Annotated in this window: 57 protein-coding genes; 33 read left to right on the top strand and 24 right to left on the bottom strand. The window is 37.2% G+C overall.

Annotated features, from left to right (window positions below; all coding sequences use genetic code 11):
• Positions 1-560: 560 nt before the first annotated feature.
• The gene (locus U8D43_RS05630; RefSeq protein WP_335870096.1) at positions 561-1,820 is read left to right on the top strand and encodes a M48 family metallopeptidase; all 1,260 of its coding nucleotides are present in this window, start codon (positions 561-563) and stop codon (positions 1,818-1,820) included.
• Positions 1,821-2,326: 506 nt separating this feature from the next.
• Here the strand turns inward: U8D43_RS05630 and U8D43_RS05625 are convergent.
• Positions 2,327-2,566 carry an IDEAL domain-containing protein gene (locus tag U8D43_RS05625; protein WP_335870095.1) on the bottom strand — a complete coding sequence of 80 codons (240 nt, stop codon included), beginning with the start codon at positions 2,564-2,566 and terminating at the stop codon, positions 2,327-2,329.
• A gap of 182 nt (positions 2,567-2,748) precedes the next feature.
• Here U8D43_RS05625 and U8D43_RS05620 point away from each other — a divergent pair, with 182 nt between their 5' ends.
• Positions 2,749-3,327, top strand: a complete 579-nt coding sequence (locus tag U8D43_RS05620; RefSeq protein ID WP_335870093.1) for a competence protein ComK — start codon at positions 2,749-2,751, stop codon at positions 3,325-3,327.
• Here U8D43_RS05620 and U8D43_RS05615 read toward each other — a convergent pair whose 3' ends face one another.
• On the bottom strand, positions 3,328-3,720 hold the full coding sequence (locus tag U8D43_RS05615) for a YhjD family protein (RefSeq protein WP_335870091.1): 393 nt from the start codon (positions 3,718-3,720) through the stop codon (positions 3,328-3,330). It abuts the gene before it with no gap.
• A gap of 236 nt (positions 3,721-3,956) precedes the next feature.
• Here U8D43_RS05615 and U8D43_RS05610 point away from each other — a divergent pair, with 236 nt between their 5' ends.
• From U8D43_RS05610 to U8D43_RS05580, 7 genes are all read left to right on the top strand, one after another.
• Positions 3,957-4,574, top strand: coding sequence for a TVP38/TMEM64 family protein (locus U8D43_RS05610; protein ID WP_335870089.1), 618 nt, complete (start codon positions 3,957-3,959; stop codon positions 4,572-4,574).
• 20 nt (positions 4,575-4,594) lie between these two features.
• Entirely contained in the window at positions 4,595-5,152 is a 558-nt protein-coding gene (lepB, locus tag U8D43_RS05605) for a signal peptidase I (protein WP_335870087.1), read from the top strand.
• A gap of 390 nt (positions 5,153-5,542) precedes the next feature.
• Positions 5,543-5,905, top strand: a complete 363-nt coding sequence (locus U8D43_RS05600; protein WP_335870085.1) for a YiiX/YebB-like N1pC/P60 family cysteine hydrolase — start codon at positions 5,543-5,545, stop codon at positions 5,903-5,905.
• Entirely contained in the window at positions 5,902-6,123 is a 222-nt protein-coding gene (locus U8D43_RS05595; RefSeq protein ID WP_335870083.1) for a hypothetical protein, read from the top strand. The genes U8D43_RS05600 and U8D43_RS05595 overlap by 4 nt, the downstream gene beginning before the upstream one ends.
• A gap of 389 nt (positions 6,124-6,512) precedes the next feature.
• Positions 6,513-6,854: a zinc ribbon domain-containing protein YjdM gene (locus U8D43_RS05590; RefSeq protein ID WP_335870081.1), complete on the top strand. Its 342-nt coding sequence runs from the start codon at positions 6,513-6,515 to the stop codon at positions 6,852-6,854.
• Between the two features lie 564 nt (positions 6,855-7,418).
• A complete protein-coding gene (locus U8D43_RS05585; RefSeq protein WP_335870079.1) occupies positions 7,419-7,622 on the top strand; it encodes a hypothetical protein in 204 nt (67 codons plus the stop codon).
• 282 nt (positions 7,623-7,904) lie between these two features.
• The gene (locus U8D43_RS05580; protein WP_335870077.1) at positions 7,905-8,501 is read left to right on the top strand and encodes a GNAT family N-acetyltransferase; all 597 of its coding nucleotides are present in this window, start codon (positions 7,905-7,907) and stop codon (positions 8,499-8,501) included.
• 172 nt (positions 8,502-8,673) lie between these two features.
• Here the strand turns inward: U8D43_RS05580 and U8D43_RS05575 are convergent, their stop codons facing one another.
• Both U8D43_RS05575 and U8D43_RS05570 read right to left on the bottom strand, forming a co-directional pair.
• Positions 8,674-9,549: an IS3 family transposase gene (locus U8D43_RS05575; RefSeq protein ID WP_335870160.1), complete on the bottom strand. Its 876-nt coding sequence runs from the start codon at positions 9,547-9,549 to the stop codon at positions 8,674-8,676.
• Between the two features lie 11 nt (positions 9,550-9,560).
• Complete coding sequence (locus tag U8D43_RS05570) at positions 9,561-9,851, bottom strand: transposase (protein ID WP_335870075.1); 291 nt, start codon at positions 9,849-9,851, stop codon at positions 9,561-9,563.
• Positions 9,852-10,327: 476 nt separating this feature from the next.
• Here U8D43_RS05570 and addB point away from each other — a divergent pair, with 476 nt between their 5' ends.
• The gene (gene addB / locus U8D43_RS05565) at positions 10,328-13,810 is read left to right on the top strand and encodes a helicase-exonuclease AddAB subunit AddB (protein WP_335870074.1); all 3,483 of its coding nucleotides are present in this window, start codon (positions 10,328-10,330) and stop codon (positions 13,808-13,810) included.
• Entirely contained in the window at positions 13,803-17,537 is a 3,735-nt protein-coding gene (addA, locus tag U8D43_RS05560; protein WP_335870073.1) for a helicase-exonuclease AddAB subunit AddA, read from the top strand. Before addB ends, addA begins: the two co-directional genes overlap by 8 nt.
• A gap of 647 nt (positions 17,538-18,184) precedes the next feature.
• Here addA and U8D43_RS05555 read toward each other — a convergent pair.
• Genes U8D43_RS05555 through U8D43_RS05530 form a run of 6 tightly spaced genes read right to left on the bottom strand, consistent with a single transcriptional unit; the run spans position 18,185 to position 20,099 of the window.
• Positions 18,185-18,403 (bottom strand): spore germination protein, encoded by a 219-nt coding sequence (locus U8D43_RS05555; protein ID WP_335870072.1) that lies wholly within the window; start codon positions 18,401-18,403, stop codon positions 18,185-18,187.
• A gap of 60 nt (positions 18,404-18,463) precedes the next feature.
• Positions 18,464-18,841 carry a spore germination protein GerPE gene (locus U8D43_RS05550; RefSeq protein ID WP_335870070.1) on the bottom strand — a complete coding sequence of 126 codons (378 nt, stop codon included), beginning with the start codon at positions 18,839-18,841 and terminating at the stop codon, positions 18,464-18,466.
• Positions 18,842-18,843: 2 nt separating this feature from the next.
• The gene (locus tag U8D43_RS05545) at positions 18,844-19,023 is read right to left on the bottom strand and encodes a spore germination protein GerPD (protein WP_335870068.1); all 180 of its coding nucleotides are present in this window, start codon (positions 19,021-19,023) and stop codon (positions 18,844-18,846) included.
• A complete protein-coding gene (gerPC, locus tag U8D43_RS05540) occupies positions 19,004-19,630 on the bottom strand; it encodes a spore germination protein GerPC (protein WP_335870066.1) in 627 nt (208 codons plus the stop codon). The genes U8D43_RS05545 and gerPC overlap by 20 nt, the downstream gene beginning before the upstream one ends.
• A 17-nt stretch (positions 19,631-19,647) precedes the next feature.
• Positions 19,648-19,866 carry a spore germination protein GerPB gene (locus U8D43_RS05535; protein WP_335870064.1) on the bottom strand — a complete coding sequence of 73 codons (219 nt, stop codon included), beginning with the start codon at positions 19,864-19,866 and terminating at the stop codon, positions 19,648-19,650.
• An 11-nt stretch (positions 19,867-19,877) separates the two neighbouring features.
• Positions 19,878-20,099, bottom strand: coding sequence for a spore germination protein (locus U8D43_RS05530; RefSeq protein WP_335870062.1), 222 nt, complete (start codon positions 20,097-20,099; stop codon positions 19,878-19,880).
• 312 nt (positions 20,100-20,411) lie between these two features.
• Between U8D43_RS05530 and U8D43_RS05525 the strand changes: the two genes are divergently transcribed.
• The 3 genes from U8D43_RS05525 to U8D43_RS05515 all read left to right on the top strand — a co-directional run bounded on the left by U8D43_RS05525 (position 20,412) and on the right by U8D43_RS05515 (position 22,940).
• Positions 20,412-21,584 (top strand): DUF418 domain-containing protein, encoded by a 1,173-nt coding sequence (locus tag U8D43_RS05525; protein ID WP_335870158.1) that lies wholly within the window; start codon positions 20,412-20,414, stop codon positions 21,582-21,584.
• 21 nt (positions 21,585-21,605) lie between these two features.
• Complete coding sequence (locus tag U8D43_RS05520; protein WP_335870060.1) at positions 21,606-22,505, top strand: fumarylacetoacetate hydrolase family protein; 900 nt, start codon at positions 21,606-21,608, stop codon at positions 22,503-22,505.
• 81 nt (positions 22,506-22,586) lie between these two features.
• Positions 22,587-22,940: a YisL family protein gene (locus tag U8D43_RS05515; protein WP_335870058.1), complete on the top strand. Its 354-nt coding sequence runs from the start codon at positions 22,587-22,589 to the stop codon at positions 22,938-22,940.
• A gap of 385 nt (positions 22,941-23,325) precedes the next feature.
• On the opposite strand, the gene U8D43_RS05510 is transcribed toward U8D43_RS05515, so the two are convergent.
• Complete coding sequence (locus U8D43_RS05510; RefSeq protein WP_335870056.1) at positions 23,326-23,886, bottom strand: DUF2777 family protein; 561 nt, start codon at positions 23,884-23,886, stop codon at positions 23,326-23,328.
• Between the two features lie 859 nt (positions 23,887-24,745).
• Here U8D43_RS05510 and asnB point away from each other — a divergent pair.
• The 4 genes from asnB to U8D43_RS05490 all read left to right on the top strand — a co-directional run bounded on the left by asnB (position 24,746) and on the right by U8D43_RS05490 (position 30,688).
• Positions 24,746-26,596, top strand: a complete 1,851-nt coding sequence (gene asnB, locus U8D43_RS05505) for an asparagine synthase (glutamine-hydrolyzing) (protein WP_335870054.1) — start codon at positions 24,746-24,748, stop codon at positions 26,594-26,596.
• Between the two features lie 270 nt (positions 26,597-26,866).
• Positions 26,867-28,390 (top strand): phytoene desaturase family protein, encoded by a 1,524-nt coding sequence (locus tag U8D43_RS05500; protein WP_335870052.1) that lies wholly within the window; start codon positions 26,867-26,869, stop codon positions 28,388-28,390.
• On the top strand, positions 28,387-29,880 hold the full coding sequence (locus U8D43_RS05495; protein WP_335870050.1) for a phytoene desaturase family protein: 1,494 nt from the start codon (positions 28,387-28,389) through the stop codon (positions 29,878-29,880). The genes U8D43_RS05500 and U8D43_RS05495 overlap by 4 nt, the downstream gene beginning before the upstream one ends.
• Positions 29,849-30,688, top strand: coding sequence for a phytoene/squalene synthase family protein (locus tag U8D43_RS05490; RefSeq protein WP_335870048.1), 840 nt, complete (start codon positions 29,849-29,851; stop codon positions 30,686-30,688). The genes U8D43_RS05495 and U8D43_RS05490 overlap by 32 nt, the downstream gene beginning before the upstream one ends.
• 679 nt (positions 30,689-31,367) lie before the next feature.
• Here U8D43_RS05490 and U8D43_RS05485 read toward each other — a convergent pair.
• Both U8D43_RS05485 and U8D43_RS05480 read right to left on the bottom strand, forming a co-directional pair.
• A complete protein-coding gene (locus U8D43_RS05485; RefSeq protein WP_335870046.1) occupies positions 31,368-32,744 on the bottom strand; it encodes an ammonium transporter in 1,377 nt (458 codons plus the stop codon).
• Positions 32,745-32,873: 129 nt separating this feature from the next.
• On the bottom strand, positions 32,874-33,215 hold the full coding sequence (locus U8D43_RS05480; RefSeq protein WP_335870044.1) for a P-II family nitrogen regulator: 342 nt from the start codon (positions 33,213-33,215) through the stop codon (positions 32,874-32,876).
• A gap of 255 nt (positions 33,216-33,470) precedes the next feature.
• On the opposite strand from U8D43_RS05480, the gene U8D43_RS05475 reads away from it, so the two are divergent.
• A complete protein-coding gene (locus tag U8D43_RS05475; RefSeq protein WP_335870042.1) occupies positions 33,471-33,638 on the top strand; it encodes a hypothetical protein in 168 nt (55 codons plus the stop codon).
• Positions 33,639-34,065: 427 nt separating this feature from the next.
• Here the strand turns inward: U8D43_RS05475 and U8D43_RS05470 are convergent, their stop codons facing one another.
• Together U8D43_RS05470 and U8D43_RS05465 are read right to left on the bottom strand one after the other, a co-directional pair.
• The gene (locus U8D43_RS05470; RefSeq protein ID WP_335870040.1) at positions 34,066-35,418 is read right to left on the bottom strand and encodes an MATE family efflux transporter; all 1,353 of its coding nucleotides are present in this window, start codon (positions 35,416-35,418) and stop codon (positions 34,066-34,068) included.
• A gap of 68 nt (positions 35,419-35,486) precedes the next feature.
• Positions 35,487-37,244 (bottom strand): alpha-glycosidase, encoded by a 1,758-nt coding sequence (locus U8D43_RS05465; protein ID WP_335870038.1) that lies wholly within the window; start codon positions 37,242-37,244, stop codon positions 35,487-35,489.
• Between the two features lie 302 nt (positions 37,245-37,546).
• On the opposite strand from U8D43_RS05465, the gene U8D43_RS05460 reads away from it, so the two are divergent.
• The 5 genes from U8D43_RS05460 to U8D43_RS05440 all read left to right on the top strand — a co-directional run bounded on the left by U8D43_RS05460 (position 37,547) and on the right by U8D43_RS05440 (position 44,303).
• Positions 37,547-38,827: an extracellular solute-binding protein gene (locus tag U8D43_RS05460; RefSeq protein WP_335870036.1), complete on the top strand. Its 1,281-nt coding sequence runs from the start codon at positions 37,547-37,549 to the stop codon at positions 38,825-38,827.
• A gap of 149 nt (positions 38,828-38,976) precedes the next feature.
• A complete protein-coding gene (locus tag U8D43_RS05455) occupies positions 38,977-40,260 on the top strand; it encodes a carbohydrate ABC transporter permease (protein WP_335870034.1) in 1,284 nt (427 codons plus the stop codon).
• Position 40,261: 1 nt separating this feature from the next.
• A complete protein-coding gene (locus tag U8D43_RS05450) occupies positions 40,262-41,104 on the top strand; it encodes a sugar ABC transporter permease (protein ID WP_335870032.1) in 843 nt (280 codons plus the stop codon).
• A gap of 36 nt (positions 41,105-41,140) precedes the next feature.
• Positions 41,141-42,682 carry an alpha-amylase family glycosyl hydrolase gene (locus tag U8D43_RS05445; RefSeq protein WP_335870030.1) on the top strand — a complete coding sequence of 514 codons (1,542 nt, stop codon included), beginning with the start codon at positions 41,141-41,143 and terminating at the stop codon, positions 42,680-42,682.
• A gap of 586 nt (positions 42,683-43,268) precedes the next feature.
• A complete protein-coding gene (locus U8D43_RS05440; protein WP_335870029.1) occupies positions 43,269-44,303 on the top strand; it encodes a LacI family DNA-binding transcriptional regulator in 1,035 nt (344 codons plus the stop codon).
• A 746-nt stretch (positions 44,304-45,049) separates the two neighbouring features.
• Here the strand turns inward: U8D43_RS05440 and U8D43_RS05435 are convergent.
• From U8D43_RS05435 to U8D43_RS05425, 3 genes are all read right to left on the bottom strand, one after another.
• The gene (locus tag U8D43_RS05435; protein WP_335870028.1) at positions 45,050-45,913 is read right to left on the bottom strand and encodes an SDR family oxidoreductase; all 864 of its coding nucleotides are present in this window, start codon (positions 45,911-45,913) and stop codon (positions 45,050-45,052) included.
• 270 nt (positions 45,914-46,183) lie between these two features.
• Positions 46,184-46,315, bottom strand: a complete 132-nt coding sequence (locus tag U8D43_RS05430) for a DUF3941 domain-containing protein (RefSeq protein WP_335870027.1) — start codon at positions 46,313-46,315, stop codon at positions 46,184-46,186.
• Positions 46,316-46,374: 59 nt separating this feature from the next.
• Positions 46,375-47,229, bottom strand: a complete 855-nt coding sequence (locus U8D43_RS05425) for a DegV family protein (RefSeq protein WP_335870025.1) — start codon at positions 47,227-47,229, stop codon at positions 46,375-46,377.
• A gap of 146 nt (positions 47,230-47,375) precedes the next feature.
• On the opposite strand from U8D43_RS05425, the gene U8D43_RS05420 reads away from it, so the two are divergent.
• Entirely contained in the window at positions 47,376-48,227 is an 852-nt protein-coding gene (locus U8D43_RS05420; protein ID WP_335870023.1) for a YitT family protein, read from the top strand.
• Between the two features lie 56 nt (positions 48,228-48,283).
• Complete coding sequence (locus U8D43_RS05415) at positions 48,284-49,036, top strand: BsuPI-related putative proteinase inhibitor (RefSeq protein WP_335870021.1); 753 nt, start codon at positions 48,284-48,286, stop codon at positions 49,034-49,036.
• A 456-nt stretch (positions 49,037-49,492) separates the two neighbouring features.
• Here U8D43_RS05415 and U8D43_RS05410 read toward each other — a convergent pair whose 3' ends face one another.
• From U8D43_RS05410 to U8D43_RS05400, 3 genes are all read right to left on the bottom strand, one after another.
• On the bottom strand, positions 49,493-49,690 hold the full coding sequence (locus U8D43_RS05410; RefSeq protein ID WP_335870019.1) for a DUF3813 domain-containing protein: 198 nt from the start codon (positions 49,688-49,690) through the stop codon (positions 49,493-49,495).
• Position 49,691: 1 nt separating this feature from the next.
• Positions 49,692-49,844, bottom strand: coding sequence for a hypothetical protein (locus tag U8D43_RS05405; protein ID WP_335870017.1), 153 nt, complete (start codon positions 49,842-49,844; stop codon positions 49,692-49,694).
• Between the two features lie 289 nt (positions 49,845-50,133).
• Positions 50,134-50,943 carry a Cof-type HAD-IIB family hydrolase gene (locus tag U8D43_RS05400; protein WP_335870015.1) on the bottom strand — a complete coding sequence of 270 codons (810 nt, stop codon included), beginning with the start codon at positions 50,941-50,943 and terminating at the stop codon, positions 50,134-50,136.
• Positions 50,944-51,443: 500 nt separating this feature from the next.
• Here U8D43_RS05400 and U8D43_RS05395 point away from each other — a divergent pair, with 500 nt between their 5' ends.
• Positions 51,444-51,752: a metal-sulfur cluster assembly factor gene (locus U8D43_RS05395; protein ID WP_335870013.1), complete on the top strand. Its 309-nt coding sequence runs from the start codon at positions 51,444-51,446 to the stop codon at positions 51,750-51,752.
• Between the two features lie 97 nt (positions 51,753-51,849).
• Here the strand turns inward: U8D43_RS05395 and U8D43_RS05390 are convergent, their stop codons facing one another.
• Both U8D43_RS05390 and U8D43_RS05385 read right to left on the bottom strand, forming a co-directional pair.
• Positions 51,850-52,542 (bottom strand): Crp/Fnr family transcriptional regulator, encoded by a 693-nt coding sequence (locus tag U8D43_RS05390; protein WP_335870012.1) that lies wholly within the window; start codon positions 52,540-52,542, stop codon positions 51,850-51,852.
• A gap of 51 nt (positions 52,543-52,593) precedes the next feature.
• Positions 52,594-53,409, bottom strand: coding sequence for an undecaprenyl-diphosphate phosphatase (locus U8D43_RS05385; RefSeq protein WP_335870011.1), 816 nt, complete (start codon positions 53,407-53,409; stop codon positions 52,594-52,596).
• A gap of 178 nt (positions 53,410-53,587) precedes the next feature.
• Between U8D43_RS05385 and U8D43_RS05380 the strand changes: the two genes are divergently transcribed.
• From U8D43_RS05380 to U8D43_RS05365, 4 genes are all read left to right on the top strand, one after another.
• On the top strand, positions 53,588-53,767 hold the full coding sequence (locus U8D43_RS05380; protein WP_335870009.1) for a YjzC family protein: 180 nt from the start codon (positions 53,588-53,590) through the stop codon (positions 53,765-53,767).
• A gap of 153 nt (positions 53,768-53,920) precedes the next feature.
• A complete protein-coding gene (locus U8D43_RS05375; protein ID WP_335870007.1) occupies positions 53,921-54,055 on the top strand; it encodes a hypothetical protein in 135 nt (44 codons plus the stop codon).
• Positions 54,056-54,458: 403 nt separating this feature from the next.
• A complete protein-coding gene (locus tag U8D43_RS05370; protein WP_442893559.1) occupies positions 54,459-54,641 on the top strand; it encodes an AAA family ATPase in 183 nt (60 codons plus the stop codon).
• A gap of 123 nt (positions 54,642-54,764) precedes the next feature.
• A complete protein-coding gene (locus tag U8D43_RS05365; protein WP_335870004.1) occupies positions 54,765-55,076 on the top strand; it encodes a ClpB D2-like domain containing protein in 312 nt (103 codons plus the stop codon).
• 182 nt (positions 55,077-55,258) lie between these two features.
• On the opposite strand, the gene U8D43_RS05360 is transcribed toward U8D43_RS05365, so the two are convergent.
• A complete protein-coding gene (locus U8D43_RS05360; RefSeq protein WP_335870002.1) occupies positions 55,259-55,441 on the bottom strand; it encodes a YjzD family protein in 183 nt (60 codons plus the stop codon).
• A gap of 672 nt (positions 55,442-56,113) precedes the next feature.
• On the opposite strand from U8D43_RS05360, the gene U8D43_RS05355 reads away from it, so the two are divergent.
• Positions 56,114-56,854 (top strand): hydrolase, encoded by a 741-nt coding sequence (locus tag U8D43_RS05355; protein ID WP_335870000.1) that lies wholly within the window; start codon positions 56,114-56,116, stop codon positions 56,852-56,854.
• A 31-nt stretch (positions 56,855-56,885) separates the two neighbouring features.
• Positions 56,886-57,647 (top strand): hypothetical protein, encoded by a 762-nt coding sequence (locus U8D43_RS05350; protein ID WP_335869998.1) that lies wholly within the window; start codon positions 56,886-56,888, stop codon positions 57,645-57,647.
• The last annotated feature ends 24 nt before the right edge of the window (positions 57,648-57,671 follow it).

Below are 57,671 nucleotides of genomic sequence, written 5' to 3'. Positions count from 1 at the left end.
ATGATAAAGTCGGTACTAAGACGATCTTAGCACCTGAAAGAGACACAAGTTGACAACCATTTCCAAGGGTTTGAATGATGCCATGGCGGTGCATCTAGCGGAAATATGTATTGGTATGACTGTGTACACTTTCACTATACACTTTATGAAAGTGCAGGTAAAAAACAAGAAAGCTACAAAAAAGAATTCTGTCTACTTTTTCAAAGGCTCTTTTCGGATACTTTGTTGCTGTAGTATACAAAAAAGGATGGAAACACTCTTTTCATTCTTCATTTCGGGTTTAAAATGATGCGAAAAGATGCCCGAAGTCAATCTTCATCACGAATTGAGGGCTAATTCGAAAAGCCACAATCTTTGCGAAAACAGCCTTTTCAAAAAATGGATTAGCCATTTTAGGGAGGGTGCTTTTTTACGCCAAAATCAGTATCAATACCTATTTTCGTATAAAAGAGCGATTAGAAGAGATTTAGTGTAATGCTAAATCTTTTTTTAAATGGTAAGTGTTCTAAATGAATTGTAGGAAACTACATATAGTAAGAGGACGAGAAGGGGGAAGTCTGATGCTTCGTAAGTGGTCATTTCGTGCCGTGATTCTCTATCTGTTTTTTGGTTTGTTTATGTATTTGTACTTATTTATTTATGCTCAAAGTACCATTCCAGCAGATATGCTCGGAAGTAGTGCAGATCCGGCTACATTCATGAATAGTCGTGAGCTGATGTTGAGTGAAGAATACAGTAAAATTCGTAACTTACTCTTCTTTTTATCGACTCCTTATGAATGGTTATTGTATTTTTTAGTGTTGATTTTTGGTATTTCAAGAGGAATGGCTAGTTGGGCAGAAAAAACAACCAACAATCTATTTTTGCAAAAAGCTGTATATTTATTTTGGTTATCTTTAGTTGCCTTTGTTTTAGTATATCCCTTGCAATACTTATCTTTTACCCTTTCAAAGATGTATCATCTCTCTACTCAAAGTTTTTCGCAGTGGATGAAAGATGAAGTAATTGATTTTTGGGTGAACTATTTTTTGATGTTTGTAATTGTTGTTGTCATATACGCGTTAATGAAGAAATTCTCCAAAAAATGGTGGTTGGGTGCATGGGTGTTATCGATTCCGTTTACCTTGTTAATAATGTTTATTCAACCTGTTATTATTGATCCACTATATAATGATTTTTATCCATTGAAAGATAAAGAACTTGAAACCAAAATTTTAGCTTTGGGCAATAAAGCGAACATTCCTGCTGAGCATGTATATGAAGTGGATATGTCAGAAAAAACAACTCTCCTAAATGCCTATGTGTCAGGTATTGGTTCAAACTCTCGAATTGTTTTATGGGATACTACGATTGAGAATTTGTCTGAAGAAGAAATTTTATTTGTCATGGCACATGAAATGGCTCACTATGTGGAAAAACACATTTTTTTTGGTATCGGAGGATATTTGTTGCTATCGTTTATCGGGCTATGGTTAATCGCGAGGTGGATGGAGTATTTGGTAAGAAAACATGGTAAAGGGTTGAAAGTAAAAGAAGTTCATCATATAAGCTCCTTGCCCTTATTTTTCATATTGTCCTCCTTTTTGCTTTTTGCTGCGAGCCCACTCACAAATTTGAGTTCACGGTATATGGAAATTCGGGCTGATACTTATGCGATTGAGTTAACTGAGGATAAAGAAGCAGCCATTTCTTCTTTTCAAGAACTCTCCCGTGTAGGATTAAGTCAGGTAAATCCACCCTATCTTGTTAAGCTGTTTCGCTACACCCATCCGACGATGATGGAACGACTGATTATGTTGGAAAAATATGAAGAAAACTGACCTAATTAGGTCAGTTTTCTTTTATGCCTAGGCTAAATTTTAATATGGATTTGTGGCTAGTTCTAGACGGACCGATTCGAGGTCATAAGCCAAGCCTTGTGACAAGGTATTACCTCAAGATGGTTCATATTGTATTATTTACGTTAATTAGGCAAACGCTTTACATCTTTTTAAGGCTGTTTTCGTAAATTTTGTTGCTCCAGACACAAAGAAAAAACAGGCAGTTAGATTTTTTCATAGGATTTCCAATTTTTCATTTAAACATGAAAAATTTCTCGTAAAGAAAAGAGAAGGAAGCCACACCAGTAAAGGGTTTCACTCCTATTCATAGAGCCGCAAACTTTGCGAAAACTGCCAAGCGAAGAGAACCCTCGACACCTATTATTTTCATGCTTTAAATACTGCTGCGAAAGGAAATAATGTTTGTGAAATCAGCTTTCTACCGATAGTATGTGTAGTGTTATTCTAGAAAAAGAAAACTCCCCCTATTTTCAAGGGGGAAGGGATCACATACCGTATTGTAGTTTCAGCTCTTTAAATTGAGTGGAATAGTGAAGAAAATTGGGATGATTACGTTGATCAAGGGCTAAATCAATTTCCTGCTGTAACTTTTCTCTTTGGTGGTGAAATAAGATTTCTTGAAGTACCATGTCAATGTAAATTTCCGTCATTGATAAATCAGGGGACTGTTTCCGGGTCATTGCACAAGCTTTCATCAACTCAGCATAGGATTTTTTGTTTTCCATTTACAATCACCTCTGAAGTCTTTTTTTTATTATATGGAACAGTTGGAGAAATATCAATCATTTTTTTAAATTTTCAGAAAATATAAAAATTTTTAATGATTAAATAAAAAATCATAGAAAAAACACCTCATCTGGTAAAATATGTTATAGTTAAGATTGAACTTATATAGGGAGGCGAATAAATGATTGAAAATGATCGATTTATAGAAGAATACGAAATGAACCCTCAGACGATGATTCTGCTACCCGTTGAATATGGACAAGAATTATACACAAAAGTTTTTGAGCTTCATGATGAATTTCTTTCTCCCCGTTCACCGTTGGAAATTATTCGGAAAAGCTGTGAGTACTTTGGCTCATCATACGATGGTAGAAAAAACGGAACAAAGTTTTTAACAGGTGTCGTCTATAAAGCACCAATCATTGTTGATAGTCATACCTCTATTTTTTCTTTTCCAACGAGTTCCCCATCAAATCCTAACTGCATTTGGATTTGTGAAAAACATGTGAAGAGACATGAACGAGTAGAACCTAAGGTGACGAAGGTTGTGTTCAAAAATGGCCAGTCTTTTCATTTGCCGATTTCGCTTAATTCATTTGTTTCACAGCGTACAAGAACACTTATGCTAACCAGTCGTTTTATGTATGCAATTGAAGAAATGAAGAAAAAGGACCTCAACAATCCCTCCCATCATGAAGAAACTGCAGAGAAGAAAACCTACTATTGGATCGATTTCATTAAAGGAAAGGAGCGTGTTTAATCACGCTTTTTTGTGTGAGGTTGATGGATTATTTGGTTGGAAACGGCTGTATAGATAATATCTCATTAAACTCTCAACACCGTTTCTTAGGCGTGGATTAAAATAGTTGTGATGTTCTTCAAAGCCCTTATACAAAAATAGATACATCGTGAAAGCCTCATCTGATTCCATACGTTCTACCTTCATTTCCTTACTTCGCATTGTTTTTTTTACTGCACTTAAATCTTTCTGGATAACCATCATTGTCTGTTCGATCCATTCCAAATAAGGATTTTTTAATTTAAATGAACTGTTTTGAATTAGAGTTAAATCTTGGTTTAATACAGTTAACACCATTGGTAAATAGATTGCCTGTTCAAAAATATTGCGATCCTTTTCAGGAATTCTAGTCATGTGAAAAAACTCCCTCCCTAAAGAACGTATGTTCGTATATCAATTATACTGATTTAAGGCTCGATAATCAATAGTTATCTGTTTTCAATTGTAAGGTAGAAATGATTTTCGTCATTCATACATACATATGATTGTAAAGAGGTTTTAATAGGGAAATAATAAATGCTATGATATACTTCGAATTATAAGCGGAATTATTTGGTTTGAGCGTTGACATGTAAGGGGAAACTTTCTATATGGACATTCAATTAATAAAAGAGTGGGTTACATTAGAGAATATCATGCAGTTAATACAACATTATCGTTCCTTTGGACCCCTTGCTGGTATTTTGTTGCCGATGCTTGAGGCGTTTTTACCGTTCTTGCCACTGTTTATATTTGTGATGGCAAATGCGAGTGCCTTTGGATTATGGTGGGGATTCTTATTTTCTTGGATAGGTGCAAGTCTAGGAGCATATATTGTTTTTTTTATTGTACGACGTTTTGGTCAAAAAAAAATACTTCGCTTCTTGCAACGTCATCATAAAGTACAAAGGCTGATGAGCTGGATTGAAGAACACGGATTTGGTCCATTATTTCTACTTCTATGCTTTCCTTTTACCCCTTCAGCCGTTGTTAATATTGTTGCGGGTTTATCTCGCATGAGTATATACCAATATATGCTCGCAGTGTTAACGGGGAAAATGGTCATGATTTTTATCATAAGTTACATCGGATATGATTTAAGGGCTTTAATTACGCAGCCTTTAAAAACAGGAATTGCGGTTGGGCTGATCTTTATTTTATGGTACGTTGGTAAAAGAGTTGAAATTAGATTAAACAAAAAAATGGAAAAAAAACATCAAAGAAGTTAGCTTAGCTGGAGGGACAGTCGTTGAAGGAAGACTTAAAAAGAGAAGGAAAAGAGTGGATAAAAGCGCTTGGAATGGGATTAATCCTCTTTGTTATTATTCGCTTGTTTTTATTTGACAATTATACAGTAGAAGGCCAGTCTATGATGCCGACTATTAAGGATGGTAATAAACTCATAGTAAATAAGATAGGATATTCTGTTGGGAATATCGATCGATTTGATATTGTGGTGTTCCATGCGAACGATGAGGAAGACTACGTAAAGCGGGTCATTGGTTTACCAGGCGATTCGATTATGTATCAGAACGATGTTTTATATGTAAACGGAAAAGCTCAAGAAGAGCCATATTTGGAACAATTTAAAAAGCAGTATGTGTATGACAAATTAACTGGCGATTTTTCTCTCGAAGATGAAACGAGCGAAGCTGTTGTTCCAGAAGGAAAATTGTTTGTGCTAGGAGATAATCGACGGGGGAGTACAGACAGTCGCCATTTTGGTTTTGTTGATGAGGATAATGTCGTGGGGGAAGTGGGCTTACGTTATTGGCCTATCGACGAGTGGGAATTCAGTTTAAAGTAGGTCGATTCCTATTGAACTTTATAGTACAGAGCACCATATAATAATAAAAGAGCATTAAGTGAAGGACTCGAGGAAATCGAGTTCTTTTTAATTTTCAATTAAAAAATAGGATGATCATCCGTTTTTTTCGGATAGTTATTTCTATAGAAGTAAGGATTTACTATTTCATCCAATTCATTAAGACCGCTTTCTCAAAGAACCCTAAACCTCGGATTAGATGAACTTGTGGTTATCATATCAAGAATAAAACTGACAAAAAGGGTTGCATTCATTCAATTGTTGATTCAATCAAAACTACTTATACGAGATGAGCATGATAAACTATGGATAGTACCTAATCAAGTATAAGTCAAAAACTGTCGTATTTTCAAAAATTGGAGGGAGAGAGGAATGGGAAAAGCTAAGTTTCTAAACTGTGAGATTCTTTCAATAGAGGAGCTAAGGCCCCAGCTAAGAACAGGGGACCTATTATTTTGTTCAGGAAACTATCTGGTGAGTGAGCTTATCAAACAAATATCCGGCTCAATGTTTAGTCATGTGGCGATTGTAGTGATATGGGAAGAACAGTGTCTACTCATGGAAAGTGTAGAGGATGATGGCGTTCGCATCGTTCCAATTGAACATTATCTTACCAATTATGAAAATACAAAAGAACGCTATAATGGAAATCTCTTTCTGGCAAGACATCAAGAAATGGAAGTCATGTCCGACGACCACAAAAAAAGATGCTACAAACGGGATTCCATCTTTTGAATTGGGCCTATGACAAGGTCGAGATTGCCAGAATTGTTGCTCGAATTGGATTGGGAATGGGAGAACATGAAGATAATGATGAGTATATTTGTTCTGAATTTGTGCAGAAATGTTTTCTAGCGACGGGGATTTCCTTCAATGTAGATGAAAGAGGATTTATTTTTCCAGAGCATATAGCCATGGATCCATTAATGGAAGCCATAGATCAAATGAAATGATGGTAGAATGAGTAAGTAATCGTGATTTTTCAAGCAAGAACGGAATCGCAAATCATTTTAAGTGGACTCTTTTGATGAATAGGAACCATGTATATGAAAAGAGCTTCTTGGCTATTTAGTATTTAGTTCAAACAACTATGTAGGTTTCAGAACTCAATCAATTATTCTTGTAACAGGTGGTGAATGCTGAGCGAGCAATTGAATTCATTCCTTTGTCCGGTTTGGTTTTTCGCTTGTTTTAATCAATATGTAGAATCCTGACATTAAGCTAAAATGGTAGCATCAATTGAACCCTAGAAAATTGTCTTGTCAACACTAAATAGCGAAGAGCCTGAAAAGAGGCTATATTAAAATTGAAAGTACATAAAAAGAGTGGAGGAAAAGAAAGTATGGCAAATTTACCAAATTGTCCTAAATGTAATTCAGAATACACATATGAAGATGGAACGCAGTTTGTTTGCCCGGAATGTGGACATGAGTGGATGATATCATCCGGGGTAGAAGACAGTGAGCGCGAGAAAACGATACGTGATGCCAATGGGAATGTCTTAACAGATGGAGATTCTGTCACGGTGATTAAAGACCTTAAAGTTAAAGGAAGCTCCTCAGTATTAAAAATCGGCACAAAAGTAAAAAACATTCGATTGGTTGAAGGAGACCACGATATTGATTGTAAAATTGACGGATTTGGACCGATGAAACTAAAATCTGAATTTGTGAAGAAGGCCTAACTGAAAATCATTACTAAACATGATATCTGTAGAATAGTGAATGAAACTACTCACATTTTTTTAAAAAGGCTTTTTCGATTATTTTAGGGAAATGATTAGATCTATCAATTCTGCATTTAATATCAATGTAAAGATAGCTTGAAAGAGAATTCTCAAGCTATTTTTGTGAAAAGAATATCCGCACCTCTATTTTCGGCCTCATTAAGAGGAGTTTCGAAAATAGTCTTTTAAATGGCTGTTTTCGAAAAGATTGTGGCTTTTCGAATAGGAATATATCCCCTGATTTGTATGACTTCGTGCTCTTTTCCTTATGAAAACTTCTCCATTTCTAGATAAAAAGTAAGAAAATAGTCGAAAAAACCTTACTGCCTGTTTTTTCTTTGTGCCAATAGCAACAAAGTATGCGAAAAGAGCCTTTTAAAAAAGATATGAATATTAGTGAATTAGAGCTCATAAGAATGATAGGGAGTTAATTCTTACAAGGAGGAGATCATTATTTCATCCGAAGAACAAAAGAAAGATGAAAACCTGCTAAAGAAGACTTCAAAACAGGCAAGTGATCTTGTGAATCATACGGCAGATAAAGCCAATGATATTGTGAAATCCGTTAGTGGTGAAGGTGGAATTATTGGCAAGGTTTCAGATACATCGGCAGATTTGGTGAAAAACGTTAGTAAAACAGGGAATGACGTAGTAGGTAAGACAGTCGATTCAGCTTCAAATGTTTTTAAAGGTGTTAAACAGAAATTGACCAGAAAAAAAGAATAAATGAGCAAGAGGCAATCCTTTTGAGGGTTGTCTTTTTTTAAGGCTCTTTTCGGATACATTGTTGTTATTTAATTTAATTAGTGATGGAATCCGCGATTTTGGAATGGATTTCGTTCGAAAATAAACGAAAAGATTCCCCGAAACCGAACCTTTTAACTGAATAGATACTACTACAAAAAGCATCAATCTTTGCGGGAACAACCTTTTAAAGTGAAACGAAGAGCACGCGTTTCATTAATCAGTACATAAAAGCAAAAGTGGACAGGGTATATGGAGGAGAAAATGGATAATTGTCGAATAGAGGAAGTAAGAGGTGGGAAAATGATGAACAACAATATCTTAAGAAACAAGCGAATTCATTTAGGTGGATTTATGGAAGAAGATTTACCCGCAATGATAGCCTGGTATGACAATGAACAAATGATGCGCTATTTAGACGCTCTTCCATTTCGACCGAAGAGTAAAAGCGACGTACGAAAGTGGACTGAGGAAACATCTGATAAAATTTATCGATTTAGCATTCGATTGAATGAAACGAATGAAATAATAGGTTATATAGAGTTGGACGGCATTCTCTGGACTCATCGCACCACTTGGATTTCCATTGCAATAGGAGATGATCAATATTGGGGAGCGGGATATGGAGCTGAAGCGCTTCAATGTATGCTCTCTTACGCATTTCAAGAATTGAATTTGCACCGAGTACAACTCACTGTTTTTTCTTATAATCAGCGAGCCATCTCATTATACCAATCACTAGGGTTTCAAAAAGAAGGGGAATTTCGCGAATTTCTTCAACGTGATGGGCAGCGGTACGGGATGGAGCTTTATGGACTTCTATATGAGGAATGGAAAGAGAGTATACAAATGTCGATTTAAAAAAAGGGAGATCCCTTCTTTTTTTGAAGGCATTTTGAACTTCTGTCAAGAAAATGGACAATAAAAAATGAGATTTAATTTTCCTACTTTCCTACCGCACTTCGTTTGGTGGGGCATTAGAAAGAATCAATCCAAGACCATGATTGATCCTTTCTAACGCCAAATGGCTATATTATGAGATTGATTCTAGGATCGAAAGTTGATACTCTCGCTCAAAGTTATTTGGCGACAAATATCCCAGCTTAGAATGCTTCCTCTTCTCATTGTACCTACTTGTAATATAATGATTGATAACCCTCATCGCTTCTTCTTTTGTTTGAAATCTACGCCGATAGATAAGCTCTTTCTTTATGGTCGCGTGGAACGATTCGATGCAAGCGTTATCATATGGATCTCCTTTTCGACTCATACTAATTTTAGCCCCACTCTGAGTTAATTCCTCTACGTATTCATTAGAACAATATTGGGAGCCACGGTCAGAATGATGGATCAATCCCTTACCTGGTCGTCTCGTTGTTTGAGCCATTCGCAATGCTTCTAAAACAAGTTCCTTTTTCATTGAAATCCCTTGGCTCCACCCAACAATTTTCCGTGAAAACAAGTCCATAATGGAAGCAAGATACACCCATCCCTTCAATGTTCGAATATATGTAATATCCGCTACCCAAACCGTATTTGGAATATCTACATCGAACTGTCTCTTCACTAAATTAGGATAGATCGTTAAATCATGATCTGAGTCTGTAGTAACAACGTATTTCTCTAATGGAGTCGCTCTCAACCCCATTTCCTGCATATACCGAGCTACGGTTTTTTGGGAGACTTGGTAGCCCCACTCAATTAAATCATCATATACTCTTGGGCTACCGTAAGTTCCTTGACTCTCATGAAAAGACTTACAAATTTTTTGTTTCAGTTCCTTTTTCTTCTTTTCTTTTTCTGTCTCTTCCTGAGTTTGTCGATCGACCCATTTATAGTAACCGCTTGTTGATGCCTCCAGTACCTTGCACATCTTCACCACAGTATGTTCATCTTTGTGGAGATGGATAAATTCATACTTTACTCCTGCTTTTTCGTGAAGATGTGCATCGCCTTTTTTAAAATTTCATTCTCCTCTTGAAGAGATTTTAATTCTTTTTCATGCTGTTTCTTCAATTTGTTTAGGTCTGAAGGAGTAATATACTCAACAGATTTGTCAGCATTTTTCGCCTCTTTTAACTTTTTTACCCATCGCATAATAGTCGAGTAAGGGATCTCTAACTCGTAGGCTAGTTCTGTCACTCTCCTACCTTCATCAACGACCATCTTAGCTACATACTCTCGATATTCGTTCGAGTGATGATTACTCATGTGAACACGTCCTTTTTAATGATAATTATTGTGCAACGGATTATCATTTTTATGTGTCCACTTTTAAGACTAACTTTAATTTTTCTTATGCTTTGTCGTTTCAACATAAAAAAAAATGGAAAACCTCATTTTTTCATTCAACGGACTTTAAATCAATACGAATAAATCTCCGAAGTCTTTTTTAATGGCTGTTTTCGCAAAGTGGGTTGCTTTTCAGAGCAGTATATAAACCGTGAAATTTATAGGTTTCGGTGCACCAATCGTATTTTTTTGGACCAAATCGATGGGGGAATCAAGCCTTTTATTGATGAGTAAATTAAAAACCAACAATGTATACGAAAAGGACCATACGAAAACAGCCGCAAAGAATGATATTATGTAGGTAGAATACGTGTTCTATATTATAATAAATCTATACAAAAAATACTTAATTTCACATGTTGTACTATCTATACGAAAGAGGAAGGAGTGAGAGGATGTCTGTACGGTTTATTGTCGGTCGATCGGGAAGTGGAAAAACAGAAACGATGTTAAATGAAGTTCGGGAAAAGCTGCAGAATAACGCGAACGGAAAACCAATCATTTATTTGGTTCCAGAACAAATGACGTTCTTATCGGAATATGCTCTCGTTACGACACCGGAGTTAAAAGGCATGGTTCGAGCGCAAGTGTATAGCTTTACCCGTCTTGCTTGGCGAGTCCTTCAAGAATCAGGTGGGATGGGGAGATATCATTTATCCAATGTTGGATTAAATATGCTTATTCGAAAAATAATTGATGAAAAGAAAGAGAAATTGACCCTGTTTACAAAAGCCTCCGATAAAACAGGTTTTGTTGGTCATATGGAAACCATTCTTACAGAATTTCGCCGTTACTGCATTTCACCTGAAGAACTTCTTCGTCAAGGGGATGCATCCCAAAATAGCAAAGCATTGAATGATAAATTACATGACTTAGAGTTAATCTATCAAGGCTTTGAAGAAGCGCTTGTTGGAAAATACGTTGACAGTGAGGATTATTTTAAATTGCTTGCTGAAGCCGTTGAAACCTCATCGTATATTGCAAATGCAGAAGTTTACATTGATGGTTTTCATAGCTTCACACCACAAGAATACCTTGTTATCCAAAAATTGATGAAACACTGCCAGCGAGTGTCCATTGCCCTGACAGTTGATCGCGCATCTCATCGAGAAAACGGAGCCACAAATAGTCTCTTTCGATTGACAGAGGAGACGTATGGTATGTTAACACAAATGACCTTCGTTCCTGAGATTAATCGAGAACCTGACGAGGTATTAATTGAGCAAAAGCGATTTGAGCACAGTAGTTTGCAACATATTGAAAAATATTGGGAAGATCGTCCGACCATATCCTATAACCGTAAAGCGGCCGTGAAAGTTGTAGAGGCTTCCAACCGTCGAGCGGAAGTGGAAGGAGTTTCAAGGGAAATCCGTCGCTTAGTCAGAGAAGAAAACTATCGATACAAAGAGATTGCTGTATTGGTACGTAACGGTGGCGAATATCAAAATATTATGGAAACGATTTTTTATGATAATGAAATACCGTATTTTATAGACCAAAAGCGAACGATGTTAAATCACCCGTTAATTGAATTCATTCGTTCGACACTTGAAATAATGAACACTCATTGGCGTTATGAACCGGTTTTTCGAGCATTGAAAACAGAACTTCTTTTTCCGCTTAACGAAAAGACGGGAAAATTGCGAGAACAAATGGATCAAGTAGAAAACTATGTGTTAGCTTATGGCATTAAGGGGGAAGCGTGGCTACGAAAGGATCGATGGAACTACCGTCGTTTTCGTGGATTAGAACTTACAGACTCTATCCAAACGGATGAAGAAAAAAAGATCGAGCACGAAATAAATGAATTCCGTTTAAAAATTTCAGCTCCTATCATTCGGTTTTTTCGACGTTTGAAAAAGAAAACGACAGTTCGGGATTTATGTGAAGTGCTTTATTTATATTTAGAAGAACTGGATATTGCTGCAAAAATCGATGGACTCGCACAAGTAGCAGAAGAAAGAGGAAACTTAGTAGTCGCTCGGGAGCATAACCAAGCTTGGAATGCAGTGATGGATTTACTGGATCAATATGTTGAAATTTTAGGAGACGAAGAAATCACTTTAAAGAAATTCACTTCTATCCTTGAGGCTGGAATTGAATCTATGAAATTCTCGCTTGTGCCACCAGCGATTGATCAAGTTATTGTTGCTAACTTGGAGCTTTCCCGTTTGTCCGATATTCGTGCAGCGTTTGTTCTTGGCGTGAATGATGGAGTTTTACCAGCAAAAATGACGGAAGATGGGGTTTTATCAGATGAAGACAGGGAAACGTTGATTTCTTCCGGTATAAAGCTAGCTCCAAGTAGCAAAACGAAGCTTGAAGATGAAGAATTTGTGGCCTATAAAGCCTTTACGACTTCTTCTGAAAAACTATATGTTTCTTATCCCATGGCAAATGAAGAAGGCAAAGCATTGCTTCCATCACCATATATTAAAAAGTTGCTAGAGATGTTCCCGTCCATAGAAAAAGAGTTATTAATTCATGAACCATCGGAACTAACAGCCGAGGAGCAGCTTCACTATATTTCTCATCCAAACATCACGATTAGTTATTTAACCTCACAATTGCAATTGAGGCTAAGGAATTATCCTGTTCCAGATTTTTGGTGGGATGTGTACAATTTCTATATAGAAAATGAGCAGAGAAGAGAAGGTGCCACCCACATTCTATCAAGTTTATTTTATCAAAATAGAGTCAAGCAGTTATCCCCACAAACAAGTGAAGATCTATATGGGGAAAGCATCCTAGCATCGGTTTCTCGTATGGAATTATTTCATAGTTGTCCATTCTCTCACTTTGCTTCTCATGGTTTACGGTTGAAAGAACGCGAGATTTTCCGTTTGGAGGCACCCGATATTGGAGAGCTATTTCACGGAGCACTCAACTGGATTTCAGAGGTAATGAATGTTGAAAAAAAATCATGGTCGCAGCTATCCAAGGAAGATTGCTTGAAGCTGGCGAAAGCATCGGTTGAATTTATTGCACCAAAGCTTCAAAAGCAAATTCTTCTAAGCTCGAATCGACATCATTATATTAAAAGAAAACTTGAAAATGTCATTGGAAGAGCTTCGATGATTCTTAGTGAGCATGCAAGAGTAAGTGGTTTTTCCCCTATCGGTCTAGAACTTGGATTTGGCCCAAATGCCGAACTTCCTCCATTTTCATTTACTTTAGGAAATGGAATGAAAATGGAATTACAAGGTAGAATTGACCGAGTCGATCAAGCAAAAGATGATTCTGGCACCTATTTACGTGTGATCGATTATAAATCAAGTAGCAAAGAACTGAATTTCACCGAAATGTATTATGGATTATCCTTACAAATGCTTACCTATCTGGATATTATTTTGACTCACTCACAGCAGTTAATTGGATCGGAGGCATTACCAGCAGGAGTTCTGTATTTTCATGTTCATAATCCAATCGTGAAAAGTAAGAAATTGCTATCAATTGAACAAATTGAAGAGGAGATCTTCAAGAGTTTCAAAATGGACGGGTTGGTATTAGGAAATCCAGAGGTAGTGAAATTGATGGACTCTTCGTTAGAAACGGGAACATCGCATGTTGTTTCAGCGGGGTTGAAAAAGGACGGATCGTTAACAGCAAGATCGAAAATTGCATCGACACAGGATTTTGATTTGATGAGGAAATATGTTCGAAATAAATATATCTCGTCAGGTCAACAAATTATGAACGGCCATGTTGAGATCACACCTTACAAATTAAAAAATCGAACGCCATGTCAATATTGTTCGTATCGATCTGTTTGTCAATTTGATCAATCCTTGGAAGAGAATGATTATATCGTTTTAACACCGCAAAAGAATGAAGAAATATTAGCTTGTATGAGAGAGGAGGTCTCTTCTGATGAGTAAAACACCATTACCCATAAAACCTGAAGATGTTTTTTGGACTGATGACCAATGGAAAGCTATTTGGTCGAAAAACCAAGATATTTTAGTGGCAGCAGCGGCAGGTTCTGGAAAAACAGCTGTTCTTGTTGAACGAATTATCCAGCGGTTACTCTCAGTAGAAGACGAGATGAATGTGGATGAACTTCTTGTGGTGACATTCACAAATGCGGCAGCGGCTGAAATGAGACACCGAATCGGCGAGGCTTTGGAAAAAGCACTTGAAAAGAATCCTAGCTCTGGACGAATTCGAAAGCAATTAAGCTTATTAAATAAGGCCTCTATTTCTACGCTGCATTCTTTTTGCCTAGAAGTGATACGGAAATATTATTATTTAATTGATATTGATCCAGGTTTTCGTATTGCCGATAGTACGGAAGGAGAACTTCTACGGGATGAAGTAATGGATGAACTATTCGAAGAAGAATATGGAAAAGAAAATAATAAAGACTTTTTCCACTTGGTTGATACGTTCACCAATGACCGAAGTGACCTCGCTTTGCAGGAAATGGTCAGGGAACTCTATTTATTTTCACGGTCACATCCTGATCCGTCGTCATGGCTCGATAATATTGTAAAGCTATATGATGTGGATGAAAAGTCAACACAGCTTCAGGATTTACCATTTTTTATCGTGTTAAAAGAGGAAATTCGCTTAAGCATAGAAGGTGCTATTGCAGCGTTTCAAAGGGGAATGGCACTGACAAAAGCTACGGATGGACCTGCGCCTTACGGCGATAATTTTTCGCAAGATCTTGCTATTGTTGAGGGAATGATGTCTTCCTTGGAGAGTTCGTGGGAAGAGCTTTATATTCGTTTTCAAGAATTGAAATTCTCTCGATTAAAACCATGTCGAGGAGATCAGTACGATCCTGAGAAAATCGAAGAAGCAAAAGCACTGCGAGCCCAGGGGAAAAAGATGATTGAAAAACTTGAGGAAGAGTTTTTCTCAAGAAAGCCTGAAAGTTTTCTAAAAGATTTACGAGAGATGAAGCCTGTGATCTTGACATTAATCAAGCTAGTCAAAGACTTTTCAATCCGATTTCAAACAGTGAAAGGAGAACGTGGACTAGTCGATTTTTCAGATTTAGAGCATTTCACATTAGAGATTCTATCCGATAATGGTCAGCCTTCAGAAGCAGCTGATACCTATCAACATCAATTTAAAGAAGTGCTTGTTGATGAGTACCAAGACACAAATATGGTTCAAGAGACTCTAATTTCTTTGATTACGATCGAAGGAGAAGAGCAGGGAAATCTCTTTATGGTGGGTGATGTAAAGCAGTCTGTCTATCGGTTCAGGTTGGCAGAGCCTAAGCTATTTTTAAGCAAATATAATCGTTTTACCACACTTGGAGAAAATACTGGGCTCAAAATAGACTTATCGCAAAACTTCCGTAGCAGACAAGAAGTTCTGGCGGGTACGAACTTTATATTTAAGCAGATTATGGGTGTTGAAGTTGGTGAGATTGATTACGACAAAAGTGCGGAACTTGTAAAAGGAGCAGCTTATCCTGAGGAGGATGAGTATCCTGTGGAACTTGCATTCATTGACCTAGCAGATGAAGAGACAATTGAAGAGGAAGTGGAGGTTGAGACTGCTTTTAGTAAACTAGAGCTAGAAAAATCACAGCTAGAGGCAAGGTATATGGCTAAAAAAGTAAAAGAACTGATAGATAGTCAGGCCTTAGTCTATGATAGCAAGAAAGGAAAGCATCGACCGATTCGCTATCGAGATATGGTCATTCTGCTGCGTTCAATGCCTTGGGCACCTGAAATTATGGAAGAGTTTAAGTCAATGAATATACCCATTTATGCGAACCTTTCGACAGGCTATTTTGATGCTATTGAAGTTTCAATTATGGTGTCCTTATTAAAAATAATCGATAATCCTTATCAAGATATTCCGCTTGCCTCGGTGTTGCGATCTCCTATTGTAGAAATGAATGAAGAGGAACTCGCTTCCATTCGAGTGCACTCACGAGCGGGTTCGTTCTATGAAGCAATCACAAAATACATCCAATCAGCGCCAAAGGAAGAAGCTTATGATAGGCTAAGTACCTTTATGGAGATGCTTGGAACATGGAGGACACTGGCTAGACAAGGGGCATTATCGGACTTGATCTGGCAACTCTACCGTGATACGAAGTTTTTTGATTTTGTCGGGGGAATGCCCGGAGGAAAACAGCGTCAAGCCAATCTTCGAGCATTATATGATCGAGCTAGATCATATGAAGAGACTTCATTTCGAGGGCTGTTTCGTTTTCTTCGATTTGTTGAAAGAATGAGAGAACGAGGAGATGATCTAGGTGCTGCGAGAGCATTAAGTGAGCAAGAAGATGTCGTCCGCCTAATGACTATCCACTCCAGTAAAGGACTAGAGTTTCCAGTTGTATTTGTCGCTGGTTTATCGAAGCAATTTAATTTAATGGATTTGAATAAATCATATTTATTAGATAAAGAATTTGGATTAGGAACGAAATATGTGAACGCGGATAAACGGATCACCTATCCTTCGATCGCACAGCTTGCGTTGAAGCGGAAAAAACGGATGGAGACCATTGCAGAAGAAATGCGTGTCCTTTATGTTGCTCTAACACGTGCGAAAGAGAAATTGTATTTAGTAGCTACAGTTAAAGATTTAGAAAAGAGCATGATCAAGTGGAGAAGCGCTCTTCAACAAACGGAATGGTTACTGGCTGATTACGAACGTGCATCTGCGCTTAGCTATTTGGATTGGCTCGGACCAGCCCTCGTTCGGCACCAATCGTGTGAAGTCCTCCATGAGGGTGAAGTCGAGGGGAGTTTCATTTCTAATGAAATTATTGGACATCCTTCGCGCTGGAATCTCTCCTTTTATTCGAAAACTTTTTTTTCAAAGGATGAAGAAACACCACAAGAAGTTGAGGAAGAGTGGAAAGAACATGTGATAAAAGGGGAGAAAGTGAATATTTCAACGCCCATTAAAGAAGAAATTGTAGCAAAATTAAATTGGAAATATCCCTACAAGGCAGCGGTTCAAAGAAAGTCAAAACAATCGGTGTCAGAAATCAAGAAAATGTTTCAAGTAGCGGACGAGGCTGCAAGTGATGATATCATCAAAAAATTCCAAAAGCCTATCATGAAACGACCGCAATTTTTACAAGCAAAGACCATTTCACCAGCAGAACGAGGGACGGCTATGCATGCAGTCATGCAGCATATATCATTAGATAAGCAGCCAACTCAACAAGAAGTAGTTGAACTGTTAACTGAGCTGACTCGAAAAGAATTGTTATCTCTTGAACAAGCGGAAGCCATTGAGGTTGATCAAATCGTCTCATTTTTCCATACATCCATTGGTGAAAGAGTGCTCCGAGCAGAGCGTGTACAGCGCGAAGTCCCTTTTAGTTTAGGAGTAAGAGCTCAGGATTTTTATCAGGATACTGAAGATGGAGAGGAAATCATTCTCGTCCAAGGAGTAATTGATTGTTTGGTTCAGGAAAAGGATGGTCTTGTTCTTGTAGATTATAAGACCGATAATATTGTTGATAAATATCAAGGTGATTTTACAAAAGCTCAACCAGACCTGAAGAACCGCTACGAAATTCAGTTGAATTTGTATGAAAAAGCAATAGAAGAGATTCTTGGCGAAAAGCTAAAAGGGAAGTACCTTTATTTCTTTGATGGTTGTCACGAGCTTTCTATGTAGAAGGCTGTTTTCGCAAAGTTTGTGGCTTTCGAACCAGTCTATAAACGTTGATATAGCTTTGTTTCGGGCATCATTTCGTCTATTATTGATGGAAATCATCAGTAAAATGGGCAATTTAATTAAAAATCAGATGAAATAGCCACAATGTATACGAAAAGAGCCTTGTAGAAAGAAGTTAACGCAAACATCGTTGCTTTTCACATGAAAAATTAGTTATCCTTCACATGTTTTGCTTAGATAGATGTGCGACGAGGAAAATAAAAACGAATTTTACTTACTAGAGCTAGGTTTGATATAGAAAGATATTCATCTATCTCACTTTGAATGGATAAACGCAATTAGGTCATTCATTGACATCTGTTGGGAAATACGTTCCACCAAATGGAATACCACTTTCAATCAATACAATTCCACGCGTTGCTTAAAAAAAAATAGGAGCTCTATCCGACAGGTAACATTGTGATGAACTTGGACATCGGATAGAGTGCACTGTTTTGAGTAAACTCTTTAGTTCAACTTGTATAGATGGAAATTCAAACTAAGTCAGTTAAATAAGTTATATTGAAAATTAGATTTGCTAGCAAAGAACGGAAATCGACAAAGTATTCAATTTCATTCAACAAAAGGGAAAGCTCTTGGGCTTTCCCTTAGTTGTTTCCGAGTATCGGTTGGTCAACTCCATTTATGCCCACGGTTGAATTGATACTAAACCCATTGAAGGTAATAATGAAAGGACCAGTGTTAAACGCCCCAGAACCACCGACTGTTTTGCTACTAGATTTTGGTGAGATAATCGCAGCGTCACCGAATTGTACGCTACCCCCACCAACATTTAAGATTTGAACTGGACCAACAATAGCAGGCATTTGAAAACATCCCTTTGTATAAGATTCTTCAATAGTCTATGAAGAAATTCATTGAATCGTTCACTCGCCGTTTTGATTTTCTAACTGACGTATATGCTTAATTCTTGATTCTAGTCGAACATCCCCGAGGTTGCCGATATGCACAATCCCGGTAGTAGAGACTCCGATAATGTCAATGATCCCCACGTTGATGACCGGCTTTTGGTTAAGAATAGAGATATTGGTTGGAGGTGGTAAAGTCAGAAAGGGGATTTGTTCATAAAAAACCGGATACTGATAAAGATCGTCGCCTTCATTTCCAAAAAATATTTCTTGCTCCCTTTGAACGGCTAGAACCTTTGATTTCCCATCTAGATATCGAGTGTCCCCTATCTGAAGAACAGAAGAAAAGATTAAGGAAGTTAGATTAACCCCCTGTACGAATGAATACCTGCTCATAATTATCCTTTTGGAGCAAGCGGAACAAAGGGACCGATGATAAGGGATTCAGCAGGGGTATCAAAGGTAGAAGCAAGTTGAATCGTGTTGGCATCCCCAACTAATAGTAGGGCAGAACTTGCAACACCGGCAACGTTTATATTGCCGACACATAATTCACGATTAATGACTTGGAGGTTCATGTTTTTCATCCTTTCGATTCATTCCTGATGGGATTTGTGAAATAAAGGCAAAAACAGCTTGATGAATATCGTTTTTTAATTTATAAAAAATCTTGTCGTATGCTCCTTGTGGATTCCCTTTTTCGTATGCGGAAGCAGGGAAAGTTTGTAAATAAAAGTCCACTCGTTGGGGAAGTTGCTTTTCGAGGTCTTCTTGAATCATTTTATAATAGGAACCATCTAGTGTACGAGAGAGTTGTGCTTCTGTATCTCCTATGAGGGAAGGCAATCCATCATTTAGGTATTGTTGAATTCCCTCAATCAGCTGTTGCCTTAATTCCCCGTTCTCTAATACATCGATATTTTGGTTTGGTTGATTCACTGCCAGATCTTCAATATTGTTTAAATCATTTGGATTTAAGCCAATATTTAACGTTCCTTCTAATGTTTCAACTTTTAATTGATCAAACTTGTATTCAATTTTTTCTACGTTAACACTGGGTCTTTCCTTTAAATCTGTCACTTCTTTTTGCAGGATCGTTAGCATGTCTTCTAGCTGCTTGATTTTTTTGTTTTGTGTTTCGATATATTGCAGAATTTGCTGCCAATTGGTTGGTGTATGATACATGCTTTCACCTCTTTCGCCTAAGAAATTGATAATGGAACAAGTGTAGATTCTTGCTTAAATTCTGCTCCTCCATTTTTTTCTGCTTGAGGAGCAGCCTTAATAAATCCTCCTGTATTGAATAAATAAGAAGCGGGTTGAATTGTACCTGATGTGCCAATTTGGAATACTGAAGAGTTGGACACTGCCCCGATTTTAATACAATGAATTTGAATAGTTTGCTGCACATAAATATTCACAGTTATCACACTCACAATGTAAAAGTTATTGGTTGATCCACGCCATCTGAATCGTTTACATTTGTATTAGAAATTTCATTATAGACGGATAGACCATTACCAGTATTGAAAGAGCCCGCACCGGAAAACGTTTTTGCTACGGCATTTGGTTGCAGTTGAAAAATATCTCCTACATGAACAACACCACTTGATCCTACACTAACGACTTGAATGATCCCCACAAAACCGGGCATCGCCGTTCACATCCTTTGTCTTGCATATATGTTAGCCTATGAAACTTACCTAAAAACGTGACTATAGCCTATCAAGAGAAAAGTGCTAAAATAAGGTGAAGTGTAAAAAAAGATTTTTCGCAAAGATTGTTGCTCTCGAACCAGTCTCTAAAAGGTGATATAGTTTTGTTTAGGGGCATCTTATCGTCTATTTTTAGTGGGTTGTAGCAGCAAGATGGAGGATTCTATCTAAAATTAGTATAAATAGAAACAATGTCTTCGAAAAGAGCCGAATTAAAAGATAAAAAGAAGGGTAGGATTCTATTGTCAACGATGGAACCAGTTAAAAAGTCAGCAAGAATTGACTCATTAGATATGATGAGGGGATTTGCATTATTAGGGATTTTTCTAGTCAACATGATATCGTTTCACTCCCCAATTTTTCACTACAATCCGTATCAGTGGTGGGAAGGGAAAGGAGAAGAGAATCTTTATATGTTTATCGATGTTCTTGTTCAAGCGAGCTTTTATCCGCTCTTTGCTATGCTCTTTGGTTATGGTTTAGCCATTCAAAGAGAGCGGGCACTCACTAGAGGCGTTTCCTTTCTTTCATTGGGAATCCGTAGATTAAGTGTTTTGCTTGTGTTTGGCTTGATACACGCACTTTTCATATGGTCGGGAGATATATTAACAAATTATGCATTATTCGGTTTACTACTAATAGGAATGATGAGATGGTCAGGCAAAACACTTCTGATTAGTGGAGCACTGTTGTTTTTTATTCCGCAACTATTAATAAGTAGCATGTTTGTAATCCTGTACGTTATCAGTCCAAATCAAATGTTGTATTTTACTGATATCCAATCGGTACAAGAGGCGTTTAGAGTATACTCTTCGGGAAATTATGCTGAAATTTTCTCTCAACGTTTTCAGGATTGGTTCTTAGTAAATAGACCGCTGAATTTACCCTTTTTGTTATTAGCAATTTTACCAATGATGATGATTGGTGCAGGTGCGTCAAAAGAAAAACTTCTTGAAAATGCCCATGAAAAAAAAGGAATGTGGGTGACCATACTGCTTATTTCTCTGGTGGTAGGGCTAGGGATAAAATTACTTCCTTTTATCATAGAAACTAATTATACGTTTACCAGCATTCAAGATTTTCTGGGCGGACCGTTTCTCTCGGTAGCGTATGCCGCGACCATTATATTGATTAGCATGAACGGGTTTATGAATCGCATTCTTCAACCTTTAGCTAAGGCTGGTAAGATGTCGCTAACCCTTTATTTAACGCAATCCATTATTGGAACTCTTATTTTCTATTCCTATGGCTTAGGATTATATGGGGAAGTCACATTAACAACAGGAACATGGCTTGTATTTGTCATCTTCTTTATTCAGGTCATCATCGCAGAAATCTGGCTATCTCGTTTTCAATATGGACCGATGGAGAAATTGTGGAGAACCTTAACCTATGGAAAGATCAAAAAACGTGGAACGACATAAAGAGAAGAGGGAAATACAAAAGTGAAATTTTTAACTTTTCAAAAAAAAGATAAAGAATCGATTGGGGTCCTCAAAGAAGGGAGGGTTTGGGACCTTCTTAAAATGGGTGAATTGTATCACCCTGATCAACCTTATCCAGTTGACCTTTCGGCTTTAATTTGTAAGTATGATTCTTTCCGCCCTATTATAGGGGAAGATTTAGTGAGAGGAAAAGCCGAAGGGAAAGAAGAGGTTTTAACATGGTCTGTGGAAGAGATAACAATAATAGCCCCTATTCCGAAGCCGAGAAAAAACATTATGTGTGTAGGGAAAAATTATCGAGACCATGCAATTGAAATGGGGAGTGAAAATGATATTCCAACCGACCTATTGGTGTTCACTAAGTCACCAACCTCTGTCATCGGGCCGTTTCATTCGGTGAATCTCCATGAAGATGTGACGAGCGAAGTTGATTACGAAGGGGAATTGGCCGTCGTCATTGGTCAGGAAGGAAAGAATATTCCATTAGAGAATGCTTTGGATTTCGTCTTTGGATACTCGATTCTAAATGATATTACTGCTAGAGATTTACAGCGAAAGCATAAGCAATTTTTCATTGGCAAAAGCTTGGATACATTTTGTCCTCTAGGGCCGGTGATTGTAACCAAGGATGAAATAAAGCATCCTGACAATCTATCAATCATGACAACTGTAAATGATGAAGTGAGACAATCATCGAATACAGAGCAATTAATCTTTTCAATCTCAGAGGTTATTGCGACGTTATCCAAGGGGATGACTTTACAACCGGGAGATATTATAGCGATGGGGACACCAGCTGGAGTGGGCAAAGGAATGAAACCACCTGTCTTCTTAAAAAGTGGAGATTCTGTGACAATATCAATTGAAGGAATTGGGAAACTGACGAATCTTATGCAGTAGGGTAGGGGGGGTTTCCAATTCACTTAAAAAATATGGTAAGATGAGAAAGAAATTTTTATTTGAACTTAAGGAGGTTTATCAATGCTACACAATACACATGCTCATATTACTACATGGGTTGTTGCACTTATTTTATTCTTCGTTGCGTACAGCCTGCATCGTAGCGGTAAAGCAAAAGCCATGAAAATTGTTCATATGGTGTTGCGATTATTTTATCTTTTGATTATTGTAACAGGAGCACTACTTTTCTTTTACAATCAATCCTTAGATCCTGCTTTTTACGGGGTAAAAATGCTGGTTGGTTTCTGGGTAATCGGGATGTTTGAAATGGTACTTGTTCGTTTGAAAAAAGGGAAAGAAACAAAAATGTTTTGGATTCAGTTAATTGTTTCAATAGTACTTGTATTGTACTTAGGGTACTATTTACCTTTGTAAATCGGTATTTTTTAAGGCGCTTTTCGTATCCATCGTTATTTTTGAATCTATAAATTTGAGACAACATCCAATTTTGTAAAGAGTGCATTCGAATGAATACGAAAAAATGCCCCAAAACCTCTCTTATAAGGGACTATATACGTCTGCAAAAAGCAAGATTCTTTGCGAAAAGAGCCTTTTCTAAACAAAAGGCTCTTTTCGTTTACATTGTGGTTATTTCACCTGATTTTTGATTAAATCCTCCATTTCACTGTTGATCTCTATCAAAAACAGACGAAATGATGCCCGAAACAAAGCTGTACCACAGATGATCAACTGATTCGAAAAGACACAAAATTTGCGAAAAGAGCCAAACAAAAAGCTGCCATCTGGCAGCTTTTTGTTTTTACTCGATTTTTTCTATGATGATTCGTTTTCCAGTGCTCTTGGTATACTCAAAGCGATCTTGTTGCTTCTGATAATAGCTGAAATGGTGCTGAACCCCACAAATTTCATCACCATTATCAAAAGTGATAAAATTCACACCTTGCCGTATTTTTCTCTCTTCTAAAAAAGAGAGATGGTTATGGCAAAAGATGCAATCATAAATGGAGAAACGAAGGGAATTGAGGGTGGTAATAAATTGAAGAAAAGCATCATCACTCAATTCTTCTAGCAGCATCTCTAAAGAAAGTGTTAAATTTTTTCGAATTCGTACAGAATCATATTCCCTTAGAGGAAATGATTCTTGCTGAATCTTCAATTCCCCATTCGGTTGTAAAGTGCCCCTTCTCCATTGACTGTGATAGTGAACTTCGATGATATGACTCGTGAAAAAATCTAGCATGGTTGCCTCATCACTTTCATCATCGAAAAATACCCACTGATTATTCATGTATTCGATTGAACCTGTGAGGTAGGCACGTGTTTGGTTCTCTAATAATAAGGTTCTTTCTTGATTTTCCAAAGGATTTTCCCCCTTTCGTTATCTTTTTGCACATTTTTTGTAGCTTTCATACAAGAGAATGGAGCTAAGTGTAGAAAGTCTAGAGTAGTCAGGAAGGTGAGCGGTCCATTGATCTCCAATTCATCTCTAATTCGTTCAAAAGAAAAGAAAGTATAAATTTCAAAGTGGCTAGCTCCAGACGCCACCGGCTCGAGGTCATAAGTCAAGCCCTGCCATGAGGCAAAGTGCGCCACAGGTCAGTCCTTGTCATATGCCAGTCGCCGATTAACGGGCGTCTTCCGCATTTCAAAGTGGCTAGCTCCAGACGCCACCGGCTCGAGGTCATAAGTCAAGCCCTGCCATGAGGCAAAGTGCGCCACAGGTCAGCCCTTGTCATATGCCAGTCGCCGATTAACGGGCGTCTTCCACATTTCAAAGTGGCTAGCTCCAGACGCCACCGGCTCGAGGTCATAAGTCAAGCCCTGCCATGAGGCAAAGTGCGCCACAGGTCAGCCCTTGTCATATGTCAGTCGCCGATTAACGGGCGTCTTCCGCATTTCTTATTAAATTATAGAAAGGAAGAGAGCTTCCTTAAGATTTCTTTTATGTCAGTTAACTATTTATCATACTCTGCATAAGATAAATCATGTCGTGGAAGAAGCCCACTTTCTTAAACGAGAAGCTCTTTTGCTCAGCATATTTTATTTCTACTAAGGAAAACATCTATGAAATGTAAGTCTTAGCTCTCTTTTCTATGCGAATAGAATCATTAAATCTTAATGAAATTCGGCATGTAAAAGAAAAAGAGTGCCTGCCGGATTTTTTTGTATCAGAAGCAATAATGAAAACGAGTAGGGACTAAAAGAAAGGATGATGTATAGTGTGTGGCATAACTGGCTGGGTAAATTTTAAACGAAATTTATCAATTGAAAGTAAGTTGCTAACGAAAATGACGAACACGTTAAACAAGCGTGGTCCGGATGATACAAATATTTGGTTGGATCGTCATGCGGCTTTTGGTCACAAGCGTCTAATTGTAGTAGACCCTAATGGTGGAGTACAGCCGATGACAAAAAAGGAAGGAGAGCATTCTTTTACCCTTTGTTATAATGGGGAGCTTTATAACACGGAGGATTTACGCAAAGTTCTCCATAGTAAAGGATATTCCTTTAAGGGTCATTCTGATACAGAAGTTCTTTTAACGGCTTATATGGAGTGGAGAGAGCAGTGTGTGGAGCATCTAAACGGTATTTTTGCATTTGCGGTTTGGGATAGCGAAAAAGAGCAAATATTTATAGGGAGAGACCGAATGGGAGTAAAGCCATTATTTTATACTGAAAAAAATGATGGACTTCTATTTGCATCCGAGCTTAAGGCGCTTTTGGCTCATTCTGATGTGAAAGCGGAAATTGACCGAGAAGGACTTGGAGAAATATTAGGGTTAGGACCGTCAAGATCACCAGGTAGTGGCGTTTTTAAAGGTATCGTAGAACTTAGACCAGCTCATGCACTTACATTTTCGAAGAAGGGAAAAAAAGTTTGGCGTTACTGGAATGTGAAAAGTGAAGAGCACCGAGATACTTTTGATGAAACGGTTGAAAAAGTGCGCTTTTTAGTAAGTGATAGCATAAAAAGACAACTTGTATCAGATGTTCCTCTTTGTACATTTTTATCGGGTGGTGTTGATTCTAGCGCTATCACTGCTATTGCAGCTAATGCGTATAAAGAGAGTGGCAAAGGGAGATTAAGTACTTATTCAATTGATTACGAAGAAAATGATCAATACTTTAAAGCAAATAGTTTTCAACCCAATGCCGACGGACCTTGGATAAAGATGATGAGGGATACCTTTAACACGGATCATCATAGCTGTGTCATTACTCAGCAAGTGTTAAAGGATCATTTAATCGAAGCAGTACATGTACGTGATTTGCCTGGAATGGCAGATGTTGACTCTTCCCTCCTTTGGTTTTGTCGAGAAATCAAAAAAGATGTTGTTGTTGGTTTATCTGGAGAATGTGCGGATGAGATTTTTGGGGGATATCCGTGGTTTCACCGAGAAGATGACTTTAATCGATCTGGCTTTCCTTGGATGAGGTCGACTGAAGAACGGCAAAAACTTTTAAAAGATAGCTGGAGCAAAAAATTAAACCTAGAAGAATATGTTCAAACGAAATATAGAGAGACGATTGCTGAAACCCCTGTATTAGTGGGAGAAGCGCCCTTAGAAGCTAGAAGAAGAGAAATGTTTTATTTGAACCTGTTATGGTTTATGACTACATTATTAGATCGAAAAGACAGAATGAGCATGGGGGCGAGCTTGGAAGTACGAGTACCTTTTGCAGATCATCGCCTCGTTGAATACGTATGGAATATTCCATGGGAGATGAAAATGCATGAAAATCGAGAAAAAGGAATTTTACGTAAAGCATTAGAGGGGATTTTACCAAATGACGTATTATATCGCAAAAAAAGCCCTTATCCGAAAACGCATCACCCAGAATATACAAGGCTTGTGACGACATGGTTGAAAGAAATATTAAAAGATAGGAATAGTGTATTATATGAACTATTCGATGAAAGAAGGTTACGGCATATTGTTGAAACAGAAGGAGAATCGTTTCAAGTTCCCTGGTTTGGTCAACTAATGACAGGACCACAATTGCTAGCTCATTTAGCTCAAATTCATGTATGGTTTCATGACTATAATATTCAAATTGTGGAAAACTAAGGAAATGAAAAATCAATACTTCTTAAAGGTATTGATTTTTTTACTGAAAAAGAGAGGACAAACATTTTAATGGTTTGGTGTCTAGCTTTAGGACCATTGTGATTTTCTGATAGGGTGAGAAAAAAACTTCTTAAAAAGGATTACAGAGAAATTTATTTAAAGCTTTGATTATTGATTGTATTCAAAATCGTGCATGTATATTATAAATGATGTACATACCGTATAAGTATTGTATAATATATGTATAGTTAAAATAAGGAGGGTGGACGGATGGCAAAGAAAGTCGCGATTATAGGCGCTGGTCCTGGTGGATTGGCTGCAGCAATGCTTTTAGCTTATAAAGGCTATAACGTACAAATTTATGAAAAACAATCGTTTGTTGGAGGCAGAAATGGGTCCTTTACGCTAGGGGACTTTGTCTTTGATATTGGTCCAACTTTTCTCAGTATGCCTGAAATCGCAGAAGAATTGTTTGAAGCAAGTGGAAGGAATCTTCATGATTATGTCGACCTGATTGAACTAAACGAGATGTATGAACTGGTTTTTCCTGATAAAAAGGTGTCGATGTGGAAAGATCCTAAAAAGATGAGAACGGAAATTGAACGGCATTATCCAGGGAACTCAGAGGGATATGAGCGATTTATGAATGATACCAGAAAGAAAATGGAAAAATTAAAACCCATTTTACAAAGTCCGATGGATGGATACTATCAATATATTAGCTGGAAAGTGCTACGAGCTCTTCCTCAATTATCACTTGGAAAAAGTCTTCATGAAGTGCTTTCTTCTTATTTCAGTGCGGAACAACTTCGATTAGCCTTTACCTTTCAATCCAAATATTTAGGAATGAGCCCATGGGAGTGTCCAGGAGCATTTTCTATTCTTTCTTTTATGGAACATGAGTATGGAATATTTCATCCAATTGGTGGGGTCAACCAATTGTCAAAAGCAATGGCAAAAGTTGTGGAAGAGCTCGGTGGAACCATTCACTTGAACTCATCTGTATCCAAGTTGTGGGTGAAAAAAAATAAGCAAGTAAAGGGACTAAGATTAGAGTCTGGAGTAAAAGTAATAGCGGATGAAGTCATAGTTAATGGAGATTTTGCTTATGTAATGAGTAATTTAGTAGAAGATGGTGTGTTAAAAAAATATAGTAAAAAGAATTTAGCAAAAAAGAAGTATTCTTGTTCTACCTTTATGATCTATCTGGGGGTAAATAAAACATACAATCTCCCTCATCATACGATTTGCTTTGCGGAAGAGTACAAAAAAAATGTAGAAGAAATCACAAAAATGATGGTGCTACCAGAAGATCCCTCGATTTATATCCAAAACGCTTCAGTCACCGATTCAACTTTAGCGCCTGAAGGGAAATCAGCTTTATATATTTTAGCACCTGTCCCTAATAACCTTAGTCAATTAGATTGGGAGAAACAAGAGCCGTTGTTTAGAGATCTTATATTAGACAGCGTTGAAAATAAAACTGGCTTTCATGATATTCGTGAACACATTGAAGTGGAACAAATACTGTCACCAAGAGTATGGGAACAAGAATTTTTAGTGTATGAAGGTGCGACATTTAATCTAGGTCACCAACTTACACAGATGATGGCGTTACGTCCACATAATAAATTTGAAGAATTAGAGAATTGTTGGCTAGTCGGTGGAGGTACGCACCCTGGTAGTGGTCTTCCTACCATACTAGAGTCAGCAAGAATCACGACAAATTTAATTCTAAAACAAGATTTATCTTTTACTAAAAAAGTGTCGAAAGAAGTGGAGAGAGCCTTATGAAAACAGCTATTGTAGGAGGGGGAGTGGGAGGAATCATGGCGGCCCTTTTTCTTGTTAAGGAAGGGTTTGATGTGACCATTTATGAGAAAGAAGAAAGACTAGGCGGGCGCCTTACTTTTGTAGAAAAAGATGGATACAAAATAGATAAAGGTCCCACCATCGTTCTTCTCCCAGAAATGCTGAGCGAATTGCTTTTTCAAGCCGGGATTCAAGAAGACGAATATTCATTACAAAGGTGTGACCCATTGTATGATATTCACTTTGCGAATGGAGAGACCTATACAAAACACGCTTCAGTTGATCAACAAGTAAAAGAAATTCAGAAGAAATATCCAGGTAATGAAGAGGGTTTCAAGCGTTTTATGGAAGATATGAAAGAGCGATTTGAATTAGGCAAGCCTCAGTTTTTGCAGGAGTCGTTTGTTAAAAAGATAAATTTGATTAAACCGAAAACAATCTCGGCTCTGTATAAACTAAAAGCGTTTCAATCTGTATCGAAGCAACTAGAGAATTATTTCACTGCGGAAGAATTAAGAATTGCTTATGCTCTGCAAACACTGTATATCGGAGGTAATCCATATGAAACTCCGGCAATATACAGTTTAGTTTCATATAGTGAGCATGAGCACGGAATTTACTACTTAGAAGGTGGTTATGCTAGTTTAATTGAGGTGCTTGAAAAAGCATGCGAAAGAAAAGGGATTAACATTGTTAAAAATGCGTATGTATCAAACATCATTAAAAATCAAGATGTTGCAACGGGTCTAGTTGTGAATGATGAAATAATCGCTGCTAATAGTATTATTCTTAATGGTGACTTGCCTGTTGTGCAAAGATTGGTCTCGATAAACAAACCGTACGTTCCCTCTTCGTCATGTTTGCTGTTGTATATGGGAATTGACGGTATTTACGAAAATGCATCCCTTCACCAATTTTATATGAGTACTTCCTTTAAAGAGACAATGATCGATGTTTTCAAAAATAAGCAAATTCCAATAAATCCTTGTTATTATGTTTTTCATCCTTCTCTCGTAGATTCTACACTAGCACCCGACGGAAAGGGAGTTCTCTATACTCTTGTTCCAGTGCCTAGTGCAGGAGTAGTGGATTGGGATATAGAAAAAGATTTATTAGCAGAACGGATCATCACCTCAATGGAGAAAAATGGTTTTCCAGAACTCAAAAAAAGAATTGATTGGATAGAAATAAGGAGTCCTAAGGAAGCTATGGCTGAGGGGTTGTTTCAAGGAGGAAGCTTTGGAATCGCACCTGTCTTAGGACAATCAGGACCGTTTCGACCACAATTACAGCCGTTTAAAGAGAAGAATATTTTTGCTGTTGGTGCCTCCATTCATCCCGGTGGTGGAATCCCAATTGTAATGCAGGGGGCAAAATTATTATCTGAGTATATGATCAATGAATATGCAACTCATTCTTCAGGGAAGGAAGTGACTATTCATGAAAATATCAGCGGCCTACGCACAATGTGAAGTAATTATTAAGGAAAACAGTAAAACATTTTATCGTGCGTTTTCATTATTACCAAAACGGCAGAAGAAAGCGGTTTGGGCCATTTATGCGTTTTGTCGAATGGTAGATGACATTGTAGATGAACATGAACATCCTCAAGAAGAATTAGCTCGTTTTGAGAAACAATTTTCTGATTTTTTAAAGGGTTTATTTGAGAAAGAGAACCCGATGTGGGTAGCACTCAATGATGTTTTTGAACGATTTCCCTTAAATATTGAAGTTTTTTGGGACATGATTAAAGGACAAAGGATGGACATTCAAGAACGAAATTATGAAACGGTAGATGATGTATTGGATTATTCATACCACGTGGCTGGGACTGTCGGTTTGATGTTACTTCCCGTTCTTGCCCCGAATAATGAACATCGATTACGACAAGGAGCCATCCATCTTGGGTATGCTATGCAACTGACAAATATTCTTCGTGATATCGGTGAAGATTTGGATCGTAATCGAGTTTATCTACCTGTTGAAGTGCTGGAAAGGCATCAATATAGCTTGAAAGATTTGAGACAAAGAAAGAAAAGTGAGGCCTTTGTTTCAATTTGGGAGGAATTGGCTCAATTAGCTGAATATCACTACGAATTAGCGCTAGAATCAATACACTTATATCCTCTGTATTCGCGGACGCCTGTCCATGGAGCGGCCCTAATATATCGAGCAATTTTAAATGAGGTTCGTCAAAATCATTATGATGTTTTCCAAATGAGAAGCTTTGTAACGAGTGAAAAAAAGAAAGAAATTTTGGCCATGATGATGAGTTCATAAGTAGCAGAAATTTTCTTATTTGTAGAAAAAGGAGCCCTTAGAAGGCCCTTTTTCATGATGAAATAGTTTGAGTAATCTTATCAAGTAATTCGGAAAGGGAATAGCTTAATCTCGTAAACAAACTGTTGGTTCTTCAAACAAATCAGGACGGTCGTAAATAGGTTTCTAGTTGAATGATATCATTCATTCTTATTGATTCTTCCTAGTTCCTTACACATTTCACGAGAGAGTTTGAAGCAAAAAACAATTCATTCACAAGAGGAGTAGAATCGGTTTTTAGCGGTGCAGTTGAAACCTCTTTACTTGTGGTTCTTCCTGTGAAATACTTGGAACCTCAGCAAATAGCGGGTTAATAGTGGCTAAGAACAATACAAATCTATGCAAAAAATTTTTTCGTGCAGATTAATGTTATTTCATCTAATTATTGATTCAATCCTTCATTTTGATGTTTACCTATCAAGAATAGACGAGAAGATACCTGAAGCAAAGCTATCTAACAGTTTATGGACTGGTTCCGAAAAACAACAATCTTTGCAAAACAAATATACACGAAAATCAGTTTTAGTATGATAGAGAGTGCTATCTTTAACTTATTTTATGTGATTGAGCGATCGATGAAAATGAAAAGAATCTAATAAATAATGAGTAGTCACACTAAAATGTGACTACTCACAGAAGGCTAATTTAATGTTTTCTTGATTGACGAAGAATTACTAATACCGTTTAATCGTTCCACTAAATCTGATCCAAACGGGGTTATTGAGGTAGATTTAGAGTCAAAGATTGTTTCTCGTAATTCATACGCACTAGATCCATGCTCAGTGAAATCAAGGCCAGCAATCTCTTCTTCTTTCGAAACTCTAATTCCACGAAATTTCCAGATGATAAATACTAAGCCTCCAGAGATGAGAGCAGTCAAAACTATGACGGAAAGAACGCCAACCATTTGTATGAAAAGTAAACTCAATCCACCTCCAAAAAATAATCCATTTGAAACATCAAACAATCCGACTGCTAGAGTTCCCCAAATTCCACAAATACCATGAACGGCAATCGCTCCAACAGGATCATCTATCTTAAACTTTACATCAATAACACGTACGGCTTCAACGAGTAGGATTCCTGCAACCAACCCAATGAGGATTGATCCAAAAAAAGACACATTGGCACACCCAGCAGTGATTCCTACTAAACCACCTAATGCACCATTTAAAGTTAGAGATGCATCGATTCGATTAAATCGCAACTGTGTGTAGAAAGCAGCGGAGATAATCGCGCCAGATGCTGCGAGTAAAGTTGTAGTAATCACATGGGGGACAAGGGAGGGGTCAGCTGCTAATGAGCTACCACCATTAAAACCAAACCAACCGAACCATAATATAAATACACCTAATGCTCCAATTGGAATATTATGTCCAGGAATGGCGTTAACTTTGTTGTTTGTGTATTTTCCAATTCGAGGCCCCAGGAAGAAAACGGTGGTCAGTGCTGCAACAGCTCCAGTTAAATGAACGACAGAAGAACCAGCAAAATCAACAAAACCGAGTGTTGATAACCAGCCACCCCCCCATATCCAGTGACCTATGATTGGATAGATAAGGCCTGTCATCACGATCGTTAATAGCAAATAACTTTGAAGTCTCATACGCTCTGCGACGACTCCCGAGATAATAGTGGCACATGTAGCAGCAAAAACAGCTTGAAATAAGAAAAATCCAACATCATCGACATTCGCTAATAGAAATCCATCAGTTCCAATAAATCCGTTGAACGAATTTCCAAACATTACTCCGTAGCCAATAATAAAATAAAGTGTAGATGCAATAGCTACGGTAAGGAAATTCTTCATTAATATATTTAAAGTGTTCTTACTTCGTGTAAAACCAGCCTCAACCATTGCGAAGCCAGCGTGCATAAAAAAAACCAAAATTGCAGCGATCATCATCCAGGTTGAATCGACTGCTGCTTGGACAGATTGTACAGTTGGTGTAGCCGCAGAAACCGGTGTGGAAACCAGAAATAGAAGTGATAATAACCCCAAAACTATTTTTATCATCATCATTTCCTCCTTTAGTTTTTTCGGTCAACATAGATCTCTTTAGATTATGAGACTTGAGTTGACGGATGATCAGCAGTAAATCGTCGTCTAAAAAAATCAATTTTTTACTCAAGGGAGAATATTTATCTATAAAACAGCATCTCTACCTCGTTCACCTGAACGAATACGAATAACGTCTTCTACTGGATAAATGAATATTTTTCCATCTCCTATCGTTTCTGTTGAACAGGTGAAAATAATAACATTGATAATTTCTTCTAGTTTTTCTTCATCAATGAACATTTCTACTTTCACTCGTGGAACGAGTTGGATTTCAAACGCAGTACCACGAAAGATACCTTGTTTTCCTTTTTGTTTTCCACAGCCGGCTGCTTCTGATACGGTTAATCCGCTAATACCGACACCTGAAAGTCCATCTTTTAATTGTTGAAAGGCTTCTGGTCGTATGATTGCTTCGATCTTTTTCATAACAGTCCTCCTTATGTTAGTTTTTCTTACATTTAATTGTTATTACCCCTATCATATTCAGAAAAATAAAAAAATTCAAGTGTTTTTTATTTAGGAACCGCTTAAATGTTAGTAAAGTTAACATATATATACTACCAAGAGGGAAAACATAGAAAATACAAGATCATAAGCGAGCTTGCTTCGATCAACTGAATCATTTTTTTTGAAGGCTGTTTTCGCAAAAAGCGGAAGTGGCTGCCCTGCGGCGTCAGGCAAATGAAGAACTCGGAGGTGATGCCTGCATCGCTGGAGGGTTATACATTTGACCCCGAGCCGCAAGCCACTGCAGCTGGATCGCAAAAAGCGGAAGTGGCTGCCCTGCGGCGTCAGGCAAATGAAGAACTCGGAGGTGATGCCTGCATCGCTGGAGGGTTATACATTTGACCCCGAGCCTCAAAGCCATGGCAGCTGGAACCGTCTATTTTTGATGGAAATCTACAGTGAAGGCGAAGTGGAGGATTAGGTCAAAAATCCGATGGAATAACCAAATTGTTATACGAAAAGAGCCATTTAATAATAGGGCTTGGCTTTAATAGAACAAACTTCACACAAAAAGCTCAGAGTTCTTATATGAATCTGAGCTTTCTGTGTGAGATATAGCTGGTAATTTTAAGTTTTCTCCACAAAACTGAACACCTTTTTATGAAACCTCTTTTCGCATACTTAGTTGCTGTAGCATACAAAAAAATGTAGGAAACACTCTTTTCTTCCCACATTTCGGGTTAAAAATGATGCGGAAAGGTGCCTGAAGACATTCTTCCTCACGATAGGAGGGCTAATTCGAAAAGCCACAATTTATCGAAAACAGCCTTTATGAAAGAGGTTCTTCTTTTACAAAGTTTTTTCGAATCCAAACCTTAGACTTCCACCTTCGTAGCATAATCAATCCTCTGAGCCACTCATCGACAATGAAGGACATCCAGACACCTACGAGACCTAAACCAAAGTAAATGCCTAGTATATATGAAAGTGTCACACTCACTCCCCACATAGATAATATACCGATGAAAACAGGGTATTTGACATCACCGGCTGCTCTAAGAGCGTTGATGATGACTAAGTTAAAGCTTCTTCCCGGTTCTAAAATAATAGTTAAGAAAATTAGAACACTTCCTGAAGCAATGATTTCAGGATTATCCGTGAAGATGGCCAGAAGATTTTTTGAAAATATGGAAAAGATAACTGACATAAAAAAAGAAATTGTAATTCCAATCCGCAAACTCTTTATGCACCTCTGATACGCTTGCTCAAATTTTTGAGCTCCTACTTGATGTCCAATCAAGATTTGTGTTCCTTGACTAATAGCGAAACTAAATAAAAATATGAACATCATAATATTCTGGGTGTATACTTTTGTCGTTAACGCTTGTGTACCTAGCATCGTAATAAAGTAGGTAATCACTATTTGAGAACCATTATAGGAAAGATGTTCCCCTGCAGACGGAACTCCAATCCGGAGTAAATTCGACAAATGGCTTTTTGGAAGCTTGAAGAGTGAGAGAATGGTAAAAGTAGAGTTCGTTCGTTTGTACATGAGAAAAAGAGCAACTATTAATCCGATTAATCGACTAGTTATCGTAGAGATGGCAACTCCTTTCACACCTAAAATTGGTGCTCCGAATGCTCCGAAGATGAATACATAATTTCCGAATGCATTTAATGCGTTCATACCTAGGGTGATATACATTGCATCCCGAGTGAACCCGTAGCTTCTGATGATGGCTCCAACAGTCATTATAAGGGCTTGTATGAAGGCGAATCCACCAACGATTTTTAAATATATAGCTGCTTCAGGTAGTAATTCTCCAGGTAAATCCATTAACATTAAAAGAGGTTGACTAAATAAAAGCAACACTCCACTTAATGCTAGTCCAAATACTAAATTAGCACCAAGAGCAACGACTGAAATCTCCCCCGCGGTCCCATCATTTTTGGCGCCGAGATTTTGGGCGATGAGGATGGACGTTCCTGTTGCCACAAATCCAAACATAACGATGATGATTGAGAGGATTTGATTGGCAACACCAACAGCGGCAACAGACTCATCAGAGAATTGACTAAGCATAAGGGTGTCGGCGTTCCCCATCAGCATATGTAGAAAAATCTCAATGAATATAGGCCAGGTTAAGGAAAAGAGTGTCAATTTTTTCTGGTTTTTAGACATGTGAATACTCCTTATTCACAAAAAGAGAAGGATGACCGCTTACCGGCCATCCTTTCCAATCTGTGTTACTAAATGTATAAAATGCTAAACTCATAGGCACCCAATTCTGCGACAAGGGTAGGAGAATCAGCTGCGAATTCTTTGTTATTCCAAACATCGCGAATAACTTTTCCTTGTAAATTGAATGGAATGGTATACTTCACGTTCTCTTCCCCTGTGTTTAGAAGGATTAACATTGTATGATGACCATCCGATTTAGTAAAAGCTACGACATTTTCGTGTAATTCTGGTGGAAGGAAGGTGAACGTTCCTTCGTTTGCAAGTAATGTGTGTTCTTTTCTCAAGGATAATAACTTTTGAATATGTTGGAATAAATCTAAGTCTTGCTTATTTTTATCCCATTCCATACACTTGCGGCATCCAGGATCTTGTTCACCAGTCATGCCGATTTCATCTCCGTAGTAAATACAAGGAGTTCCAGTAAACGTAAGCATAAAGTTGTATATCTGTTTCATTCTCGCTTTGTTTTCACCGCAAACAGTTAGCACGCGAGGGGTGTCGTGACTATCTACAAGATTGAAGGCAACAGAATTGACCGTTGTTGGGTACATATGATTTACGTTGGTCATGTTTTCGACAAATTGCTTAGCGTTAATGGTTTGTTTCGCAAATAAATTCAGGATATTATTAGTAAATGGATAGTTCATCACAGCGTCAAATTGATCCCCGAGTAGCCAAGGCATAGAATCATGCCATATTTCTCCTAAAATATATAAGTCTGGTTTGATTGCTCGTACTTCTTTGCGGAAATCACGCCAAAATTCGTGATCGACCTCATTGGCCACATCCAATCGCCAGCCATCAATATTAAATTCTTCTATCCAATAACGTCCTACCTGAAGTAAAAAGTCCTTTACATCAGGATTGGCGGTATTTAATTTCGGCATTTCAGGAACAAATCCAAATGTATCATAGTTTGGAAGTGGTTCCATTACCAGTGGGAATTCTTTTAAGTGAAACCATTCTTTGTAAAGTGATTTTTCTTGATGTTTTAATACGTCTTGGAATTGTGGGAAGAAAAATCCACTATGATTAAACACAGCATCTAACATTACTTTGATACCATTCGCATGACAAGTTTCAACTAATATCTTCATTTCTTCCTTAGTTCCAAATTGAGGATCAATGTCTAAATAGTCAATCGTATCGTATTTATGGTTAGAATAGGCTTTGAAGATCGGTGTAAAATAGATCCCTGAAATACCTAGCTCTTTCAAGTAAGGGATGTTTTTGGTGACACCTTCCAAATCCCCACCAAAGAAGTTTGTAGTGGTAGGTTCCGCACTACCCCAAGGTAAAGCTCCATCGGGGTCATTGCTTGTATTTCCATTCGCGAATCTTTCTGGGAAAATTTGATACCAAACGGTGTCTTTTACCCAATCAGGTGCATCAAAAACCTCATTGTCATGGAGGAAAGGAATGCAAAAATAATAGGCAACATCTGCTGGTGGAGTCGATTCAAAACCTTTGTCTCCAAGGAATATTGTTTCCTTATCATCTTGAAGTAGAAATCCGTAACGGAGTCTTCTGAATTCAGGTTTAATTGATGCAAACCAATAATCGAATAGGTCGTCAGATCCACTTTTTATCATTGGGATTTGCGAATAACTCCACTTATCTTCATTCCAATCATAAGGATCACCGTAAAGTAGTGTAACGTTTTCAACATCATGTTTTTTTGTGCGTAAACGAATATGTAGAGTGTCATTAGTGCAAGCGTATGCATAATTATCTTGAGGACGATGATAAATTGCTTCTTTAATCATTGAGAAACCTCCTTTTTTAAAATTTCAACTAAAGACTAGTGGAATCGAGTAGGAAAGTCAATGAATATCATGTATTATGACAAAAATGTTAAAATGCTTACATGAAATCTCATAAACTATAATTTTTTTTTGAAAAAACTATTGTCAAACTATAGATTGTAAGTATAATGAAAAGTAGATTGTGCAATCGTTTTCACAGCGAGTTATGAAAGCGTTATAATGGTCTTTGCTTACATAATCTTGCAAACGTTTGTCCAATCTATAAGAAGCACAAAATTATACTCAATATAGGAGGGGTCATAATGAAGAAATCATTAGGACTATTGATGGCATTATTACTTGTAATCGGCGTTTTAGCAGCTTGTGGACCAAAGGACGAGGAAGATACTGGTTCGAAAAACGAAGACAAAACAGATGCGACAGAAAATGATAATAAGCCGGAAAAACTAATTGTTTGGGAAGACCAAAAAAAATCTGGATGGCTTGACAAAGTTGCAGCAGATTTCGAAGAAGAATATGGAATTGAAGTTGAATTTAAAGAAGTTGAAATGGCTTCGAAAATGAGAGAACAAATTCGTCTAGATGGTCCTGCAGGCACTGGCCCAGATGTATTCACTCTACCTCATGATCAAATCGGTGAAATGGCACTTGCAGGTCATGTAGCAGGGCTAGAAGTTGATCAAGAAGTATTAGATCGTTTCACAGAATCCTCAATTGATGCGCAAACATATGATGGTGCTCTTTATGGATTACCAAAATCTTCAGAAACACCTGTTTTAGTTTATAACAAAGCTTTATTACCAGAAGCTCCAGCTACAATGGACGAGCTTTATGACATCTCTAAAAAAGCTGAAGAAGGAAAATTCGGATTCTTAGCTCTTTGGGATAACTACTATTTTGCTCATGGTGTAATTGGCGGATATGGCGGATATGTATTTGAAAACGTTGATGGAGCACTAGATCCTAAGTCTCTAGGTCTTAATAACGATGGTGCAGTAGAAGGTGTTGCTTATATTCAAAAATGGTATGATGAAAACCTATTTCCAAGTGGTATCGTTGGGGAAAACGGCGGAGCAGCAATGGATGCTTTATTCCAAGAAGGACAAGCGGTTGCTGTAATGAATGGACCATGGTCTTTCTCTTCATATAAAGACGCTGGTGTAGATATCGGTATGTCTGCAATGCCAACTCTTCCAAACGGAGAACATATGAAAACATTTATGGGTGTTAAAGGATGGCATGTTTCTGGCTATTCTGAAAATCAAGAGTGGGCACAGAAGTTCGTCGAATTCATCACTTCAGATGACAACTCAAAATATCGTTTTGAACAAACTAACGAAGTTCCAACAAACGTAGCACTTATTGAAGATCCAGCAATTGCTGAAAATGAAGGTGCAAAAGCGGTAGCTGAACAATCTCAATATGCAGTTCCAATGCCAAATATTCCTGAAATGGGAGAAGTTTGGGGAGCAATGGCTGACGCACTACAAACGGTTGTAACAGGTAAACAAGAGGCGAAACCAGCTGCAGATGGTGCAGTAGATCAAATTAAGCAAAATATTGAAGCAAACCACTCTAACTAACTGAAAGTGATAGTGGTACTTTAGATAAGTACTGCTATCACTTTTCCTTAAAATGTATCTTCTTGAAAATCTTTTTGAGATAGAAATGATTTCTGTTTGAAAAAGCTTTTTAAGCTTAAAAAATGATGTAGTAGAAAGGGGAATGTAGGATGGTTCAAGAATCCTATCAAACCAAACATCGAAAAACAGCCTTAGCCCTTTCCGTAATACCTGGGTTAGGTCAGTTGTATAATAAGCAGTCTTTAAAGGGTGGATCATTCTTAATCCTAGCCGCTGCGTTTTTCTATGTGTTTTATGACTTACTGAACATGGGACTATGGGGAATATTTACATTAGGTGAACAAACACCACGTGATCACTCAATCTTTTTAATGGTAAACGGAATATTAGCAATCATCATTCTTATCTTTGGTCTCATATTCTATAGCTTCAATCTATATGATGCTTACAAAAATGGTGAGAAAAGAGATCGTGGTGAGAAATTGAGCACGATTCGTGAACAATATCGAAATTTAGTAGATAGTGGCTTTCCATACTTAATTATCTCGCCAGGATTTCTGTTATTGATTTTTGTTGTTATATTTCCGATTATATTTGTTGTATTATTAGCGTTTACTAACTATGACTTATACCATTCACCACCGGCAAAATTGGTTGATTGGGTTGGTTTCCAAAATTTTGTTCAAATATTCCAAATTCCAATTTGGCGTAAAACATTTTTTGATGTATTAGCATGGACACTTGTTTGGACTTTCGGAGCAACAACTCTGCAAGTATCATTAGGAATCTTTCTAGCTATTGTCATCAATCAAAAGGATTTAAAAGGAAAAGCCATTATACGAACGGTTTTTATCTTACCTTGGGCCATTCCAGCCTTCGTCTCAATCCTTGTATTTGCAGGGATGTTCAATGAATCCTTTGGAACGATCAATCGGGACATACTTGGGTTTCTCGGTATGGGAGAAATTCCTTGGATGACAGAGCCACTCTACACACGCTTAGCTCTAATAGCGATTCAAGCATGGCTAGGGTTCCCGTTCATTTTTGCGATGACAACAGGGGTATTACAATCCATTCCGAATGAATTATACGAAGCTGCAACAGTTGACGGGGCATCAGCCTTTCAGAAGTTTAAGCGAATCACTTTACCACTAGTTCTATTTGCGACAGCACCTATTTTAATCACGCAGTTTACGTTTAACTTTAATAACTTCAACGTAATCTACCTCTTTAATGGAGGCGGACCTGCACTGTCAGGAACGAATGCGGGTGGCACGGACATCTTGATTTCATGGATTTATAGCTTAACAATGTCATCTGCTCAATATTCGAAGGCGGCGGCCATTACATTACTACTATCGATCTTTGTCATCTCGGTCGCATTATGGCAATTTAGAAGAACGAAATCATTCCAAGAAGAGGATATGATGTAATATGAATTTAAAAAGACAGAAATACATCAGACTGACACTTTCATATACGGTTATTGCGATTATGTTTGCCATCATTCTTTACCCAGTTGCCTGGATTATAGGATCTTCTTTTAACCCAGGACAAAGCTTGTCAGGATCAAGCATAATCCCTAAAAATGCAACACTTGCACACTACAAAGAATTATTTGATTTAGATCAATCCAATTACTTGTATTGGTATTGGAACTCGATTAAAGTCAGTGTATTGACTATGTTCTTCACCGTACTAACGGTTAGCTTAACAGCGTACGCATTCTCTCGCTATCGTTTTGTTGGTCGTAAGAATGGGCTGCTTACCTTTTTGGTTTTACAAATGATTCCCAATTTTGCAGCGCTAATTGCCATCTTTGTATTAGCACTCCAAACGGGATTATTAGATTCACATTTAGGATTAATTTTAGTGTACGTTGCCGGTCAAATCCCGATGAATACATGGTTAATGAAAGGCTATTTGGATACTATTCCGAAAGAACTTGATGAGTCTGCAAAAATGGACGGTGCAGGACATATGCGTATTTATTTCCAAATCGTTATGCCATTAGCAAAACCAATTATCGCAGTTGTTGCCTTATTCTCATTTATTTCGCCGTTCGCAGACTTTATCCTAGCCAGTATTTTATTACGAACCGAAGAAAAATTCACACTACCGGTTGGTTTATATGATTTAGTTGCTAAACAATTTGGAGCGGAGTTTACCACATTTGCTGCTGGATCAGTATTAATTGCCGTTCCAATCGCTTTGTTATTCTTAAGTTTCCAAAAGTATTTTGTCTCAGGATTGACGGCAGGTGGTACAAAGGGTTAATCTAAAAATAAAATAGTAAACTGAGGAGGAGCGGCGATGAAAAGAAGATTTAGCTTTCTTTTAATCCCGTTTCTTCTTTTTTATGCTCTACCAACAGGAGCCGCTGAAAAAGAAGAACGACGATGGCAAGATGAAACAATGTATTTTATAATGGTGGATCGCTTTTTAAATGAAGAGAATAATAATGATTTTGACGTTAATTTAGATGATCCTAGAGCCTACCATGGCGGAGACTTCAAAGGGATAATGAGTCAGCTTGATTATATTCAAGAAATGGGCTTTACCTCCATTTGGCTCACTCCTATTTTCAACAATGAAGACAAAGGCTACCATGGGTATTGGATTAGCGATTTTTACAATACAGAAGAGCATTTTGGTACGTTGGAGGAATTTAAACTTTTAGTCGAGGAAGCTCATAAACGGGATTTGAAAGTAGTATTGGATTTTGTTGTCAATCATGTGGGGCCTAATCATGAGTGGGTGTCAGATCCTGAGAAAAGTAATTGGTTACATGATAAAAAATCCATTACGAACTGGAAAGACGATGCAGATGTACAAAATAGCTGGTTATACGACCTCCCAGATTTGAACACTGAAAACCCTGACGTACAGGAGTATTTATTTGAGGCAGCCAAGTGGTGGATAGAAGAAACAAATATTGATGGCTATCGACTGGATACTGTACGTCATGTACCAGCTGCATTTTGGGAAAAATTCGCTCAAGAAGTGAAATCGGTCAATAAAGACTTTTATTTATTAGGTGAAGTGTATGATAAAGATCCCAAGAACATTGCCAAATATGCTGAAACCGGAATTGATGGCTTTGTCGATTTTCCGCAAAATGATGAGTTACGTAATGTATTCAAAACGACAGATATTCCATTAGATCGTTTACCAAATTATTGGAACTATAACGAGACATTCTACAAGGATCCTTATTTAATGGGTACATTTATTGATAATCATGATATGTCGCGATTTACAATGCTTGCAGCTGAAGAAAATCAATTTCCACCAACAAGGTGGAAGCAAGCACTAGCGTATATGTATACAGTACCAGGAATTCCAATCGTTTATTACGGATCTGAAATTGCTCTTAACGGTGGAGAAGACCCAGATAATAGACGACTAATGAATTTTAAAACGGACAAAGATTTAATTGAATATATTACAAAACTAGGTCAACTTCGTCAAGACCTTCCAGCTCTTACAAGGGGAACAATTGAAGAAATCGATCACGATGGGACAATGTTAGTTTATAAAAGAAAATTTGAAGATGAAACAATCATCGTTGCGATAAATGATAGTAGCGAAACACAAACCATCAAAATAAATGCTGCTGAATTTGATCAGGACAAGGAACTCCGGGGATTACTCGCAGGAGATAAGGTTAACGAAGATAACGGTGTATTCTCTATCGTATTGGACCGAGAGACTACGGAAATCTATGCTGTAGCGGATGAGAGTGGATTAAATATCGGGTTTATTTCTGCGCTCACTTTGGTCTATGTATTATTTTTAGGATTTATTTATTTAATTTGGAAGCAAAGCCGAAAAAAACGACTTGAGAAAAAATAGGAGTGCTTGAATGGAGTGGAATTTTTGATTCGAGGGGGAATAGATTTCTTCCAATGTGTCAATGTGAAACCTTTTTTGTCTTTTGTAAAGGCTCTTTTCGTCTACATTGTTGATATTTAGATTAATTTTAGATCGGATATTCCATTTTAGTAGTGATACACATCAAAATTAAACGGATAAACGCCGCGTACTAAAGAGATATCATCGAAAATAGACTGGTTCGAAGAGCAATAAACTTTGCGAAAACAGGAATTCTAAAACAAGTTTGCAAAAGACAAAAAAGTATTTTTCATAAAAATTATTGTAAAATAGTAAAAATACCGGAAAAATGACCGATGAAATCTGGAGGCAGGAGAGCAAGACGTATTATAATCACCTAGTTGAAAATAATAAGGATTACTCTTCTAACAAAATCTACTTTCCACAACCCATTAATGCAGTAGACATTAGCAAACCTAAAGTAAGCGCTTTAAAAAAATAGATTCAAGTGAATCCATTAATATGAAACCATCTATTCGAGCAGTGAAAATAGAAAGTTAATATTGCTTCAACTATAACTAAGTAGTTTTTGAAGGGAGGGAAAATCATGGCGGTAACAATTAAAGATGTAGCAAAAGTAGCAAATGTTGCTCCGTCTACTGTGTCAAGGGTCATAGCTAACAATCCGAGAATCAGTGAAAAAACAAAACAAAAAGTTCGTGAAGCCATGAGCCAATTAGGGTACCACCCTAACTTTATTGCTCGTAGCCTTGCCAACCAATCAACTCAGGTGTTAGGTTTGGTAATGCCAAGTTCTGGGGATATCTTTTTCCAAAACCCATTCTTTTCAACTGTGTTAAGGGGGTTGAGTGAAGGGGCGCATGAAAAGCATTTTGCGCTACAAATGACGACAGGACAAACGAACGATGAAATTTTTGAAGGAGTCGTCCAAATGGTGCAAGGTGGTCGTGTCGACGGTGTGGTAATGCTTTATTCCAAAGTAGAAGATAAAACGATGATGTATTTAAAAGAGCGCAATTTTCCATTTGTCATGATTGGAAAACCATTTAAATACGTAGAGGAAATTACTCATGTGGATAATGATAACTTCAGAGCTGCAAAAGAGGTAACACAATATCTTTTGAGGTTAGGTCATGATCGGATCGCTTTTATTGGTGGAGATATAAATTTAGTTGTGACAATTGAAAGGTTATTAGGGTATGAAAAAGCGCTACGGGAAGCAGGAATTCCTCTGCAGGAAGAGTATATTATTCAGCAGGAATTTTTAAAAGAAGGTGGACAGGAGGCTGTTCGCTATCTAATGAAATTAAACGCGCCCCCTACTGCATTAGTTGTAGCAGATGATCTTATGGCACTAGGTGTTGTCAATACCTTAACAGAACTACAAATAATGGTACCAAAGGATCTATCGATTATCAGCTTTAACAATGATATGCTATCTGAAATGTCACGTCCACCTTTGACTTCGATGGATATCAATATTTTTGATTTAGGCTATCAAGCAGCGAAGACGTTAATTCAGATGGTCGAAAACAAGAATGAACCAGTCAAACGAATTATCGTGCCACATAAGCTTATTGAACGCCAATCATGTGAAGTCTTAACAACATCCAAGATTTAATAGGAAAGCGTAAAATGTCCGCTAGTCGACGACTCGCATATGACAAGGACTAGACAGAGACGTACTTTGCCTCATAAGGGGGCTTGGCTTATGACCTTGAGTCCATGGTACTTGGAGCTAGAAACTGACAACGTTTTAAAAATATATACATTTTACTTTCTAAAAAGGCTATTATCGTAAAGTTTGTTGCTTTTGGTACCAGCTTTTAAACTGTGACCTAGCATGGTTTTGGGTCAACTTTTCGTAAATAATTGAATGTAATATCTGCAAAAGTAGATATTTACCCAAAATGATGGATCAATAACAACAATGTATACGAAAGAGTCTTTAAAAAAGGCTGTTTTCGCAATGATTGTGGCTTTTTGTATCCATTAATATTCTATGATATGGCTTGTCTCGGGCATCTTTTCGTCTGTTTTTGATCGAAATCAACAGGGAAATGGAGGATTTATTCAAAAATCAGATGAAATTGCCACAATGTATACGAAAAGAACCTTAAAAAACACCGAAAATATTCGGTGTTTTTCTTTTGGTTTGATAAATGCATATATTGGAAATGAACTTCATAGAAATTGATTTATGCCTAACCATAGATCAAAATGTTGAAAAATAGAATGATGCCTTCAAATTTAATGAAAAAAAGTTCACCAATCGTTCCGGAGGATTTAAGTTTAAAATATCGCTGATATACAGTCATTTATGGAAATAGCTAGGTTTGATGCTGCAAGAGCTAGAGAGTATTCACGTTACCCATTGACAATAACCCCACCATTCACATGAATCACTTGTCCTGATACATAACTTGAATCTTCACTTGCAAGGTAAACATACGCAGGGGCCAGTTCACAAGGTTGACCGGCGCGACCCATTGGAGTGTTTGAACCAAAGGTTGCGACTTTTTCTGCTGAAAAGGTAGATGGAATTAAGGGAGTCCATATTGGCCCTGGAGCCACTCCGTTTACACGAATACCCTGTTCGGCTAGAGATTCTGCTAACGATCGAGTGAAGGTAACAATAGCACCTTTTGTTGAAGCGTAGTCGATTAATGATTTATGACCTTGATAAGCAGTAATGGATGTTGTATTGATAATAGATGCTCCTTGATTTAAGTGAGGAAGTGCAGCCTTAGTCAAATAGAAAAATGAAAAAATATTGGTTTTGAATGTTCGTTCAAGCTGTTCGGCCGAAATTTGTAATATGCTATTTTGTGGATGTTGTTCTGCAGCGTTATTAACAAGAACGTTTACTTGCCCTAAGTCACGAATGGTGTTTGCTACTACTTCCCCGCAAAAGGATTCACTTCCTAAATCTCCGCTGTATAATACACATTTTCTTCCTTCCTTTTCAATGAGAGCTTTTGTTTTGTTAGCGTCTTGATGTTCTTCCAGATAAACTATAGCAATATCGGCCCCTTCTTTAGCAAAATATAGAGCAACCGATTTTCCGATTCCACTGTCGCCACCTGAAATTAGAGCGACTTTATTTTGTAATTTACCACTCCCTTTATAGTTGTCATTTACATATTTTGATTGAGGTTTCATTTCGTCTTCTGTTCCAGGTTGATGATCTTGATGTTGAGGGGGAAAAGTTGGTTTTTGCTGCTTTGACATCGAATCTCTCCTTTGAAAAAAATTAGAATTTTGATGCTCTCACAATTAGTCTTCATGGTCTTATTAAACAGTTATGAAATAAGGTTTGATACCTAGGCGCGAAAAAGAGATCCCTTTAATTGAAAGGCTGTTTTCGAAAAATTTGTTGCTTTTCGGATCAGTTTATCATCATTGGTATAGAGGGTTTAATCAAAAATTAGATGAAATAGCCCCAAGGTATAGGAATAAAACAATTGGAAAAAGACTAGCCGTAGTGGCTAGTCTTCTAGGTTATAAATGATCGGTTTTTTTAGAGAATTGTTGTTTTCCGGCTTGTCGATTCTTCTCTTTTTCTAAATTCTTTTCGTGTCTGCATGCTTGCTTGTCTTGTGCTTTTTTATCGTTATCTGAAGTATGCGGCATAGTTGTTACTCCTTTCACCATGTTAACCTTAGTTTTCCATAGTGAAAGAAAAGTATGTATTACTGCTTGTTTAAGAAAAATATAGCAAGAGTTCCAGGTCCGGCGTGAGCTCCAACGGCACTGCCAATTGTATGGATGTAAAAGTCAGTGGTCCCAAATTTTTCTTGAATTAATTGCTGCATTTCCTGAGCGAGAGCCAGGTCATCCCCGTGACTAATTCCGATGGTTTGGTCTTCCAACGAGTCACCACGTTCATCCATTAAAAATAAGATTCGCTGAATTAACTTTTTTCGCCCTCTGAGCTTTTCAATGGGTACCAATTTTCCTTCTTCAACATGTAGCAAGGGTTTGATGTTTAGTAAACCACCAATAAAGGCAGATGCTTTGCTCACACGTCCTCCTCTTGCCATATATTCAAGATCTTCTACGGTGAAGAGATGTTCCATATGGTGAATCTGTTGGTGGATTTGTGATAGAACTTCTTCTTTTGTCCCCCCCTTTTCCACTTGCTCAGTTGCATTTTTTACTACAAGCCCGTATCCAAGAGAAGCACACTTCGAATCGATAATAGTTAAATCGAGTTGAGGATACTGCTCTTTTACTTGTTCTTTCACCATTAACGCTGTCCCAAATGTGCCAGAAAGCTCAGAAGAAAAGGCAACATAAATTCCAGTTTCGTTATTCTCTGCAATTGAAATAAAAATCTTTTCTAGTGTAAGGGGGGAAGCTTGGGACGTTTTCGGTAATTTGCCATTCCGAATAGCATCGTATACTTGCTCTGGTTGAATTGAAATCAAGTCTTCATATTCATTCTGATCAATATGCACCCTAAGAGGAATGAGTTCTGTATACTCTTTCTCAAAAAAGGTATAAGGTAAATCGCAGGCACTGTCGGCCAAAATTTTAATCGTCATACTTTCACCTTCTCCATTTATCGTGTTACATTATTACTTGTGTACTTTATTCTAGTGTAGCGATTTAAAAAGGAAATAACAAAGATTTTGTGTTTATTTACCGTTATTAGGATAAGTATACAACAGTAAGAGTAAGGAGGATACAGATGTCAAAAGATATTATATTAGAAATTAAGAAATTTTCAATAGTTCTAATAGGAGCACTTTTGAATGCAATAGCTCTTAATTTGTTTTTAATACCTGCCAATGTGTATGCTGGAGGATTCACTGGGGTTGCCCAACTTCTTTCAAGTATCATTACGGATAACACACCGTTTTCTATTTCGACAGGGATATTATTATTATTACTAAACATTCCCGTCACAATATTAGGGTGGATCAAAGTTGGGAAAAGTTTTACAATATACAGCTTTGTTTCGGTAGTATCAATGTCGTTTTTTTTAGAAATAATCCCAGTAAATGAAATTTCACCTGATATTATCTTAAATGCGATTTTTGGTGGGGTGATTGGTGCTATAGGTGTAGGGCTCACTCTAAAATGGGGAGCTTCAACCGGCGGTATGGATATTATTGCTATGTTATTATCTAAAATGAAGGATAGACCTGTGGGAATCTATTTTTTTATCATGAATGGAGTCATCATCATTAGCGCTGGTGCCCTTTATGGCTGGGAAAATGCGTTGTACACATTAGTTGGGTTATATGCATCTACAAGAGTAATCGATGCGATTCATACCCGTCATGAAAAATTAACAGCGATGATTATTACAAAAAAATCGAAAGAATTAAAACAAGCAATTCATTCTAAAATGGTCCGGGGCATTACCACCGTACCAGCTAAGGGTGCCTTCTCAAATGAGAGCAAAGAAATGATGATTATTGTTATTACTCGATATGAATTATTTGATTTAGAACACATTATAAAAGAAGTTGATCCGACAGCCTTTACAAACATTGTTCAGACGACAGGAATTTTCGGCTTTTTTAGAAAAGACTAAGATAAGAAGAAAAACAGATACTACAAATGATTAACCTGAAAATAGGAGGAATCATTTTGAAGAAATGGGTTTGTTTTATGCTTCTATGTACGTCTCTTTTTTCAACGATGCAAATGACATATGGAATGACAAAAAAAGAATTACAGTGGAGTGTTGAAGGTACAGTTATTGGAGAAGAAATGAAAATCACCCTTTCATTGCAGAATAAAAGCTCGTCTACTTATACGTTTCAGTTTCCAACAAGTCAAATGTTTGATTACTGCATTTATAATGAACAAAATCAAAAGGTTTATCGTCATAGTGATGGAAAGCGATTTCTTCAGTCTCTTCATACTCTTACATTAAAACCTGGGCAATCGAAAGTATGGACAAGTGTTTGGCAAATGAGACCAGATTTACCTGGAGGAGATTATTCCATTATCGCCAGTTTTCTACCCACGAAACCAAAAGCTAAGGATTCTTTACAAACAAACTATTCTTTTAAAGTGGATGATTCGCGAGACACTTTTCGAAATTTAAAGGTTTTAGTTAAGGGAAAGGGTCAGTTTGAAATCTCAGGAGAGGCCAAAACGAGAGAGGGTAGTTTTTATTACACCGTAGAAGATGGTCATGATGTATTAGTTGAAGAGACACTTGTTAAAGTGAATAAAAAGGAACCAAGCTGGACTCAATTTGTGTTTATAGTAACAGAAACGGAGAGCTGGGTTGGAAATGACAATGCTATTCTCATGCTTTACGAAAGAGATCAAGCAAATGGAACACCTTTGAATCAGTTTACAATAAAGCTGCATAACCAAACGACTCAATAACTCAACGACTTCTCAACATCAGAGAAGTCTCTTTATTAGTTTTTTTGTATACATTTTTATTAGTTAATGTCACATGAGATAGAATATCCCATATTAGCTGTGACTTAGTTGAAATATGGGGAAATCTTCATTTTAAAACGTGTTCATATTACTGTGAAAAGCAATGTTCTTCGCCAAAATGATCATTTAGAAAGGGAAGTGAGCATAAATTTTGATCTGGTTTTGTGTTATGTCGAAGCAAGATATTACTTTTTCTAGCGGAATGAACAATATAATTATTGAATGTCCAGAAAAAATGGGTAATATCACCTGTTACAGATTATCTTATTAAAATTCTGTTGGTTCAAGATGTTCATTGCTTGTTAGAAGGAGAGTCAGAATCACTTTTATGATAATAAAGAAATATTTCTGGAAATTGTAATTAGACGCCTCTTTTGAAAGAGGCGTCTAAAATGATTAATGAAGCTGGCTGAGTTCTGTTTGCATTTGTCTTAATTGTGCTTGTTCGTAGACATTACTGTTGGCGTAGGCGCTCGATAAAGCGTTCTTAGCTTTATCGATATAGGCTTGCTTTACCTCGGTATCCCCTGCCTCACAAGCTTGAACAGCCTGTTCTACAAAGTCACGTGCTTGTACATAAAGTGGGTTTGTCATCTTAATTTCCACCTAAAGAGGAATTTTGTACATTTTGAAGTTTCTCTGCTTCAGCCTCAGCTAAAGTTGAATGATAAGGAATTCGATCATCATGTTTAGAAACGGTATTTTTACCTTGTTGTACAAATCGTTTTGACTTATTACTTTTACTCATGCACAAACACCCCTTCTTTGTGTTTAAGACGAATGTATTACTCGCCCATTACTAGTATGAGCTGAGACAGGAGAATTAATTGAGATAATAAATGGTAATTATTAAAGGTTGTTTTCGCAGAGAGTGTAAATTTTAGAACAAGAAAGCATGCCTTGAGGTAAACCTCCTTGCTCTTTATGGCATGTAAAATGAAGTCAAATGTTAAGCAAGTTAGGGCAAGTTCCTAAAAAAATATCTAGAAATTTCTTCGGATGTCAAAAGAACCTGGCTTTCAGAAATAGATTCGTACTTATAATGAAAATCGCTTCTCTAAATAAATACCTATACCATCTTCTTCATTGGATAAAATAACTTCGTTTGCAATGGCCTTTAGGGAAGGGATGGCATTGCCCATTGCGATTCCACTACCAGCATATTCAATCATTTCTAAATCATTATCTTCATCACCAAAGGCAATGATCCGTTCAGGTGGAATTCCGAAGTGTTTAGCAACTATGTCGATACCTTTTGCTTTATTTAGCCCTTTTTTCACAATTTCAATTACGTGCCATGGTGCAGCCCAACGGCGGTGATCAATTACTTCAGCATGAACATCGCTTAAGTGTTGACGGATAGTTGCAACTTCAAATTCTTCTGCATGAATAAGCATGGAGGTTGGGTGATCAGTCAAAATTGTGTGAAGCTCGCCTGTTTCTATGTTTGGATTGCCGAAGCTAAACACATCAATTAAACGTTCATCATGATAATGAAAATAAACATCATCCATTACTTCAGCGATAATGTTGTGAAAGGAAAAATCTTTGCAGGCCTCTACAATGCTTAAGGCAATTTCAACTGACATTGGCTCATGATACATTCCCCACTCATTGTTTAGGGGATGATGTACAAATGCTCCATTAAAATTGACAATCGGTGTCGTTAGACCCAGTTCTTGGTAATACACTTCACTAGCTCGGTAAGGTCTGCCAGTTGCAATCATAACTTCATGACCCTTTTCCATGAGCTTATGTAGAATTGCTTTCGTTTTAGCTGAGATTTTTTTTTCGTCTGTTAGGAGAGTTCCGTCTAAATCTAATGCGATTAAGTGTTTGTCTGTCATGTCATTCGCTCCTCTAGTTTTGGGTGACTAATGTAAAGTGCATCTGTATTTAAAAGGCTGTTTTCGCAAAATTTATTGCTTTTAGTACCAGTCTTTAAACTCTGACTTAGTTTGGTTTCGGGCCATCTTTCGTAATTAATTTCATTTAACATTTGCAATAGTAGATGATTATCCTAAATGATGGATCAATAGAAACAATGTATATGAAAAGAGCCTTTAAAAAAGAATGTCTAATTGTACCACTTAGATATCTAAAAGTGTAATAAAAACAAAGGTGAAATAGAATAATGAAATGGAAAAAAGACTTTCACAAAATAGATGGTTTACTTAACTTTCGTGAAAAAAGGAAAAAATCCTCCTTTTTAAATTGGAATTCACTTGAACGAAGGTATATAAGTGATGGTTTAGCCATCACAAAAAATGAGTAATGCTTGTCATTTGGATGAACCTCAATGATTTGTTATGATAAGATAGAAATATGTGAAAAAGGAGTGTATGGAATGGATCAAGAGATGAAAGACAGTTTGATGGGAGCATTAGAACAAGTAGTGGACCCTGAATTAGGAATAGATATTGTTAACTTAGGCTTAGTGTATGATGTGGATTTAAACAGTGATGGATTAGCAAAAGTTACGATGACGCTTACTTCTATGGGATGTCCTCTCGCAGGAACGATTGTTGATCAAGTGAAAATTGCCCTAGGTGATTTACCTGAAGTAAAAGAAACAGAGGTAGACATCGTTTGGAACCCACCATGGAGCCGTGACATGATGTCTCGATACGCTAAAATAGCATTAGGAATTCGTTAAAAAAACCCGGCATAGCCGGGTTTTTTTTAATAGATAATAAATTATGAAAAATGAGGGAGTTAGATTGATGGCAACCTCGAAATGCCCTGCGATTTTCTTAATCAATACGACAAATCTCTATTGGGCATTCTTCGCAATCAATTTCCTTCTTTAAATAGGAGAGACGATAAATGGTGATGATTCCTTTCGTGAAAGAAAGGACATTTTCTCTTTTAAGGTCGTTTAACAACCGATTGACGACTTCTCGAGAAGTTCCACAAAAATTTGAGATTTCTTGATTCGTTAACGATAGTTCAATGACTAGTCCATCTGAAGTCATTTTTCCGTAGCTATTGGACAAACGAATCAACGTGGAGTATAGTGCTCCCTTTTTACCATGAAGGATTAAATCACGAAATTTTGTTTGGTTTTTCCGGTTTTGTAATTGGACATACTTTAACCACTCCAATGTGAGGTGAGGGTTGCTGGCCAATTTCTCTTCAAAATCGGATTTTTTCATCACTAATAGTTCAGTTGTTTCTAAAGCTTTTGCATTCAGCATATAAGCAGAAGAAGAACAAAATAGGGTTAGCTCACCTAAGACTTCACCTGGTGAAGATATTTTTAATGAAAGTTCCTTCCCATCAGGAATCACTTTACTTACTTGAAATTTCCCTTTAACCACAAAAAATAACTCAGAAGCAACCATTCCTTCTTGAAAAAGAAAACTGCCCTTTTCCAAATTTCTTTTTTGATTAACTTCTAAAAACATATTTTTTATTTCTGAAGGAATTCCTACAGGCGTTTGCATCGTATTCCCCCTTTTGAGTTCAATTGCTCTCGATTATAGCATAAAATGGAATTATAGAAAGAGTAATACTAGTGTACCAACAATGAAACAGTAGACAGCAAAATATTTCAAGTTCCCCTTTGCCATAATATTCATAAACCATTTTAATGAAAAATAAGAAGCCACTAACGATCCGATAAAGGCAAGAGTATAGGGAATCATCAACTCTGCTAAATGCTGATCTTCTAATAAATCACCAATGGATTTCACGGTCACGCCTAGACTAACAGGGATGTACAATAGAAACGAGAAGCGTAAAGCGGTCTCTTGTTTCATCCCAAGGCCCATAGCCGCTACAATCGTTGCTCCTGATCGGCTAATACCAGGAATTAAGGCAATCGCTTGAGCAAATCCAACGATGATTGCATCCTTGACAGTTAGTTCTCCGTCACTTTTTCGACCTTTCAAGTTCCGAATTAACCATAACGCTAACCCTGTTATAAGAAGAGCAATCGCAACTGTTGAAACGTCTTTAAGTTTTGCTTCAATAAAATCTCCGAATAGTAGACCAATTACACCTGCTGGAATCGTTCCAATGATTAAATAAAGGATAAACATAAAATCGGCTTTGCTTTCTTGGTTCTTACTAGAAATAAAAGAAAGGCCGTTTTTAATTAAACGGAGAAGGTCTTTCCGATAAATGAGCAAGACAGCAAAAAGCGATGCCGTATTAACAAGGATATCAAAGGTTAAACCTTTTAATTCTAAATGAAAAAAATGTTTTGCAAGCTGTAAATGTCCACTAGATGATATCGGTATCGGTTCGGTGAAACCTTGAAAAATACCTAGGAATAAATATTTTAATAAAAAATAGAAGTTTTCTGTCATGTTTTTGCCTCCAATAATTTTTTCACATCCTTTAATTTAACATTAAGTGTGATTATTGTGTACTGAATCTTTTTGGGTTCAGGTCAAGATTGGAAATTATCTACCGGTATTAAATCGAGAAGTTCAACGAATAGTAATAGTAGTGAGGAAAATTGATACAAAAGAAGGAGGAATGACGATGGGACAACCTCGACATTTTCGTGGAGGGGAAAAAGCACCAAATAACGGCATCTATATTGAAATTGGTGAAACAGGAAGTAATGTGAAAAACCCACAAAAACTGAAACTAAAAGCAGGAGAACGTTTTCCAGAAAACGCCAATCACAATCGTCATTGGACGTATTTACCGAAACCGTAATATAAATCACGTTCAAGAAACTGTCCTTTCAAGGCAGTTTCTTTACTTTTATCCATATATTTCTAACCTTAGAAGAAGGAACGAAAAGGAGGTAAAAGCATGAAAATAACAGCTTTAATCTTCCAAGTTTAAGGACTGCAAAGTGAGATAGAGGTGACGGAGATACGGGAAAAGGAAAAACAAGAAATCTACTTTTTACAAGAAAAGAAGGAAGAACTCGTTATCCTAAAAAGGAAGTTAAGCGATGCGGAAAATGAATATTATTTAAACCTAGCACTAGAACTCTAACATGGTAAACTCCCTTCATTACAAAATAAATGTCCCTACTTGAAGAGCAAATGAACTTGAGAGAGAATTCGGATGAACGCATGTTAAGGAAAGAAACAACAGATGAAGAAATCTCATCGATTATGTTTCACTGGACAGGAATTCCTCATTCTAAGCTAATGAGAGGCGATAGGGAAAACTTCTAAATCTTCAAGTCTTCTTACATAAACGCGTTTTTTGTTCAAAAGGAAGCTGTAAATGCAGTCAGTGATGCTGTCATCCGAGCGCGTGCCGGTATCAAAGATCCAAATCGTCCGATTGGTGCGTTTATCTTCTTAGGATCAACAGGAGTGGGAAAAACATAATGTGTCTAGGATAACGGGTGCTCCTCCTGGATATGTGGGGTATGAAGAAGGGGGGGCAATTGACTAATGCGGTTCGTAGAAAACCATATTCAGTTCTATTATTAGATGAAATTGAAAAAGCACACAGTGAGGTCCTCATTGTACTTCTACAAATATTAGATGACAGAAGAGTGACTGAATCACGGGGAAGAAACGTCAACTTTAAAAATACGGTAATCATCATGACTAGCAATATTGGCTAGTCACACTTATTAGAGCAACGAGATAGATCTAATGAAATTTCACCCGATATGGAACAAAAAGTAAGGGATTCACTTTCGACATTATTTCGACCTGAGTTTTCAAACAGGGTGGATGATATTGTATTGTTTAAACTACTGGAATTAAAAAAAGTTCAAATGATTATTGAGAAATTAATTCAAACTACACGAGATCGATTAAAAGAACAACAAGTAGACCTATCCATATCAGAAAGAGTGAAGTTATTTGTTGCTGAACAGGCGTTTGATCCTATATTTGGTGCGCGTCCTCTGAAAAGATATTTACAACGGGAATTTGAAACGAATATTGCGCGAGAAATATTTGCAGGTAATATTAGTCCGTATGATTCCATTTTTGTCGATATTGACGGAGAAAAGCTGGTGATTAAGACTCATTTCACTGTTGATTTCCATTAAAAATAGACGAAATGATGCTCGATACAAAGCTATATCACCTTTTATTAACTGGTGCGAAAAGCAACAAACTTTGCGAAAACAGTCTTAATAAAAATGTAACCTCTGCAAAAATAGCTTGATAATAAATAAAAGGTTCAAACCTGGACAGATTTGAACCAAATGCTTCGCTTGTGTTGAAGGGCTTAATGCTTCTCGATAGGGTCATTTGGAATGACAGCGGATACAACAAATATTAACAATGTTGCTATGACAGCAAGAATCGCTCCCGTTTCAAAATCAAACGATGCACCATTCATGGAACTAACAACATAAGAAAGCATTTCAACTAATAAAAAAGTCCAAAAAAACGTCCAAAAATATCTCACTATTCTCACCTCACATTGTATATATACATAGTATACCTCATTTTACATGTTTCATCATACCATAGCTTTTATCAATAGTGAACTCGTTTCACTATTGATAAAATAAGAGTTGAGAAATTACGGAACTCCCATCAAAAAATTCACCAGTATCCTTCACATATTGAAAGGCTCTCTTCGTTTATATTATGGCTATTTCATCTGATGTTTGACTATATCCTCCACTTCCGCTTTTAAAAACTATATTACATTGGTTATAAAAGCAACAAACATTGCTAGAACAACCAAGGAAATAGTCTTCAATAACTCAATGATTCATGACTAATCCCATTTTTCATCACTAATTTCCTGGATATAGCATTAAGTGTTTGGAGGTGAAATTATCTCACTTTTTATCCATGACTCTGTACAGAGTCATGGATAAAAAGTGAAAAAAAGATGATTAGTAGGCGAATCGCCTTTCGCAATTTTTTCTTGCACATACACTAATATGACTTAGTTTGTAGAGGAACTTTCGTATACAATGTTGCAGCTGAATGGAATTATCTATTTTGACAGTCAATTAGTCGAATAAATACGAAAGGTTGACCCGAAACCTATCTTTTAACAGGTATATTTACGGCTGGGAAAAGCAAGATTATTTGCGAATACAGCCTTTGTAAAAGGAGAATTATGATGAGGCAGCGGAAATTTCAATTAGAAAAAGAGTGGTGCATTGTTCATTATCCAGAGAAACCAAACGGATTTGCCGTGATGATCCTAGGTGACTGTCATCATTATGTAGATGAAGAAAGTAGTTTTTGGTCGCAACACGAAACGAGAAAAAACATCATAAAGGAATTAACCGTTAGAGGCTATCTAGTTTGTTACACTAATCTTTATGGATGCCATTGGGGGAATGATAAAGCAGTAAATTTAGCGAAAATGCTCTATCATCATGTGATCAGAACGGAAATCATTAACGAACGTTTTCACATCCTAGCTGATGGGATGGGAGGTTTGGTCGTAGAAAAACTTCTACCCCTACTCCGAGATAGAATTCGGTCTGTTGTGCTGTATTCACCCTGCTTATCAATCCCGGTTCATCTAGATTTTGAAAAAGAACAAAAATTTTTTTACAAGAAGGTGTTAAAGGAACTTGCTCTTGCATATAATCAATCTGTCGTTGATTGTGTGGGATTTTTCAAAAATAAAAATGAGGTCCTATGTTGTGAAACAATTGATGTGCCAATATGTATCATCCAATGGGTTGGGTCAAATCGATATGTATCACAATTTCATCTTATCAAAGATTTGTATTTACAAAGAATGAAACAGCATAAAACGGTTGATTTACACTATTTACTTCCAGAAAAAAGTCAGACAGTCAGTTCTAAAATCATTGCGTTTTACGAGAAACAAGAATCTATTTTATAGTATGTATATTTCGGAGAGGAGGATTCCACCATTGAAGTCAGTTATTGTGTTTGCAGCTCAGAAATTTTTAGGATTTGAGTTGTGCAAATATTTAGTGGAAAAAGGGTATTCTGTTCATGGATTAGATGAGGATATAGAGGAGAATAGGTGGCTTGAAATAGGTCGGAATGCCAATGCGACCTACTCTCCCTATTCAGGTGTTCTAGACAAAAATCAACCAGAGCACATCGTGTTTTCATTTTACGATTGCGATTCCGTACAAATAAAGTTATTATCTCAACAGTTAAAGGATGTTTCGACTATAAGAGGAGTGCATTTTCATTGTCTCTTTCCCACTCATTTGCTCAGTGAACGCTTTGAAGTAGAATGGCTGCAATTAAACAGAACCCTTCAGGATCTTAAGACGGAAAATAAAGTTTCTACTATCTATTTACCTACAATTTTCGGTCCCAAACAACCTGAAAAGTATCTATATGCCTATTTAATGCGAGCCGATAAAGCCGATATAAAGAAAAAGCTGTTTTTTGATGATCCTTCAGATGTTTTATGGATAGAAGATGTTATTAAGGCCATTGAAGCTAATTTTGAAACCGAGTGTAACTGTCTATATGCCTCTTTTGAAGAAGGAAGATGGGAGAAGGGACTGAAAATGCTATCGACTGAAGCAATTGCATCCGACACCCCTCTTTTTATTCGCTCTCATATAGAGGAGAAAGTCCAAATAAAACAATCTATTGCCTTACAAAAAGGATTAGAGTTACAGCGTCAATCTTACAAAAATGACAAAAAATAAGTACAAAGTAACAAAAAAATCTTT

The sequence above is a fragment of the Bacillus sp. 2205SS5-2 genome, assembly GCF_037024155.1.
In the GTDB taxonomy this organism is placed as follows: domain Bacteria; phylum Bacillota; class Bacilli; order Bacillales; family Bacillaceae_K; genus Bacillus_CI.
Note: the sequence above shows the minus strand (reverse complement) of the source record. Positions and strands in the feature narration are given on the sequence as shown.

Bases quoted from the DNA above. Each gene is read 5' to 3' on its own strand.
- U8D43_RS05430 (WP_335870027.1), bottom strand. From the start codon at position 46,315: ATGCCGCATACTTCAGATAACGATAAAAAAGCACAAGACAAGCAAGCA.
- U8D43_RS05355 (WP_335870000.1), top strand. From the start codon at position 56,114: ATGAGGCAGCGGAAATTTCAATTAGAAAAAGAGTGGTGCATTGTTCAT.
- U8D43_RS05530 (WP_335870062.1), bottom strand. From the start codon at position 20,099: ATGCCCGGTTTTGTGGGGATCATTCAAGTCGTTAGTGTAGGATCAAGT.
- addB (WP_335870074.1), top strand. From the start codon at position 10,328: ATGTCTGTACGGTTTATTGTCGGTCGATCGGGAAGTGGAAAAACAGAA.
- U8D43_RS05470 (WP_335870040.1), bottom strand. From the start codon at position 35,418: ATGTCTAAAAACCAGAAAAAATTGACACTCTTTTCCTTAACCTGGCCT.
- U8D43_RS05545 (WP_335870068.1), bottom strand. From the start codon at position 19,023: ATGAACCTCCAAGTCATTAATCGTGAATTATGTGTCGGCAATATAAAC.
- U8D43_RS05480 (WP_335870044.1), bottom strand. From the start codon at position 33,215: ATGAAAAAGATCGAAGCAATCATACGACCAGAAGCCTTTCAACAATTA.
- U8D43_RS05385 (WP_335870011.1), bottom strand. From the start codon at position 53,409: ATGACAGAAAACTTCTATTTTTTATTAAAATATTTATTCCTAGGTATT.
- U8D43_RS05550 (WP_335870070.1), bottom strand. From the start codon at position 18,841: ATGAGCAGGTATTCATTCGTACAGGGGGTTAATCTAACTTCCTTAATC.
- U8D43_RS05460 (WP_335870036.1), top strand. From the start codon at position 37,547: ATGAAGAAATCATTAGGACTATTGATGGCATTATTACTTGTAATCGGC.
- U8D43_RS05475 (WP_335870042.1), top strand. From the start codon at position 33,471: ATGAAGAACTCGGAGGTGATGCCTGCATCGCTGGAGGGTTATACATTT.
- U8D43_RS05600 (WP_335870085.1), top strand. From the start codon at position 5,543: ATGGGAAAAGCTAAGTTTCTAAACTGTGAGATTCTTTCAATAGAGGAG.
- U8D43_RS05400 (WP_335870015.1), bottom strand. From the start codon at position 50,943: ATGACAGACAAACACTTAATCGCATTAGATTTAGACGGAACTCTCCTA.
- U8D43_RS05525 (WP_335870158.1), top strand. From the start codon at position 20,412: ATGGAACCAGTTAAAAAGTCAGCAAGAATTGACTCATTAGATATGATG.
- U8D43_RS05395 (WP_335870013.1), top strand. From the start codon at position 51,444: ATGGATCAAGAGATGAAAGACAGTTTGATGGGAGCATTAGAACAAGTA.
- U8D43_RS05615 (WP_335870091.1), bottom strand. From the start codon at position 3,720: ATGACTAGAATTCCTGAAAAGGATCGCAATATTTTTGAACAGGCAATC.
- U8D43_RS05555 (WP_335870072.1), bottom strand. From the start codon at position 18,403: ATGCCTGCTATTGTTGGTCCAGTTCAAATCTTAAATGTTGGTGGGGGT.
- U8D43_RS05380 (WP_335870009.1), top strand. From the start codon at position 53,588: ATGGGACAACCTCGACATTTTCGTGGAGGGGAAAAAGCACCAAATAAC.
- U8D43_RS05435 (WP_335870028.1), bottom strand. From the start codon at position 45,913: ATGTCAAAGCAGCAAAAACCAACTTTTCCCCCTCAACATCAAGATCAT.
- U8D43_RS05455 (WP_335870034.1), top strand. From the start codon at position 38,977: ATGGTTCAAGAATCCTATCAAACCAAACATCGAAAAACAGCCTTAGCC.
- U8D43_RS05495 (WP_335870050.1), top strand. From the start codon at position 28,387: ATGAAAACAGCTATTGTAGGAGGGGGAGTGGGAGGAATCATGGCGGCC.
- U8D43_RS05390 (WP_335870012.1), bottom strand. From the start codon at position 52,542: ATGCAAACGCCTGTAGGAATTCCTTCAGAAATAAAAAATATGTTTTTA.
- U8D43_RS05485 (WP_335870046.1), bottom strand. From the start codon at position 32,744: ATGATAAAAATAGTTTTGGGGTTATTATCACTTCTATTTCTGGTTTCC.
- U8D43_RS05570 (WP_335870075.1), bottom strand. From the start codon at position 9,851: ATGAGTAATCATCACTCGAACGAATATCGAGAGTATGTAGCTAAGATG.
- U8D43_RS05410 (WP_335870019.1), bottom strand. From the start codon at position 49,690: ATGACAAACCCACTTTATGTACAAGCACGTGACTTTGTAGAACAGGCT.
- U8D43_RS05440 (WP_335870029.1), top strand. From the start codon at position 43,269: ATGGCGGTAACAATTAAAGATGTAGCAAAAGTAGCAAATGTTGCTCCG.
- U8D43_RS05450 (WP_335870032.1), top strand. From the start codon at position 40,262: ATGAATTTAAAAAGACAGAAATACATCAGACTGACACTTTCATATACG.
- U8D43_RS05590 (WP_335870081.1), top strand. From the start codon at position 6,513: ATGGCAAATTTACCAAATTGTCCTAAATGTAATTCAGAATACACATAT.
- U8D43_RS05425 (WP_335870025.1), bottom strand. From the start codon at position 47,229: ATGACGATTAAAATTTTGGCCGACAGTGCCTGCGATTTACCTTATACC.
- U8D43_RS05490 (WP_335870048.1), top strand. From the start codon at position 29,849: ATGAAAATATCAGCGGCCTACGCACAATGTGAAGTAATTATTAAGGAA.
- U8D43_RS05405 (WP_335870017.1), bottom strand. From the start codon at position 49,844: ATGAGTAAAAGTAATAAGTCAAAACGATTTGTACAACAAGGTAAAAAT.
- U8D43_RS05420 (WP_335870023.1), top strand. From the start codon at position 47,376: ATGTCAAAAGATATTATATTAGAAATTAAGAAATTTTCAATAGTTCTA.
- U8D43_RS05515 (WP_335870058.1), top strand. From the start codon at position 22,587: ATGCTACACAATACACATGCTCATATTACTACATGGGTTGTTGCACTT.
- U8D43_RS05445 (WP_335870030.1), top strand. From the start codon at position 41,141: ATGAAAAGAAGATTTAGCTTTCTTTTAATCCCGTTTCTTCTTTTTTAT.
- U8D43_RS05465 (WP_335870038.1), bottom strand. From the start codon at position 37,244: ATGATTAAAGAAGCAATTTATCATCGTCCTCAAGATAATTATGCATAC.
- addA (WP_335870073.1), top strand. From the start codon at position 13,803: ATGAGTAAAACACCATTACCCATAAAACCTGAAGATGTTTTTTGGACT.
- U8D43_RS05580 (WP_335870077.1), top strand. From the start codon at position 7,905: ATGGATAATTGTCGAATAGAGGAAGTAAGAGGTGGGAAAATGATGAAC.
- U8D43_RS05630 (WP_335870096.1), top strand. From the start codon at position 561: ATGCTTCGTAAGTGGTCATTTCGTGCCGTGATTCTCTATCTGTTTTTT.
- U8D43_RS05620 (WP_335870093.1), top strand. From the start codon at position 2,749: ATGATTGAAAATGATCGATTTATAGAAGAATACGAAATGAACCCTCAG.
- U8D43_RS05625 (WP_335870095.1), bottom strand. From the start codon at position 2,566: ATGGAAAACAAAAAATCCTATGCTGAGTTGATGAAAGCTTGTGCAATG.
- U8D43_RS05610 (WP_335870089.1), top strand. From the start codon at position 3,957: ATGGACATTCAATTAATAAAAGAGTGGGTTACATTAGAGAATATCATG.
- U8D43_RS05500 (WP_335870052.1), top strand. From the start codon at position 26,867: ATGGCAAAGAAAGTCGCGATTATAGGCGCTGGTCCTGGTGGATTGGCT.
- gerPC (WP_335870066.1), bottom strand. From the start codon at position 19,630: ATGTATCATACACCAACCAATTGGCAGCAAATTCTGCAATATATCGAA.